The sequence below is a fragment of the Cyanobium sp. Morenito 9A2 genome, assembly GCF_024345575.1.
Lineage (GTDB): Bacteria > Cyanobacteriota > Cyanobacteriia > PCC-6307 > Cyanobiaceae > ATX-6F1.
In genome coordinates, this window is record NZ_JAGQBJ010000016.1 from 1 (window position 1) to 52,813 (window position 52,813).

The 52,813-nt window shown below is 62.8% G+C and carries 55 protein-coding genes and 1 tRNA gene; 32 read left to right on the forward strand and 24 right to left on the reverse strand.

Annotation, left to right across the window (positions count from 1 at the left end):
- Nucleotides 1-366 precede the first annotated feature (366 nt).
- Nucleotides 367-993 carry a flavin reductase family protein gene (locus tag KBY88_RS14565; protein WP_254940668.1) on the reverse strand — a complete coding sequence of 209 codons (627 nt, stop codon included), beginning with the start codon at nt 991-993 and terminating at the stop codon, nt 367-369.
- Between the two features lie 299 nt (nt 994-1,292).
- Between KBY88_RS14565 and KBY88_RS14570 the strand changes: the two genes are divergently transcribed.
- A complete protein-coding gene (locus tag KBY88_RS14570; protein ID WP_254940669.1) occupies nt 1,293-2,207 on the forward strand; it encodes a cation diffusion facilitator family transporter in 915 nt (304 codons plus the stop codon).
- Between the two features lie 293 nt (nt 2,208-2,500).
- Here the strand turns inward: KBY88_RS14570 and KBY88_RS14575 are convergent, their stop codons facing one another.
- From KBY88_RS14575 to KBY88_RS14585, 3 genes are all read right to left on the reverse strand, one after another.
- Nucleotides 2,501-2,782, reverse strand: coding sequence for a 2Fe-2S iron-sulfur cluster-binding protein (locus tag KBY88_RS14575; protein ID WP_254940670.1), 282 nt, complete (start codon nt 2,780-2,782; stop codon nt 2,501-2,503).
- On the reverse strand, nt 2,712-3,035 hold the full coding sequence (locus KBY88_RS14580; protein ID WP_254940720.1) for an AbrB-like transcriptional regulator: 324 nt from the start codon (nt 3,033-3,035) through the stop codon (nt 2,712-2,714). The genes KBY88_RS14575 and KBY88_RS14580 overlap by 71 nt, the downstream gene beginning before the upstream one ends.
- Before the next feature lie 873 nt (nt 3,036-3,908).
- Nucleotides 3,909-4,283: an AbrB/MazE/SpoVT family DNA-binding domain-containing protein gene (locus tag KBY88_RS14585; protein WP_254940671.1), complete on the reverse strand. Its 375-nt coding sequence runs from the start codon at nt 4,281-4,283 to the stop codon at nt 3,909-3,911.
- Between the two features lie 1,487 nt (nt 4,284-5,770).
- Here KBY88_RS14585 and KBY88_RS14590 point away from each other — a divergent pair.
- From KBY88_RS14590 to KBY88_RS14605, 4 genes are all read left to right on the forward strand, one after another.
- Entirely contained in the window at nt 5,771-6,448 is a 678-nt protein-coding gene (locus tag KBY88_RS14590) for an AhpC/TSA family protein (protein WP_254940721.1), read from the forward strand.
- Between the two features lie 1,183 nt (nt 6,449-7,631).
- The gene (locus tag KBY88_RS14595) at nt 7,632-7,889 is read left to right on the forward strand and encodes a hypothetical protein (RefSeq protein ID WP_254940672.1); all 258 of its coding nucleotides are present in this window, start codon (nt 7,632-7,634) and stop codon (nt 7,887-7,889) included.
- Between the two features lie 5 nt (nt 7,890-7,894).
- Complete coding sequence (locus tag KBY88_RS14600) at nt 7,895-8,230, forward strand: MGMT family protein (RefSeq protein ID WP_254940673.1); 336 nt, start codon at nt 7,895-7,897, stop codon at nt 8,228-8,230.
- On the forward strand, nt 8,227-9,564 hold the full coding sequence (locus tag KBY88_RS14605; RefSeq protein ID WP_254940674.1) for a 16S rRNA (cytosine(967)-C(5))-methyltransferase: 1,338 nt from the start codon (nt 8,227-8,229) through the stop codon (nt 9,562-9,564). The genes KBY88_RS14600 and KBY88_RS14605 overlap by 4 nt, the downstream gene beginning before the upstream one ends.
- A 39-nt stretch (nt 9,565-9,603) precedes the next feature.
- On the opposite strand, the gene KBY88_RS14610 is transcribed toward KBY88_RS14605, so the two are convergent.
- From KBY88_RS14610 to petP, 3 genes are read right to left on the reverse strand one after another with little or no spacing between them, the layout of a single operon-like run.
- On the reverse strand, nt 9,604-11,721 hold the full coding sequence (locus KBY88_RS14610; protein WP_254940675.1) for a transglycosylase domain-containing protein: 2,118 nt from the start codon (nt 11,719-11,721) through the stop codon (nt 9,604-9,606).
- Entirely contained in the window at nt 11,718-12,644 is a 927-nt protein-coding gene (chlG, locus tag KBY88_RS14615) for a chlorophyll synthase ChlG (protein WP_254940722.1), read from the reverse strand. Before chlG ends, KBY88_RS14610 begins: the two co-directional genes overlap by 4 nt.
- A gap of 58 nt (nt 12,645-12,702) precedes the next feature.
- On the reverse strand, nt 12,703-12,927 hold the full coding sequence (gene petP / locus KBY88_RS14620; RefSeq protein WP_254940676.1) for a cytochrome b6f subunit PetP: 225 nt from the start codon (nt 12,925-12,927) through the stop codon (nt 12,703-12,705).
- Nucleotides 12,928-12,982: 55 nt separating this feature from the next.
- On the opposite strand from petP, the gene hisF reads away from it, so the two are divergent.
- The 7 genes from hisF (at nt 12,983) to KBY88_RS14655 (ending at nt 17,735) form a co-directional block, all read left to right on the forward strand.
- Nucleotides 12,983-13,756 (forward strand): imidazole glycerol phosphate synthase subunit HisF, encoded by a 774-nt coding sequence (gene hisF, locus KBY88_RS14625; RefSeq protein ID WP_254940677.1) that lies wholly within the window; start codon nt 12,983-12,985, stop codon nt 13,754-13,756.
- A gap of 88 nt (nt 13,757-13,844) precedes the next feature.
- Complete coding sequence (locus KBY88_RS14630) at nt 13,845-14,258, forward strand: hypothetical protein (protein WP_254940678.1); 414 nt, start codon at nt 13,845-13,847, stop codon at nt 14,256-14,258.
- 6 nt (nt 14,259-14,264) lie between these two features.
- A complete protein-coding gene (gene ubiE, locus KBY88_RS14635) occupies nt 14,265-14,963 on the forward strand; it encodes a bifunctional demethylmenaquinone methyltransferase/2-methoxy-6-polyprenyl-1,4-benzoquinol methylase UbiE (protein WP_254940679.1) in 699 nt (232 codons plus the stop codon).
- Between the two features lie 63 nt (nt 14,964-15,026).
- Nucleotides 15,027-15,797 carry an EAL domain-containing protein gene (locus tag KBY88_RS14640; protein ID WP_254940680.1) on the forward strand — a complete coding sequence of 257 codons (771 nt, stop codon included), beginning with the start codon at nt 15,027-15,029 and terminating at the stop codon, nt 15,795-15,797.
- 70 nt (nt 15,798-15,867) lie between these two features.
- Nucleotides 15,868-16,614: an EAL domain-containing protein gene (locus tag KBY88_RS14645; RefSeq protein WP_254940681.1), complete on the forward strand. Its 747-nt coding sequence runs from the start codon at nt 15,868-15,870 to the stop codon at nt 16,612-16,614.
- Between the two features lie 54 nt (nt 16,615-16,668).
- On the forward strand, nt 16,669-17,553 hold the full coding sequence (glyQ, locus tag KBY88_RS14650) for a glycine--tRNA ligase subunit alpha (protein WP_254940682.1): 885 nt from the start codon (nt 16,669-16,671) through the stop codon (nt 17,551-17,553).
- Nucleotides 17,550-17,735, forward strand: coding sequence for a hypothetical protein (locus KBY88_RS14655; RefSeq protein ID WP_254940683.1), 186 nt, complete (start codon nt 17,550-17,552; stop codon nt 17,733-17,735). The genes glyQ and KBY88_RS14655 overlap by 4 nt, the downstream gene beginning before the upstream one ends.
- 4 nt (nt 17,736-17,739) lie before the next feature.
- On the opposite strand, the gene KBY88_RS14660 is transcribed toward KBY88_RS14655, so the two are convergent.
- Entirely contained in the window at nt 17,740-18,627 is an 888-nt protein-coding gene (locus KBY88_RS14660; protein ID WP_254940684.1) for a lytic transglycosylase, read from the reverse strand.
- Nucleotides 18,628-18,707: 80 nt separating this feature from the next.
- On the opposite strand from KBY88_RS14660, the gene KBY88_RS14665 reads away from it, so the two are divergent.
- From KBY88_RS14665 to KBY88_RS14675, 3 genes are all read left to right on the forward strand, one after another.
- Nucleotides 18,708-20,819: a ComEC/Rec2 family competence protein gene (locus KBY88_RS14665; protein WP_254940685.1), complete on the forward strand. Its 2,112-nt coding sequence runs from the start codon at nt 18,708-18,710 to the stop codon at nt 20,817-20,819.
- A 122-nt stretch (nt 20,820-20,941) separates the two neighbouring features.
- Nucleotides 20,942-21,026 (forward strand) — tRNA-Ser (locus tag KBY88_RS14670).
- A 185-nt stretch (nt 21,027-21,211) separates the two neighbouring features.
- On the forward strand, nt 21,212-22,444 hold the full coding sequence (locus KBY88_RS14675; RefSeq protein WP_254940686.1) for a tyrosine-type recombinase/integrase: 1,233 nt from the start codon (nt 21,212-21,214) through the stop codon (nt 22,442-22,444).
- Between the two features lie 11 nt (nt 22,445-22,455).
- Here the strand turns inward: KBY88_RS14675 and KBY88_RS14680 are convergent, their stop codons facing one another.
- Nucleotides 22,456-22,653 carry a helix-turn-helix transcriptional regulator gene (locus KBY88_RS14680; protein ID WP_254940687.1) on the reverse strand — a complete coding sequence of 66 codons (198 nt, stop codon included), beginning with the start codon at nt 22,651-22,653 and terminating at the stop codon, nt 22,456-22,458.
- Between the two features lie 171 nt (nt 22,654-22,824).
- A complete protein-coding gene (locus KBY88_RS14685; RefSeq protein ID WP_254940688.1) occupies nt 22,825-23,247 on the reverse strand; it encodes a DUF6508 domain-containing protein in 423 nt (140 codons plus the stop codon).
- A 65-nt stretch (nt 23,248-23,312) separates the two neighbouring features.
- Here KBY88_RS14685 and KBY88_RS14690 point away from each other — a divergent pair, with 65 nt between their 5' ends.
- The 4 genes from KBY88_RS14690 to KBY88_RS14705 all read left to right on the forward strand — a co-directional run bounded on the left by KBY88_RS14690 (nt 23,313) and on the right by KBY88_RS14705 (nt 26,782).
- Nucleotides 23,313-23,972 (forward strand): MerR family transcriptional regulator, encoded by a 660-nt coding sequence (locus KBY88_RS14690; protein ID WP_254940689.1) that lies wholly within the window; start codon nt 23,313-23,315, stop codon nt 23,970-23,972.
- 70 nt (nt 23,973-24,042) lie between these two features.
- Nucleotides 24,043-25,305 (forward strand): vWA domain-containing protein, encoded by a 1,263-nt coding sequence (locus KBY88_RS14695; protein WP_254940690.1) that lies wholly within the window; start codon nt 24,043-24,045, stop codon nt 25,303-25,305.
- Nucleotides 25,286-25,921: a metallophosphoesterase gene (locus tag KBY88_RS14700; RefSeq protein WP_254940691.1), complete on the forward strand. Its 636-nt coding sequence runs from the start codon at nt 25,286-25,288 to the stop codon at nt 25,919-25,921. The genes KBY88_RS14695 and KBY88_RS14700 overlap by 20 nt, the downstream gene beginning before the upstream one ends.
- A 114-nt stretch (nt 25,922-26,035) precedes the next feature.
- Nucleotides 26,036-26,782, forward strand: coding sequence for a recombinase family protein (locus KBY88_RS14705; RefSeq protein ID WP_254940692.1), 747 nt, complete (start codon nt 26,036-26,038; stop codon nt 26,780-26,782).
- Between the two features lie 184 nt (nt 26,783-26,966).
- On the opposite strand, the gene KBY88_RS14710 is transcribed toward KBY88_RS14705, so the two are convergent.
- A complete protein-coding gene (locus KBY88_RS14710; RefSeq protein WP_254940693.1) occupies nt 26,967-27,632 on the reverse strand; it encodes a hypothetical protein in 666 nt (221 codons plus the stop codon).
- A 473-nt stretch (nt 27,633-28,105) separates the two neighbouring features.
- Between KBY88_RS14710 and KBY88_RS14715 the strand changes: the two genes are divergently transcribed.
- A complete protein-coding gene (locus KBY88_RS14715) occupies nt 28,106-28,474 on the forward strand; it encodes an AbrB/MazE/SpoVT family DNA-binding domain-containing protein (RefSeq protein ID WP_254940694.1) in 369 nt (122 codons plus the stop codon).
- Between the two features lie 129 nt (nt 28,475-28,603).
- On the opposite strand, the gene KBY88_RS14720 is transcribed toward KBY88_RS14715, so the two are convergent.
- A complete protein-coding gene (locus tag KBY88_RS14720) occupies nt 28,604-28,879 on the reverse strand; it encodes a hypothetical protein (RefSeq protein ID WP_254940695.1) in 276 nt (91 codons plus the stop codon).
- Nucleotides 28,880-29,019: 140 nt separating this feature from the next.
- Nucleotides 29,020-29,355: a hypothetical protein gene (locus KBY88_RS14725; RefSeq protein ID WP_254940696.1), complete on the reverse strand. Its 336-nt coding sequence runs from the start codon at nt 29,353-29,355 to the stop codon at nt 29,020-29,022.
- A gap of 116 nt (nt 29,356-29,471) precedes the next feature.
- Here KBY88_RS14725 and KBY88_RS14730 point away from each other — a divergent pair, with 116 nt between their 5' ends.
- On the forward strand, nt 29,472-29,816 hold the full coding sequence (locus KBY88_RS14730) for a galactose oxidase (protein ID WP_254940697.1): 345 nt from the start codon (nt 29,472-29,474) through the stop codon (nt 29,814-29,816).
- A gap of 6 nt (nt 29,817-29,822) precedes the next feature.
- Entirely contained in the window at nt 29,823-30,074 is a 252-nt protein-coding gene (locus tag KBY88_RS14735; RefSeq protein ID WP_254940698.1) for a DUF1651 domain-containing protein, read from the forward strand.
- Between the two features lie 216 nt (nt 30,075-30,290).
- Here the strand turns inward: KBY88_RS14735 and KBY88_RS14740 are convergent, their stop codons facing one another.
- Nucleotides 30,291-30,557 (reverse strand): MTH1187 family thiamine-binding protein, encoded by a 267-nt coding sequence (locus tag KBY88_RS14740; RefSeq protein WP_254940699.1) that lies wholly within the window; start codon nt 30,555-30,557, stop codon nt 30,291-30,293.
- 58 nt (nt 30,558-30,615) lie between these two features.
- On the opposite strand from KBY88_RS14740, the gene KBY88_RS14745 reads away from it, so the two are divergent.
- A complete protein-coding gene (locus KBY88_RS14745) occupies nt 30,616-31,065 on the forward strand; it encodes a CopD family protein (RefSeq protein WP_254940700.1) in 450 nt (149 codons plus the stop codon).
- Here KBY88_RS14745 and KBY88_RS14750 read toward each other — a convergent pair.
- The gene (locus KBY88_RS14750; protein ID WP_254940701.1) at nt 31,040-31,996 is read right to left on the reverse strand and encodes a LysR family transcriptional regulator; all 957 of its coding nucleotides are present in this window, start codon (nt 31,994-31,996) and stop codon (nt 31,040-31,042) included. The two genes, KBY88_RS14745 and KBY88_RS14750, sit on opposite strands and share 26 nt — an antisense overlap.
- A gap of 109 nt (nt 31,997-32,105) precedes the next feature.
- Between KBY88_RS14750 and KBY88_RS14755 the strand changes: the two genes are divergently transcribed.
- Both KBY88_RS14755 and KBY88_RS14760 read left to right on the forward strand, forming a co-directional pair.
- Entirely contained in the window at nt 32,106-32,378 is a 273-nt protein-coding gene (locus KBY88_RS14755) for a CDGSH iron-sulfur domain-containing protein (RefSeq protein WP_254940702.1), read from the forward strand.
- 62 nt (nt 32,379-32,440) lie between these two features.
- Nucleotides 32,441-33,250 carry a DODA-type extradiol aromatic ring-opening family dioxygenase gene (locus KBY88_RS14760; RefSeq protein ID WP_254940703.1) on the forward strand — a complete coding sequence of 270 codons (810 nt, stop codon included), beginning with the start codon at nt 32,441-32,443 and terminating at the stop codon, nt 33,248-33,250.
- 61 nt (nt 33,251-33,311) lie between these two features.
- On the opposite strand, the gene KBY88_RS14765 is transcribed toward KBY88_RS14760, so the two are convergent.
- Entirely contained in the window at nt 33,312-33,554 is a 243-nt protein-coding gene (locus KBY88_RS14765) for a hypothetical protein (protein WP_254940704.1), read from the reverse strand.
- 106 nt (nt 33,555-33,660) lie between these two features.
- A complete protein-coding gene (locus KBY88_RS14770; protein ID WP_254940705.1) occupies nt 33,661-34,227 on the reverse strand; it encodes a DUF4236 domain-containing protein in 567 nt (188 codons plus the stop codon).
- A gap of 227 nt (nt 34,228-34,454) precedes the next feature.
- Here KBY88_RS14770 and KBY88_RS14775 point away from each other — a divergent pair, with 227 nt between their 5' ends.
- From KBY88_RS14775 to KBY88_RS14805, 7 genes are all read left to right on the forward strand, one after another.
- Complete coding sequence (locus tag KBY88_RS14775) at nt 34,455-37,979, forward strand: helicase-related protein (RefSeq protein ID WP_254940706.1); 3,525 nt, start codon at nt 34,455-34,457, stop codon at nt 37,977-37,979.
- Nucleotides 37,980-38,061: 82 nt separating this feature from the next.
- Complete coding sequence (locus tag KBY88_RS14780) at nt 38,062-38,259, forward strand: hypothetical protein (RefSeq protein WP_254940707.1); 198 nt, start codon at nt 38,062-38,064, stop codon at nt 38,257-38,259.
- A gap of 2 nt (nt 38,260-38,261) precedes the next feature.
- The gene (locus KBY88_RS14785) at nt 38,262-38,660 is read left to right on the forward strand and encodes a PIN domain-containing protein (protein ID WP_254940708.1); all 399 of its coding nucleotides are present in this window, start codon (nt 38,262-38,264) and stop codon (nt 38,658-38,660) included.
- 4 nt (nt 38,661-38,664) lie between these two features.
- Nucleotides 38,665-41,571, forward strand: coding sequence for a DUF1156 domain-containing protein (locus KBY88_RS14790; protein WP_254940709.1), 2,907 nt, complete (start codon nt 38,665-38,667; stop codon nt 41,569-41,571).
- Nucleotides 41,572-41,581: 10 nt separating this feature from the next.
- The gene (locus KBY88_RS14795; protein ID WP_254940710.1) at nt 41,582-44,893 is read left to right on the forward strand and encodes a DUF499 family protein; all 3,312 of its coding nucleotides are present in this window, start codon (nt 41,582-41,584) and stop codon (nt 44,891-44,893) included.
- Nucleotides 44,894-44,895: 2 nt separating this feature from the next.
- Nucleotides 44,896-45,912: a hypothetical protein gene (locus tag KBY88_RS14800; protein WP_254940711.1), complete on the forward strand. Its 1,017-nt coding sequence runs from the start codon at nt 44,896-44,898 to the stop codon at nt 45,910-45,912.
- A gap of 25 nt (nt 45,913-45,937) precedes the next feature.
- A complete protein-coding gene (locus tag KBY88_RS14805; RefSeq protein ID WP_254940712.1) occupies nt 45,938-46,360 on the forward strand; it encodes a hypothetical protein in 423 nt (140 codons plus the stop codon).
- Between the two features lie 125 nt (nt 46,361-46,485).
- Here the strand turns inward: KBY88_RS14805 and KBY88_RS14810 are convergent, their stop codons facing one another.
- The 7 genes from KBY88_RS14810 to KBY88_RS14840 all read right to left on the reverse strand — a co-directional run bounded on the left by KBY88_RS14810 (nt 46,486) and on the right by KBY88_RS14840 (nt 52,415).
- Nucleotides 46,486-46,881, reverse strand: a complete 396-nt coding sequence (locus KBY88_RS14810) for a zincin-like metallopeptidase domain-containing protein (RefSeq protein WP_396103277.1) — start codon at nt 46,879-46,881, stop codon at nt 46,486-46,488.
- A gap of 601 nt (nt 46,882-47,482) precedes the next feature.
- Nucleotides 47,483-47,686, reverse strand: coding sequence for a hypothetical protein (locus KBY88_RS14815; RefSeq protein WP_254940714.1), 204 nt, complete (start codon nt 47,684-47,686; stop codon nt 47,483-47,485).
- A complete protein-coding gene (locus KBY88_RS14820; RefSeq protein WP_254940715.1) occupies nt 47,683-47,919 on the reverse strand; it encodes a hypothetical protein in 237 nt (78 codons plus the stop codon). The genes KBY88_RS14815 and KBY88_RS14820 overlap by 4 nt, the downstream gene beginning before the upstream one ends.
- 49 nt (nt 47,920-47,968) lie before the next feature.
- Entirely contained in the window at nt 47,969-48,331 is a 363-nt protein-coding gene (locus KBY88_RS14825; RefSeq protein WP_254940716.1) for a DUF6900 domain-containing protein, read from the reverse strand.
- The gene (locus tag KBY88_RS14830; RefSeq protein ID WP_254940717.1) at nt 48,328-48,591 is read right to left on the reverse strand and encodes a hypothetical protein; all 264 of its coding nucleotides are present in this window, start codon (nt 48,589-48,591) and stop codon (nt 48,328-48,330) included. Before KBY88_RS14830 ends, KBY88_RS14825 begins: the two co-directional genes overlap by 4 nt.
- A 645-nt stretch (nt 48,592-49,236) precedes the next feature.
- Entirely contained in the window at nt 49,237-50,841 is a 1,605-nt protein-coding gene (locus KBY88_RS14835) for an SIR2 family protein (protein WP_254940718.1), read from the reverse strand.
- 158 nt (nt 50,842-50,999) lie between these two features.
- Nucleotides 51,000-52,415: a DUF1254 domain-containing protein gene (locus tag KBY88_RS14840; protein WP_254940719.1), complete on the reverse strand. Its 1,416-nt coding sequence runs from the start codon at nt 52,413-52,415 to the stop codon at nt 51,000-51,002.
- Nucleotides 52,416-52,813: the final 398 nt, after the last annotated feature.

The window sequence follows — 52,813 nt, forward strand, 5'->3', positions numbered from 1 at the left end:
AGCCACTTGTAAGCACTGCGGAGGCTGATCCCGGCTTCCGCCGCTAGGGTCTTGGGACGGCGGTGACACTCCGACCCTGGCGACCTCACACCCCCGTGTCAGCTGAGCAACGTGGTGGGGCGACACAACTAACCGGCCAGGCTGAGGAGATCAGAAATCGTGGACGCAGCAACGGTTCAGCGCGTTTCCTGGCTGCCTTCCACTCTCCCGGTCGCGTGCTCACTTCACCCCGAGGGCGGCCGCGAATGCGCCCCAAACAACCCTTGCGGGCTCCATGCCGAAGCCGCTCCACGCCCTTGGGAAAGGCCGTCAGGTGGGAGGCCATCTGGGTTCACTCTGGCCTGCCCCCAACTGTCCGGGTCCCCCTCACTCCAATCTGGGCCGCACGAGCTCAAACACCTCTCCTAAGGGTGTGTAGTCGTTCAAGGCCAACTTCCCCACTGGCCGCAGGGCTTGCGCCATCGCCGCCCCTGAGGGGCCCAGGCAACGCTCCTGCACGTGTACCATCACCACCCGGCCAAGGGCCATGCAAAAGCTGGTGCCTCTGACGGGAATCAACTCCATCAGCTCGCACTCCAGGCAGGCGGCGGCATCCCGCACGCGCGGGGCCACAATCCGGCTGCAGGGCATGGCGCTCAGTCCGGCGGCTTCGAATTCATTTGTACCCGGCGGGTAGTCCGTGGCGGTGATGTTCATGGCCCCGGCAAGGCGTTCATCCACGACATGCACGGCAAAGCAGTGGGTCTGACGGATGTTTTGGAGGGTGTCTTTCTCGCGATCCCGCCGGGCACCGATCGAGACCATCAGCACCGCAGGTTGATCACTGATGGCATTGAAGAAACTGAAGGGCGCGAGGTTGGGTAACCCCTTGGCGCTGATGGTGCTCACCCAGGCAATCGGCCGTGGCACCACCAGGCTGGTGCAGAGCCGGTAGAGAGTTCCTCCATCCAAGGCGTCCGGGTCAATGGAGCGAATCAGCTCGGGTGCGGCCATCAGTGGGCCAAGGGCATCGGTCTCCCCATGCTGCAGCGGCCGGCAGCCTGGCTCGCGGGGACAGAGACTGCCCAGAGCCGCGACCCAAGGGGTTTCGATCGAGGATCAAACCGATCCGTTCCGTCAGCCCATGGGTCGACCTTCTGGTGGTCGCTGCTGTGCGTCTTGTGGGGCACATCCCTTGGGCCCGATGATGGGGGATTAGGACATTGCTCCAGCCCTCAGGCGCGCTTCCCCATTGAAGGGAGACCGCCCAACCGTCCAACGTCGACGCTTTTTCCCCAGACCTGGCGTCCTGCATGGCCCCGCTGTTCAACTCCCCTCGGGCTTACACCCTGCTGTCCGTAGGTGCCGCCGTGGGCACCATCCTGCTCAAAACAGCGGCCTGGCGAATGACGGGATCCGTCGGACTCCTCTCCGACGCTCTGGAATCGGGGGTGAACCTGATCGGCGCCCTGGCGGCCTTCTGGGCTCTGACCCTGGCGGCCAAGCCAGCGGATCGAACCCATCACTACGGCCATTTCAAGGCCGAGTACTTCTCGAGCGGACTGGAGAGCGGCCTGATCGTGCTGGCCGCCCTGGCGATCATCCATGCCGCCCTCGGCCAGGTGCTGAACCCTCAGCCGCTTGAGCAACTCGGCATCGGCATGGGTCTGTCGCTGGTCGCGACGGCCCTGAACGCCCTGGTGGCCAAGCTCCTGCTGCGTGCAGCCGCTCAGTTCCATTCGATCACCCTGCGCGCCGATGCCCATCACCTGCTCACCGACGTCTGGACGTCGCTGGGGGTGGTGGTGGGCCTGATCCTTGTGAAGCTCACGGGCCTCACCATCCTTGATCCTCTGATCGCCATTGCGGTGGCTCTCAACATTGTCGTGACGGGATGGAAACTTCTGCACGAGACGGCCACCGGACTTCTGGATCGGGCTCTGCCGGACGGAGAGCAGCTCAAACTGGAGGCCCTGCTGGCCGAACGGACTGGGGACGCCATCGCCTTCCATGCCTTGCGCACTCGGGTCGCTGGATCCCGCCGCTTCGTGTCTTTCCACGTGCTGGTGCCCGGCCACTGGAGCGTGCAGCAGGGCCATGACCTCTGCGAGGAATTGGAGCGCGACATCGCCGTCCTCCTGCCCCGCTCCCATGTCTTCACACACCTGGAGCCGATCGAAGATCCGGTCTCATGGGATGACGCGGGCTTCCGTTGGGAGCAGGGCTGAAAGGAGGAATCAGCCCCGTCACCACTCCAGGCTCTCCTGCATCAGGACGTCAACTGAGGCGTATCCCTGATCCTCGCGGGCCCTCGGAAGGTCGACCGGGTGGGTAGGACCGCTCTCGGCCGGAAGGTTGCCGGGGAGAACTGACGCTGGCCCCTACAGCAGCGCGGGAGAGCAACAGATCCTGGGCTTTGTTCCCCTTGGTCCGCTCGGTCAGAGCCACCAAACAACCATCGGCTGACGCGATGGTGCTGGCTGGGTGCCGAGAAGGCAGCCCTCCCAGCAACCGTCTGGCGTCAGAGGTCGTCTTCCACGTTGGCCTTCACCGTGCAGTCACTCTTGGGGTAACTCACGCAGAGCAGGGCAAAGCCCTCGCCGATCTGTTCGTCATCCAGGAAGCTCTGATCAGACTGATCCACGCTGCCGCTGAGCACCTTGCCGGCACAGGTGCTGCAGGCTCCAGCCCGGCAGGAATAGGGCAGGTCGATGCCCTGTTCTTCTGCGGCGTCAAGGATGTAGGTGTCGTCGGCACACGTAAAGGAGCTGCCCCCTTCGATCGAAATGGTGTACGAGGCCATGGCTTGCGGATGGGTTGAGGCCAGTCCACATCGTTTCTGACCAGCGGGCTGCATGGAGGAACACAGTCCCGTGACAACTCCCGGGCGTGGGGCCTGACCCGTCTTCGGCGGTGGCACCCAAAGACAGCAAGTGGATCTGCATGCGCCCCAGCTTGATCTCGCACTGATTGCCCGGCTTGAGATCCATCAGAGACGTATGGGTCTTCCCCGCCATCCAGTGGCCGTTGAACGGAAGCTTGGTGGGGTAGCCCAGCTTTCAGCTGCCTTCGCCATCCTTGCTCCGCTCACCAACGCTGACGCCTTTGGCCACGAGCACGGCCTCGTCAATCACCGTGAAGCTCTAGGGCTCGCTGCCGTTTGTCGTGGTGCTGTCGTCGCCAGCGGCCCTGACCAGCTCCGACTGACTGGCGCCAACCAATTCCTTGATCTTGGCCGGACAACGTCATGGCAGAGGCCCCAAGCAGTTCAAATCAGGGCTTATCTCCAGCTCATCAGTCGCATTTTCTGCCTCGTTGCTCTGGCCAATCCTCCCGCGGCGCCCATCGATGGTCTGGGTCGAACCCGCCCCATCGGTACAGGCCTCGCCCCTGCTTCAGCAGCACCGTTTCAACGCACTTCAGAGGCGGTGGGATACAACAGCCAGGCTGACGCCGTTGGATCGATCCCTGCGGCATCCACCAGAGCGCATGCCTGCACCCATCCCACCTCCCCTGGATCTGCACCACTGAGGAGCTTCGGGTGGCGCGGCACAACCAGGTGGGGTCCTCCACCATGACCCACGGAGCTGCGGAGCCAACGAAGCATCAACGAAGAGCGACGACTGGGGTCCCAACAGAGCAACGCCGCCGCGCACAAGCCGCCCTGGATCCCGTTCCCGATCAGCGAAATCCAGCTCTGAATGCTCAGCCAAGCCGTCCTGAGCAGCCGCAAAGGCCAGTCAGTGGAGGTGCGAGGAGCGCTCAGAGCCCAAACGAGGGCTCCGACAAGAAGTGGGTCTTCAATCAGGCAGACAAGGGATGCATCCAAGCAAGTGAAGGAGCGCTTGCTTGGCCTGGGAACCCTCGCCCAGCCTGTTCTCCAACATTCAGACAGACCGTACCTGGGGAATGGGAATTCCCCAGAACAATCACTCCTCTTCTTCTTCCGTCGAGCCCAGGGGCACCAGGCGAATCTGCTTGCGGCCCAGCTTGATTTCGAATTCGTCCCCAGGCTTGAGGTCCAGCAGGGCGGAGTAGGCCTTGCCAATCAGCAGGTTGCCATTGCCCTGAACCGTGGCCACGTAGCTGAGCTTCCGGCCACCTTTGCCGACACCGCTGCTGCCATTGGATCCCAGGCTCACACCCTTGGCTTCCAACAGCGCCTCGTAGAACGCCGTGAAGTTCAGGCGCTCAGCCCCGTCCTTCTTGCTGCTGACGTAACCCGCTTCCCGCACGAGCTCGGATTTGCTGACATCTCCGAGTTCCTTCACTTTTGCGAGCAGTTCAGCGCCGATGAGGGCCATGGATGAATTCCTTGTTGTTCTCCATAACTTACCTGATGCTCGGAAAAGCACCAGCCCCCAGCGAGTCCATCCGTCGTACGCCTTGCCCTCCTTGATGTATCCGTGCAGGCGCGGGCACGCCAACTCTCCTCCATCTCCATCCAGGAATCTTTGCCCATGCCGTAACACCACCTGTGCCGGCGAGGGCGACCCCCCAACCGCGTCCCGGCCAGGTCGATCACCGCCGCATGATCCGCACCCATGGGGCCTCGTTCACGACGACACGAGCCAGGCGCTGGCGGTTGCATCCACGGAACGTCTTCGCTTTCGCCGGGAGGAAGCCGATTGGATCGGATTATCCACCAGCTGAGTAAGGATCGTTGATGGCTTGCCTGGCTGCTCCCTTTGGCAGTCCTTGCCTTGATGCTCGGGCTCTCCCCCATGACGCGAATTCGATCAATCGAAGGATGGAGACCCCCTTCGGTACCGGATCGCCCATGGTTGGCGAACAATGACCTGGGCGAATCGGTCGGATCAGCCGCCCATGCGTTCTTCGCACCTGGAATGTGGGATGCGGAGCGAGGCTCGATGGTTCTGGGGAGGGGGAGCAAGTCGCTGGGGCTGGTTCTGACACCAACCACTTGGACGTGGGCAGGGTGATCTCGTCAGATTCCCTCGTTCATCCTGGTTGAGAGCAGACGCGCTGGCCTTGGCATGGGACCGACGGCACATCGTGGCAGCGCTCAGAGGTCAGGAGAAGGATGCTGGCCTTCCCATCCCCGTCATCCATTTCCCAAAAACAAATCAATTCAGGAGGGGGCATGAGAGACGCGCTTCGATTGCCCACCGGCCGCCACAGCGTTCCTATGCGCAGGAGTCGTGGATTTCATCCCTCACCTGCCTGCACGGGTGATTGCGGCTTCAGGGGTGTCTCGTTCTAGGGATGGGCAAGCTTGCGCCGAAGAATTAGGCCAGCCAGGACGATCGTTACCGCATTGGCCACCATCGGAGAACCATGGCGTGTCCAGGCCCGTAGACCAGCCCCGGGGAAAGGCCACAGGTGAAAAGAGACCGCCTGTGGAGGGAGATTCCATGCCGATCTCAGCGCCTTGGCATCTTGATGCGGCCTGGGGAAGCAAGTTCTTTGACGTCAGTGAAGCCGCCGAATGGACCAGCAGGTTGGTGGCTGCTGGTGATGCGTTTGTGACAGCACTCCTTCCTTCACCCCCGCAGGCATCTCCAGCGTCAGGGACCCGGAATCCGAACGATTCAACGGTCGGTGATCGAACCAACTGAGCGCAGGAGTCCCGCCGCTCAATTCAAGGGCTCAGATCAGATCGGTCGCTGATCGCCGCTGCGGAAACCTTCCTGAAGGGCGCCACGATGGTCGCACCGCATCGGTCCCGATCCCCGTGTCAACCGCAGCTTCCACCTCCCATCCAGCCGGTGATGGGGCTCGCCCTGTTGCCGCCCAGGTTCTGCTTGAGCGGCTGGCGAAGGTGGAGGGGATGGGCCGGGGCCGCCGCCGGCTGGTGTTGCTGTTACCGCAGCTCGGGGATTTCGACAGCCTCGAATACGCCCAGGCCCTGGTCCCAGCCTTGCCGCAGCTTGAGTCCGCTGGCATCGAGGTGCTGGCGATCGGCATCGGCGAGGAGGCTGGCCGTCAGCGGTTCTGTGCCTTCAGCGGGTTCCCATCCACAAGGCTCCTGGTGGATGCCGAACCGCACCTGCACCGGGCCCTGGGGCTCTACGAGGGCCTGAGGCTGGTCGGCGGCCCCTGGCCAGGCTTGCTCTTGATGTGTGCCGGCATCGGCTCCCCCTGCACCCTGGCCGAAGTGCTGCGCGGCTACACGGGCGATCGAGAGGCTCCCCAGCGCATCGCCGACGACGAGACCATTCAGGCCGGCCCCCTGCCGCCGATCCAGGGTTCCTTCTTCTCGAGAGCCGGCGGAAGAGGGTTCCAGCGGCCCTTTGAGCTGGCCACGGTCCGACTGCGCAACATGGGCGAAGTGCTGGGCCATTGGCGCACCTACGTGCCCTGCGACGCCTTCCTCACCCAGCGGGGCGGCACCTTTCTGCTGGAGGACGACGACACCTTGCTCTACAGCTACGAGGACCGCGGCCTTCTCGGCTTTTCGGCCACCATGGCCAGACCTCTCAGCTTCCTGGATCCTTTCCTGGGCTGAATCCTGCGCGGGGGCCATGGCCAGGCAGCCGCAGGTTGGCTGCCTGGCTGTCGAGCGTTTCCTCAAAAAAAAGCGGACCCGTCCAGGACCCGCTCGATGACCGAATTGAGTTTATTGCGATTTGTATCGCGACCGTGGATCAGTCCCTCCATTGGCTTGTAGAGCCTGGGGGCCGTTCCAGTGCCGCACCAGGTGCATCGGGGCCTGGCATGGAGTCACGCCTGCCTGGACGCTGTTCAGCCGGCGTGGCGTCCGTTGGGCGTCGGTCCCCAGCCCCGGGCCTCACCGGAACCAACGCGAAATCTGCTTGTCCTTCCAGACCGGGGAAGCCGGCATCGGGCGACCGACGACAGCAGGCTGCTCGGCAATCAGCCGATCAACAACGGCATGTCCGCTCCTGGTTGCCGCAGGGCCAGGCCCGTGGTGGAGAGCTTCTCCTCCAGGTCGACGGTGGAAACGGACTCTTGATGGAGGCTGCGAGCTCCTGTCCCCCCCCCGCCAGGTGCAGGGCGGGCCGGCCTTCTCCGTAGGGAGTGACTGGAACCCTTGACGGAGCCACTCCACCTTCGACCCCATCAGCCCGGTCATGGATGAGCAGGGGTTGATCGACCCCAGGACGCCCCCCCCAGGCGGAGCCTTGAGCGTTCTCCACGAAACCGGGGAAAGCCAGCCAATGACTGCATCACGCCACCTCGATTGTTCACAACCTGCGACACACTCCCGGCGGACCTCATCCCCCTTCGGCCGGGGGCTTGCCGGCCCTAGCACATTGATCACCACTCCCATGGACGTCGATGCGCTGGTCCGGTGAGGTGCATGCTCCGGCCTGTGATCACGCCTGCCAGGCGGTGGAAAGGGCGATCAACAGAATCGACGGATCGGACACGACATCGAGCCTCCCCACACCCATTCCTGGGGCCCCGCCCGATCGACGCCTGAAGGCACTGAACCGCTGGCCACCCCCACCCGTGATCCCGCAGGGGATGGAGCTCCCAGGGATCTGAGGGTCGTGGGTGGCGGAAGTCACCAGCACCTCACCCTGGGCCATTCTTGGCTTTGTTGAGGTCCTGGCTTGAGCCGCTCCGGCGACGGTCGATCGTGCCCTGTCGATTCAGTCGTGTCCGCTGCCTTTTGCGTTGCCCCATGGAGTCACGCTAGGAAGGAAGCTCACCTCAATCGATCCATGCCCTTCTGGCTGACGCTGCTGCTGCTCTCGCTCAGTGCGTTGCTGTGGTCGAAGGGTTCGACCAACCGCGACGACGTGATCGGTTTGCTCGAGCAGTTGTTGGCCTCTGCGGCCCTGCTTCTGGTGATGTTCCTCGGGCATCACCTCTGGCTCGAGCTGGCGGGGCTGGCCTTGGCCCTTTGGCTTCCCCGGGGCCATTCCGGCATGCCGTCGATGCGGATCGTTGCTGGCGACGACCTCCTGCTGCCCTTTTGAGCCCTGTGGTTGCACCGGGTTTTGATCAGCGGGTCTGGACTGAAGTAGCGCGGATTCCCTTTGGCCAACTCGCCACCTACGGCCAGATCGCCGACCGCATCGGCGCCTTCGGCTGTGCCCGCCAGGTGGGCTGGGCCCTGCGGAGATTGAGCCTGCCCTCTGAGGTCCCCTGGCACCGGGTCGTGAATGCCAAAGGGCAGATCAGCTTGAGCCTCAGCCGCCTGGGCAGCGACTGGATCCAGGCCGACCTCCTGCGCGCCGAAGGCATCCCGGTGGAGCCCGATGGCCGCCTGCCCCTGGGGCGCTATCTGTGGAGGCCTGAGACCGTCGTTTCCGTTTGAGCCCGTCCCCTGCGTCTGCCGCCCTTGGCCTGGAGGCCCGCCAGCTGGCCTGGCAGGTGCTGCTGGCGGTGGGCTCGGGGGCCTACGCCGATGCCGCCCTGGAGCGGGAGCTGCTGCGCCACCCGTTGCCGCCGGTCGATCGGGCCCTGGCGACCGAGCTGGCCTATGGCTCGATTCGCCGGCGCCGGGAGCTCGATGGCTGGCTCGATGCCCTCGGCAAGGTGCCAGCGGCGCGTCAGCCCCCCAAGCTGCGCTGGTTGCTACACCTCGGGCTCTATCAGTTGCTGCATGTCGATCGGGTGCCCGCCTCGGCGGCGGTCAGCACCACGGTGGAGTTGGCCAAGCGCGGCGGCCTGGGCCGGTTGGCACCGGTGGCCAACGGGCTGCTGCGCTCCCTCTTGCGGCGGCTGGAGGCCGGTGAAGGCCTGGCCCCAGCCCCCACACCGGCCGGGGCCCTGGCCCTGCGCCAATCCCTGCCCGATTGGCTCGCGGCTGAGCTGCTCGACTGGCTTCCCAAGGAGCGGGCGGAGGCCTTCGGCGCCGCCTGTAACCAACCGCCGCCGTTGGACCTGCGCGTGAATCCTCTGCGCAGCGATCGGGACAGTTTGCTGGCGGCCTTCGCCGCCGCCGGCGTGGACGCTGTCCCTTTGCCGGGCCTCCCCCAGGGCCTGACCCTCACCTCCCGCAGCGGTGATCTGCGTGCCCTGCCTGGCTTTGCGGAGGGCCACTGGTGTGTGCAAGACCGCTCGGCCCAATTGATCGCGCCCTTGCTCGATCCCCAGCCGGGGATGCGCCTGCTCGATGCCTGCGCTGCTCCGGGTGGCAAGAGCACCCACCTGGCGGAGCTCATGGGCGATCAAGGTGAGGTCTGGGCGGTCGATCGTTCCGGCCCGCGCCTGCGCCGGGTGTTTGCCAACGCCGAGCGCCTGGGGCTGGGCTCGATCCAGGGGCTGGAGGCCGATGGGCTCACGTTGGCCCACGACCGCCCGGAGCTGCTGGGCTCCTTCGATGGGCTGTTGATCGATGCCCCCTGCTCCGGCCTGGGCACCCTGGCGCGCCATGCCGATGCCCGCTGGCGCCTGACGCCAGCGGCGATTCCTGAGTTGGTGGCGTTGCAGCGCCATTTGCTCGAGGCACTACGGTCCCTGCTCAAGCCCGGCGGGCGGCTGGTGTACGCCACCTGCACCGTGCACCCCCTGGAAAACCAAGGGCAGCTGGAGGGCTTCTTGGGTCGCCATCCCGATTGGCCGCTGCTCAGCCAACTGCAGACCTGGCCAGGACCCGCCGGCGGCGATGGCTTTTTTGCGGCGCTGCTGAAGGCCCCGGCTGGTTGAGTCGGTGGGCGGCCCTTGGGCCTCAGGGCACGGCTGCCTTCAGGGCAGTGGTGGGGGAGCGGAAGGGGGGAGGGGCGGCGGTGGAGCCACCGGTGCTGACGGCACGGGTGGTGGCGCGCTCGGACCAGGGCTGGGGGCTGCTGGTGCAGCTGGTTCGGGGGTACCGGGGCGCGAGGGGGCGACGGGGCCGCCGGTGGAGGGGGGTGCTTCGGTGCCTGGGGGTGCTTCGTAGGGGGTGTTTTCCGGCGGTAGCCGGTAGGGCTCGCTCTCCCAGTTGCGGTCGCGAGCTGGCTCGGTCCAGGCCTCGCTGCGTCTGGACGTCTTGGGCTTCTCGGGCCGGAACACGCCGGTCAGGACCGGTTTGGGCGGGAACGGGCGCACGGGCAGATCCTTGACGATCGGCGCCATGTAGGCACTCCAGGCGTAGGTGGCGACGACGCTGGTGGAGCCGGTTGTGCGGTTGTTGTCGTAGCCCAGCCACACCCCTGTGGTGAGCTGGGGAATCGAGCCGATGAACCAGAGGTCACGGCCCCCCTCGGAGGTACCCGTCTTGCCGGCCACAGGGCGGCCGGGCAGGGCCGCCCCGGTGCCCGTGCCGCTGGTCACCACTTTTTGCAGCATCCAGACCATGGCGTCGGCGATATCGCTCTCGACCACTCGCCGGCCACGGTCGCCATCCACCCGGCGGCTCCAGAGCAGCTCACCGCTGGGGCCGTTGATGTCCTCGAAGGGGGTGGGGGTCACATAGACGCCGCGGTTGGTGATCGCCGCGTAGGCGGCCGTCATGTCGAGCACGGTCTGCTCGTAGGCGCCGATCGCCATCGGGTAGAACCGCCCCAGCTCCCGATGAAGGCCAAGGCTCTTGGCGGTGGCGATCACTTTGTCGAAGCCGAGCTTCTGCAGAAGCCCCACGGCCACAGTGTTCAGAGAGTTCTGCAAGGCGATGACCATCGGCACCGTGCCCATGTAGCGGTTGCCGAAGTTCTTGGGGCAGTAGCCGGCGAAGCATCGCGGCGCATCGGTGACCGGATCCTCCGGTTTCATGCCCTCCTTGAGGGCCGTGAGATAGACGAAGAGCTTGAAGGTGGAGCCCGGTGAGCGCAGGGCCTGGCTGGCGCGGTTGAACTGGCTCTTCTCGAAATCCTTCCCCCCCACCATCGCCCGCACCAGGCCTGTGCCGGGCTCCATCGACACCAACGCCCCTTCCATGGATCCGGCGGCGTAGGTGTTGATCACCTTCTGGGCCTGGTTCTGCCAGGCCAGGTTCAAGCTGGTGCGGATCGTCAACCCGCCCACCTCCAGTTGCTCGGGAGTGAGCACCTTCGGCAGCTCCTGGGCGACCCAGCTGGTGAAGTAGGGGGCCCGGCTGTTCCAGTACTTCGGGAGGGCGGGCTTGAGCTTAAGGGGGGTGGCCTGGGCCTCCTGTTGCTGGGTGTCATCGATGAAGCCTGCCTCCCGCATCCGCCTCAGCACCACCGCCCGGCGCTCCAGGGCCAGATCGGGGTTCACCAGGGGCGAGTACACCGAGGGCGCCGGCGGCAGGCCGGCGATCAGCGCCGCCTCGGGCAAGGTGAGTTGATCAGGCGTCTTGGAGAAGAAAATCCAGGCCGCATCGGCGACCCCATAGGCGCTCGAGCCCAGATAGACGTAATTGAGGTACTGCTCGAGGATCTGGTCCTTGCTCAGCTGGCGTTCGAGCTTGCCGGCCAGGGCAGCCTCCTCCAACTTGCGCCAGAGGGTGCGGTCCTGGCTCAGGTAGACCGTGCGCGCCAGCTGCTGGGTGATCGTGCTCGCCCCTTCCTCCACCGATCCGCGGGTGATGTTGCGCACCATCGCCCGGCTGATCCCCACGGGATCGATGCCGTCGTGTTGAAAAAAGCGCCGGTCTTCGGCGGCGATGAAAGCGCGCTGCACCAGCAGCGGCATCTGGCCACTGACCACCTTGTCGCGGGTGGCTGGGCCCAGTTTCTGGAGCACCTGGCCGTCGGCCGAGAGCACCGTGATCGTGCCTGGACGGTTGAAGCTGCTGATCCGCTCCACATCGGGGAGCAGGCCATCGATCAAGCGCACCAGGGCACCTTGAGCCACCGCCACCACACCCCCGGCGGCGGCCGCCAGCAGACCCACCAGAAGCAGTTGGCGGCGGCGTTTGCTCACATTGGGGCGGCCAGGTTGCTGTGGCCGATGGCCAGGGCGGTCACGAGCATCCCCAGCACCAGGAACGGTTGGGCGCTGGCTTGGTACTTGACGTCAAAGGCGACCGGATCGCGCAGCAGCCAGATGTCCTGGAAGGTGATCTGCGGAACGATCAACAGCACCAGCAGCACGGCGGCGAAGTGCTGGCCGATGGCGATCAGCACACCCACCATCGCCAGTTGAAAGATGTTGATCATGCCGGCACTGATCCAGCTGGCCCGCTCAAGGCCGAACACCACCGGCAGGGATTGCAAGCCCAGGGCCCGATCCCCATCGACGCTCTTGAAATCGTTGACAACGGCAATGCCCAGGCCCGCCAGGCTGTACACCAGGGTTAGCAGGGCGGTGGTCCAGGTGAGCTGGCCGAACAGGGCCTGACCGGCCCACCAGGGCAGAGCAATGTAGCTCGCCCCGAGGGCGTAGTTCCCCAGCCAGCCGTTCTGCTTGAGCTTAAGGGGCGGAGCTGAATAGACGTAACTCACCAGGGAGCCCCCGAGGGCGAGCAGCAGCAACACCGGGGTGCTGTGGCCGGCCCAGAGGTCGAGCCCCCAGGCCACCGTCAGGCCTGCGAGCAGCAGCACCCAGATCTGAATCTTGACCGCTTTCAAGCTCACGGCACCTGATGGGATCGGCCGATAGGGCTCATTGATCGCGTCGATCTCGCGGTCGTAATAGTCGTTGATCGTCTGGGTGTAGCCGGCCAGCAGCGGACCGCTCATCAGCATGCAGGCGATCGAAGCTCCCACCTGGCTGGGAGACCAATGGAAGTGGCCTGAGGCGGCTGCCCCGCAGACCACCCCCCAGATCAGGGGGATCCAGGTGACGGGCTTCATCAGCTGGAGGTGCAGCTTCCAGGTGCTGGTGGTCCCCGACGCCCCTTTCATGCCAAGGAGCTGGCGGGCGCCGCCGCCTGCGGACTTGGGCTCTGGAGGTTTGCTCACCTCAGGCGGGGGCGATCTCGTCGTCGAAGAACCAGCCGTTGCTGCCGTCGCTCAAGGTAACCACGACACCGACACCGCTGCCATCGGTCATCCTGTAACCGCTAACGGTGCCCGTGGCATCACTGCGCAGCAGCTCCACCATCTCGGCGGGGATGCGGTCGCGCACGCGGGTGACCTTGACGCGGGTGCCGATCTGGACCGTGCCGGAAGTGGCAGCCTGGGACATGGTCTGCGCGACTGGAAAGTGGCGCAACATTAACAGTCACCCCTTGCCCAGCCTGATGGTTGCCAAGCGCATCATCCCCTGTCTCGATGTCGCCGCCGGCCGGGTGGTCAAGGGGGTCAATTTCGTCGGGTTGCGCGATGCCGGCGATCCGGTGGAACTGGCCTGCCGTTACGACGGCTCCGGAGCCGATGAGCTGGTGTTCCTCGACATCGCCGCCAGCCACCAGGGCCGCGGCACCCTGGTGGACCTGGTGCGGCGCACCGCCGAGGCCGTCACGATCCCGTTCACCGTGGGGGGCGGCATCCGCTCGGTGGAGGGCATCACGGAGCTGCTGCGCGCCGGCGCCGACAAGGTGAGCCTCAACTCCTCCGCCGTGGCCGACCCCGCCCTTGTGAGCAGGGGGGCCGAGCGCTTCGGTTGCCAGTGCATCGTCGTGGCGATCGATGCCCGTAGGCGTCAGGGCGCCCCGGGGTGGGACGTCTATGTCAAGGGCGGTCGTGAGAACACGGGCCTCGATGCCGTGGCCTGGGCGCGACAGGTGGTGGCGCTGGGGGCGGGCGAGATCCTGCTCACCTCCATGGATGGCGATGGCACCCAGGCGGGCTACGACCTGGCGCTCACCGCTGCCGTGGCGTCAGCCGTGGAGGTGCCCGTGATCGCCTCCGGTGGGGCCGGCTGCATCGATCACATTGCCGAGGCCCTGGGGGCCGGTCAGGCCTCGGCGGCGCTGCTGGCTTCCCTGCTCCACGACGGCGTGCTCACCGTGGAGGAGATCAAAACCGACCTGATCGACCGGGGCCTGGCGATCAGGCCTGTGCACCGCCCCTGAGCCCCGACCAAGGAGCTGCCGGACAGGGCGTTCCCGGCGATCGATGGGCGCTCGTTACATTGGTTGTCACGGTCCGTATCAAGTCCCCTTGCCGCCCCTGGACTCATCCCTCTCCACCCTCCTGGCCCTGCTGATGGTGGCCACGGTGGTGGGGCTGGTGGCCTGGGCCCTGCAGCTGATGCAGACCGCCAATGACCGCAAGGAGTTTGCGCTCATGCTGGCGGGCTGCATGGTGTGCTCCGCCGCCGTGGGCCTTGCCACGGTGATGGTGCTCACCCTCTCGGGCCCCCACGGTCTGCTGGCTGCCCGCGCGCCGGAGCTGGGGGGTGAGGGTGAGGCTGGGATCAGTCTCGATGCGGTTGCCTTGCCCTGGGACCAATTGGCTGCTGATGAACGGGCCTGGGAACTGCCCCACGGGGAACGCTCCGGTTGGGAACGCTCCCGCCGGGTCCGTTCCCTGGGGGAACGTTCCGGCCGACCAAGCGCTGATCAGGCAGCCTGATCGCCCTTGAAACCCGGTGATCCCGCTGCGGTGCGCGAGCTGTTTGAAGCACTTGCTCCCCGCTATGACCTGCTCAACGACCTGTTCAGCGTTGGCCTGCACCGGGTCTGGAAGCGCCAGTCGATCGCCTGGCTGCGGCCGCGACCGGGTCTGCGCTTGCTCGATCTCTGCTGCGGCACGGGCGATCTGGCCCTGCTGTTGGCGGCCAAGGTGCGGCCCGGCGGTGCGGTGCTGGGGCTGGATGCCGCCGCCGCCCCCCTGGCGTTGGCCCGTCGCCGATCCGCCACCCAGCCCTGGCTGCCCCTGGAGTGGCACCAGGCCGATGCCCTCGCCACGGGTCTGGCCAGCGCCAACGCGGACGGGGCCGTGATCGCCTTCGGGCTCCGCAACCTCGCCGATCCCGCCGCCGGGCTCCTGGAGCTCCACCGGGTTTTAAAACCTGGCGCCCGTGCCGCGGTGCTGGATTTCAACCGCCCCGGCGCCCCGGCGATGGCCGCCCTCCAGCGCCAGGCCCTGCGCCGGTTCGTGGTGCCCACGGCCGAGCGCTTTGGGCTGCGGGAGCACTTCGCTTATCTCGAACCCAGCCTGGAGCGTTTCCCCACGGGGGCCGAGCAGGAGTGTCTGGCCCGTGCGGCCGGTTTTGCCCAGGTGCGCCATCGCCCCCTGGCGGGGGGGCTGATGGGGCTGCTGGAGCTGGTGGCCTGACGCCGAAAAGTGTGCCTTCGGCTACGGGGAACGGCTCTAGGCTCCATGAGAGGCATTGATCGATTGGCCTTCACTCTTCAGCCCGTGGTCGCTTTGGCGACGGAGCGCGTGGTGGGCGGCGATCTGGTGCTGGCCTCTCTGTCCGGTGCCGGTCGGGAAGAGCGGGCTTGCGAGGCGCCACCGGATGGGCAGGATCAGGGCCATGACGCCCTTGGGGAGGGGTTGCTGAAGGCCTTTGCGTTGGCGGATCGCTGGCAGAACCAGGCGTGGATCAGTGCGGGGCTCTCCCTGGGGGCCCTGGGCTCGGGTCGGGCCCTGTGGGCGAAACTCTCCTGCTCCGTTGCGGACCTCGATGGCTTGCGCCGGCGGGTGGGTCACCGGCTGCTGATCCGCTCCAGCCTCGAAGGGGCAGCGGCAGCGGCGTCTTTTCCCCTGCTGAACCAACTGGGGGAGCACCAGGGCCTGGCGATCGAGCTACGGCTCGAGGGAAAGGGGACCCTGGCCCAGCTCCTGCGCTTGAACGTTGATCGCCTGCTGCTCCCCGCATCCCTGGTGCAGGGCATTGATGCCGATGGACGCCGGCAGCGGCTCGTGCGCTGGCTGGTGGCAGGTTGCCAACAGAGCGCCGTTGAGGTGTGCGCCCAGGGGGTGGAGAGCCGCTCCCAGGCCGCCTGGCTGCGCGAGCAGGGGGTGGAGCTGGCTTCGGGGCCGCTGTGGGGGTCGCCACTGCCGCCGGCGGACTTCGAGGTTGTCTTGAAACGCGGGGTTGGCCTTGGTCCCGACGTCAGTGCACCCTTGATGGCCCTGAAGACAGTTCCAGCGCTGGATAGGTAGCAAGTGTTACCAATGGTGTGGCACCTGACTGTGATTGTGATTAGAAGTCAAGTCCCGTGGATCAACCGGCGTGGAAAATTTCCACATTCAACCCATCATTGATCTCGCCAGCGGTCGCGTCTGTGGTGGCGAGGTTCTTTGGCGTCCGGATGACCACCCACCGGAACCCGAGCAATTGGTGGCCCTGGAGGAAGACCCCAGTCTCAACCTCTCCGTCACCCAGGATTCCTTCGTCTTTGCCCTCAACCAACTCGATCGGATTCAGTCCAACATCTGGTTGTCGGTCAACCTCTCCTGTCGCTTCATCGGCTCGGGCCGGATGTTCTTCCGTCCGATCTCCCGGGCCGTTCCCGACCTCGACAACCTCCGCCGAAAGGTGGGAAAGCGTCTGGTGGTGGAGGTCACCGAGCGAGGCGTCGCTGGTCACGAGGAATCAGCCTTCATCAATAAGCTCACGGGCCTGCACACCATCGCCGTCGACGACTTCGGCACTGGAGATGCCCCGCTTTCCCACATGCTTTCGCTGAAATTCAGCAAGGTGAAGGTGGATCGCTCGATCATCACCGGCATCGATGCGGATACCTACCGCCAACGTTTCCTCCAGTGGCTGCTGGCCGGTTGTCATGCCATCGGTGTGGAAGTCTGTGCCGAGGGCGTCGAAACCGAATCCGAGGCGGCCTTCCTGCGTCGCATCGGAATCGACCAGGCCCAGGGCTGGCTCTGGAGCAAGGCACTGCCGGCGGAGACATTCGAGTCACTCACGGTGCCGATGGAGTCGGTCACCCAATCCCTCGGGCGGATCCTCAACGCCTCCTGAGCGGCGGTCTGGGATCATCGGGATCGAACAGGGTGATTCCAGCAGGGCGCGGCGATGCATTTCCAGGACATCATCTCCACCTTGAATCGCTTCTGGGCCGACCGGGGCTGTCTGCTGCTCCAGCCCTACGACACCGAGAAGGGGGCCGGCACGATGAGCCCCCACACGGTGCTGCGGGCGATCGGACCCGAACCCTGGGCCGTGGCCTACCCGGAACCCTGCCGCCGCCCCACCGATGGCCGCTACGGAGACAACCCCAACCGCGCCCAGCACTACTTCCAGTACCAGGTGCTGATCAAGCCCTCCCCCGACGGCATCCAGGAGACCTACCTGGCTTCCCTTGAGGCCTTGGGCATCCGCGCCGCTGACCACGACATCCGTTTTGTCGAGGACAACTGGGAATCCCCCACCCTCGGCGCCTGGGGGGTGGGCTGGGAGGTGTGGCTCGATGGGATGGAGGTGACCCAGTTCACTTACTTTCAGCAGTGCGGCGGTCTCGATTGCCGGCCGGTGTCGATCGAGATCACCTACGGCCTTGAGCGCCTGGCGATGTACCTCCAGGACGTGGAGAGCATCTGGGAGCTGAGCTGGAACAGCGAGCGCACCTACGGCGACATCTGGCTGCCGTTTGAGAAGGGCCAGTGCACCTACAACTTCGAGGCCTCCAGCGCCGAGCGGCTGTTTCAGCTGTTCGCCCTCTACGAGGCTGAGGCCACCGAGCTGGTGGAGCGCCGCCTGCCCGCCCCGGCCTTGGATTACGTGCTCAAGTGCAGCCACACCTTCAACCTGCTGGAGGCCCGGGGCGTGATCTCCGTCACCGAGCGCACCGCCACCATCGCCCGCATCCGGCACCTGGCCAAGCAAGTGGCGGAAATCTGGCTGCAGGAGCGCGAGGCCCTGGGCTTTCCGCTCCTCAAGCCCCAGGCCGTGCGGGCGTGATCAAGCGGATTCTGTTGCTGGTGGTGGTGGCCGCCGGCAGTTTCCAGGGCGGCAGGCTCACTGAGCGGGCCATCGGTCCGTGCCGCATGCGGCCCTTGGCCGCTCTGGTGGCGCCCCTCTTCGGCCAGAAGATGCCCAGCCCACAACTCTGCGAACTCATGCTCAAGCTGCCCAGCCCCTGAGGGCTCAGGGAGCCACGGGCAGGGCCGGAGCATCGAGGGTGTTGCTGCACAGGTCGATCACGATTCGCTGGCCCACAGATCTGGGTTCGGGCGGTGCCCAGGCCTCCCAGTCCCCATCGATGCGCCAGGTCTGACGGAGGCTCTCGCACTGCACCGCCACCGCCGTCGCCCCGGAGCGGCGCACACCCAGATCAGCCACGGAGGCTTTCACCAAGGTGATGCGCACCCCGCCTGGGTGCAGGCGCCAGCCGGCCCAGTCGACGTCAGTTTGTCCGAAGCGGCGCCAGCGGGCGCGGCCCGATTGCTCCCGCAGGTTGAGATCGGCCCGGTCGCGGCGTTCGGCCGGGCTCAGCAGCAGCGCGGCGGCGGCGGTCTGCTCGCCCGTGCCGGCCGGGGGGGCTGGCACCGTGGGCCCCTGGGCCCGTGGCGGTGCAGGCGATTCGGGGCGCGGGATGAGCGCTCCATCCAGGGCGCTGCCGCCCGTCGGCAGCTTGAGCCAGCCGCCCACCTGCAGCGCTTCGGCTTGCACTCCGGGGTTGAGCCGTAGCAGGGCCTCCACCGTGGTGCCCCTGCGGCTGGCGATCGCGTCGAGGGTGTCGCCCGAGCGAATCAGCACGCCGGCCCCCGGGGGGGGGAGCAGCAGTCGCTGGCCCACCACCAGTTGGTTGGCGTCCTTGAGTTGGTTGATCTGGATCAGACCCTCGAGGCTCACCCCATGGCGGAGGGCAATCGCTTCGAGGCTGTCGCCCTCGCGCACCGTGATTGAGCCCCCTGAAGGGAGGCCCTGGGCCTGGGCCTGGGCCTGGCTCCCGCTGCCGAGCACCCAGGGCCCGGGCAGCCAAGTCCCGGGGGCGACCAGCAGCAGGGCAAAAACCACGGCGAAGGCGCGCACGGGCTGGGAGTGCTCAGGACGTTGGCGGAACCCTAAGAGAAGTCCCTGGGAACTCTGAAGCGATCTTCGCCTGCTTCCCGATGCCAGCCATTGTGGTGTCGCTGGCCCTGCTGGCCCTGGGCCTCGGGGTGCTACCCCTGGCGGAGCCGATCCGCTGGCTGGCGCTGGTGCCGCTGCTGGCCTTCGCCGGCTGGCTGACCCAGCGCCGGGGCTGGGGCCTGCGGCCACGGGCGCTGCTGGTGGTCTTGCTGCCGCTGCTGTTGCTCTGGGGGCAGGTCCACCGCGTTCACCCGGGCCCTGACGACCCGAGCCGGTTGGTGGAGGGCACCAGCCCCACCGTGCTGGAGGGGCGGCTGGTGGCCGATGCCAGGCCATTGAGCGTCGGAGAGGGGTGCCAGGCTGTGCTCATGGAGGCCGGGGGCGCCACTGAGCTGCGTTTCCCCAGCTGCGCCGACCTGCGCCAGGGCTGGCGCGTGAGGGTCATCGGTGAGCTGCGCCGACCCGCCACGGGCCCCCATCCCTTACTCAGCAGTGCCGCTGAGCGCTTGGCCCGGCAGGGGATCTGGAGCCAGATGAACGTGGCCAAACTGGAAGTGCTGGAGCGTCCCCCCACACCGGTGGCTGACCTGCGTCGGCGCATGGCGACGGCCTTGATCAAGGCAGGTGGTCCCGAAAAGGGCGGGGTGCTGGCGGCCCTGGTGCTGGGCAGCGCTGTGGTGCCCGTGCCGATCGCCGTAAGGGAGGCCTTCCGGGTGGCCGGCCTCTCCCATGCCCTTGCCGCCAGTGGCTTTCACCTCACGGTGCTGCTGGGGGCGGTGATGGTGCTCGGACGGCGCTCCCCCAGGGCGATCCGCTGGACCATGGCCGGCGGGGCGATGCTGCTGTTTTTGTTGCTCGCAGGGCCCCAGCCGTCCGTGGTCAGGGCCGTGCTGATGGGGGCGGTGGCCTTTGTGGTGCTGGAGAGCGGCCAGCGCGGCAGGCCCCTGGGGGTGCTGCTGCTCACGCTGCTGGCCATGCTGCTGGTGCAGCCCCTTTGGCTGCTGGATGTGGGCTTTCAGCTCTCGGTGGCAGCCACCGCCGGCTTGATGCTCACCGCCCGCGACCTGGAAACGGCCCTGGCCGCACGCCTGCAGCCGCTCGGCTCGGCTCCCTGGGCGCGCAAGGTGGCGGTTGGCCTGGCAGCCGGGCTGGCGGTGCCGCTCGCCGCCTCCCTCTGGACCCTGCCCCTGCAGCTGCTGCATTTCGGCAGCGTGCCCCTGTGGGCCGTTCCCTCCAATGTGGTGGTCTCTCCACTGCTGACACCCCTCACCCTCGGGGCGATGGCGATGGCGCTGGTGGCCGTGCTGGCGCCACCGCTGTTGGGGCTGTTGGCCTGGCCCCTGGTGCCGCTCACCGGCCTGCTGCTGGCGACCACGCGCTGGTTTGCGGCCTTGCCGATGGCTCAGTGGCAGTTGGGGCGCCCTAGCCCGCTGCTGGTGCTGCTGTTAAGCCTGGGCCTGCTGCCTGTGCTGGTGGCGTCCCTGGGCCGCTGGCGCCAGGGGCGGACCTGGGGGGTGGCCCTCATCGCCCTGGCGTGCGTGGTGCACCTGGGCCTGATCGGGGGCGACCGGCTCTTGCTCGTGCACCAGGGATCGGGGGATCTGCTCATCGCCACCCACCAGGGCCGCGGGGCCCTGGTGAGCACCCGTGGGGACGGGCTCAGCTGCAGCCGTGCACGGCAGCTGGCCTTGGGTCTGGGCCTGCAGCGGTTCGATTGGCTGCTCGTGAGCGACCCGGTGGCGCCGGCCGAGCCAGCCTGCTGGCAGGCGCTGTCCACTCTGGCGCTCAGCTTCGGCGGGGAGGCGTTGCCCCTGGGGCCGGGCCAACGGATCGAAAGTCCAGGGTTGACCCTTGCCCCCCTCGCCGCCGACGGTGCGGCCCTGCGGTTGCAGGTGGGAGCACACCGCTGGGTGCTGCTGCCGGATCGCCAGGCGCTGTGGTCGTGGCGCAGCGTTTCAGAGGCCAGGGGGCAGGAGCGCCTGGCGGGGCTTTGGCTGGGCTTTCGCCCCCGGCGCTCCGAACGTGCCTGGTTGCAGGCGCTCGCCCCGTCCCGCCTGTGGCTCAGTGGACGGCCACCTTCTGGGCCGGAGGGCTTGCCCGGGGGCTGGCGGGCCAGCGGTGCCAGCGGCTTCCTGCAGGGGGAGGCCGGCTGAGGACTGGGCGATGGCCTTCGCCGGGCGGCCGTGGGCGGCTCCATCCAGCGCTGGGCCCGGGTCTAAGGTGCCCATGGCCTGCGGGCCGGCCCTTCGTTGTGCCCTTGGCGACGCGGTGGTCTGGAGAGGTGGCTGAGTGGTCGAAAGCGAACGACTCGAAATCGTTTGAAGGGAAACCTTCCGTGGGTTCGAATCCCACCCTCTCCGTTTTTCTTGGTTCCGAGAAGGGTTTGGTTCGCCCAGACTCTTTGCTGTGCCTAGGTTTTTGACGTTTTGATGGTCCGAGGTAGGCCGGTTATTTCCCCTCGGTGCGCAATTTTAAGTTGGGGTATTTGGTGGGGTATAGCCAGAGCCATGTTGGGGTAGAATCGGGGTGTTGGGGTATTGCTGAAATGCCTTTCACTGACAGCGATCTTAGGTCCCTTCAGCCACAGGCCAAGCGATTTCGTGCTTCAGCGGGCGAGGCCCTCTTTGTAGAGGTCTATCCATCAGGAGGGCGGTATTTCGTCTGGCGGCACCGCTTTCCACCTGGGAAGGAGGGGAAATTGCGTGATTACCAGATCGGGCCCTATGGCAAGGGTCCGGGGCAGTGGACGCTGAGGGAGGCCCGTCAGGAGCGTGACCGCCTTGATGTTCTCCGCCGGCAGGGCGAGGACCCCAGGGAACTGAAGGCAGAGCGGCGTCAGAGCATCCAGCGCACGGGGGTGGTGACCTTTCAAAAGGCAGCAGAGGAGTGGATCGCGGGGAATACCAGAAAGCTCGCCGCAACCACTCTTAAGGACTACAAAAACAAGTTGGAGAACCAGATTCTGCCTGTGTTTGGTAGGCGCTCAATCAAGGCGATCACCCGCGGTGAGTGCCTGGCGTTCAAGCGCACCATCGAAGCTCGGGGCGCACTGAACCAGTCAGACAAAGTGTTTATGGTCCTGCGCCTGGTCTTCTCCTATGCCATTGACCAAGAATGGGTCTCAGATCCCAACCCAGCAAGGAATTCCAGGCACTCCCATTCGGGGCACATCACCAGGAATCATCCCTCGCTCGACTGGAATGACGTCCCAGGATTTTTGGCAGACCTTGCGAGGAACAAGGGGAACGGAGACCCGATTGCTATTGCCTCGGTCAAAGTTCTATTGCTGACGTTTATGAGGGTGGGTGCTGTGGTGCCTGGTGAATGGGCTGAAATTGATTGGCAACAAAGGATTTGGACCATTCCTGCCAAGCGGATGAAAGGAAGAAACGCCACTCGGCAGGAGCATTTAATCCCGATGTCACAACCATTGGTCGATGCTCTGGAAAGGCTTCGAGAACAAACAGGAGACTCGCCATATATTTTTCAGAGCTCCCGGGGCAAGGGCACTGAGCACATCGCTTTGGAAACGCCAAATCACCTCATTAAGCGCATGGGATATCAGGGAAAGCTCGTTGCTCATGGCGTGCGCAGCTTGGCACTGACCAATGGTCAGGACATCCTTAAGACCCCGTTTCATGTGATTGATCTGCAGATGGGACATAAGCCGCCAGGTAAGGTGCGTCAGGCTTATGACAAGGCGCAATACCTTGAGGAGCGGACGGTATTTATGAAGCGCTGGGCAGACCTTTTGCTGGAAAAGGGCCTGGTGGTATGAAGTTAATGACGTCACCGCCTAGCGGCAGAAACCTGCTGATTCATCCACTTATGGATGTCAGATTCGAGCCAGACCACAAGGCGTGGGCCTAGAGAAATTTGCTTTGGGAAGGATCCTTCGGCGATACGGGCATAGATGGTTGATTTGGAGAGTCCTGTGACGGATTTGACCAGAGGAAGGCGGAGGAATTTGGTGGATAAGTTAGTCATGCGAAGTGGTTTTGGTCTTCAGTCAATTGTAGCTTCGGGGGTACGTTTGTAAATTCCGAGCATGGGGGACTGCGTCCAGCGTGGTTTGATTGATGTGGTCCTAGTCGCGGTAGGTAGACTTACCGGGTCCTCTTGATTGGGGAGTCACGATGGAAGGCTGCGCTGATCCGTTCATGCTTGATCCGCTTGGCAATCGCCAATGGCCTCCAGCCGCCTCAAGACGGCTTGGATAAACCCACCATCAATTAGACATGCAAGCTGCCCCGCGCAAAAACGATCCTTTCTTGCAATGGCTGTAAGGAGTTTACGAATATCCTGGAGGCTTGCCGTCTGGAGCGTTTCTGGCTTGCAGATATACGCATCAACCCGGTCAGTCCAACGGACCCAATCAAAGGGAAACACAAAACCGTTGTCATAAAGGGCGTGAACAAAACGCAGAACGTCCCTGGAATTCATGAAATCTGGGAAGAACCCAGGCCTTGACTCGGAAGTACCAGAAACAAAGCCCTTCGTCTCAAAGACGGGCAGATACCGAACCAGGGCTTGAATTTCCTCGGCTGTGGGGACGTACGTGGCATCAGAGATTTCGTTCATAGGGGATGGGGCAGGGCTGATAGGACGAGTTGACACTTGCACTGTAGCTGTGCCATACTAGCTTCATGGTCAAACCCGGCCCCACAGGCGAACCCAGCTCAGACGCCGCTTCCCAGGCCACCTTCGGCCTTGAGGAGCTTCTGGCGATGGCACAGGCCCGCCTCGGGTCCGAGGTTTCAGCGCGCACTGTGCGCCTTTACCAAACGCAGGGGCTTCTGGACAAACCCGACAGGGAGAGCAGAAGCGCCGTCTACACCACCCGCCAACTCAACCAACTACTGCTTATCCGAACTCTCGCAGCCAAAGGCCTCTCCCTTTCAGCCATTGCCCCGCTATGTGGGCAACCGGACAAGGAACTGGAGGCCCAGCTTTCTGAAATCCTTGGTGCCGAAACACCTCCATCAGTCCACCGACAACTCAGCGGTAATCCTGCTTTGGATTACCTAGAGGAACTACGTGAGGATGATGCAAGGGCTTCGCCAGGGACCAAGGAGAATTCGGTCCTGCCATTTCTAGGCTCGTCACTTTCCTCAGGAAAGGCAAGTCCCTCCCAGGGCAGCAGAAGCGCCGCTAACCGCTGGAACCGGTTCAATCTCGCCCCTGGTGTAGAACTGCATATCAGTGATTCGGTGTCCATCCCCCCAGCGGGATCACGGCGATTCGCATGGTTAGAAAAGCTGGCGCAGCGTTTTGCGGAACAGCTCGATGAGCGCAGTAACCAATAGTTTCCACGGCACCGGCCACCAAGTGCCTACACACCTAGATACCACCTAACCTGTAACCCTACTTTCAAAAATGGAACAACCCACGATTCGCTTCCGGGCCCTGCGTCCGGCGGTGGCAAATGATGGTGCAACAAAGCTTGACCTTCTGGTGAGCGTTAAGGCACCGGAGCTTCCACCAAACCAGGCAACGGCTCAACGCCCTGCGCTGAACCTATCCCTTGTGATTGATCGGAGCGGTTCCATGCACGGATCGAAACTGAGCAACGCAAAACAGGCTGCGAAATTCTTGGTCGGTGAACTGGGGGCCAATGACCGGCTATCTATCGTGACCTTCGACGAAAGGGTCAACGTTGTGGTGCCCTCGCAGCCGGTAACCGACCCTCTGGTGTTCCTATCCGCCATCAGCACCATAAAAAGCGGGGGGTACACGGACTTGTACCAGGGTTGGGTGGAGGGGGCACACCAGGTGGCAGAGTTTGTGAACCCTGCTGGGGTGAACCGAGTTCTTTTACTCTCCGATGGTGAGGCCAACGAAGGCCTGACATCACATGTTGAAATCGGGCAAAAGGTCGCCGGGCTCAATGCTCGTGGCATCAGCACCAGTGCCTTTGGGATTGGGGAAGGATTCGATGAGGACCTGATGGGGGCCGTGGCCAGTGGCGGGGATGGAACGCTGGCCCACATTGAAAACCCTGACCAGCTTGCAGACCTTTATGCCTCTGAACTCAGGGGCCTCGTAGCTACGGCAGGGCGCCGTGTGAGTTTCAACGTTCAACCCAAGAACGGGGCTGCGGTGTCTGATGTTCTGAATGATCTACCTGTGCTCAAGGGGGGTGAATACCAACTTCCAAACCTTCGCTACGGCCAAGAACTGAACATTGGGTTGCGGTTGACCTTGCCGGCATGGGAGCCAAACCAGCACATCCTCTCCCTTCAGCTTGGCTGGGATGATCCTGGGGCAACAGAACGCCAAATGCTCGAGCAGAGCTTGATCATGCCAATCATGGCGGGTGCGGAACTCTTGGCTATGGAACCCGATGGGGTTGTGGCTGAAAAATTTGCCCTGCTTAAGGCTAATCGGACTCGCCGGCTGGCCATCGCTGAGATGGACAAGGGGAATGACCAGGGGGCAACAGCCTATATGGCCAAGTGCGATGCGGAACTGGCTCTGCTGGATCAGACAGATGACGTGGTCATGGAACGAAAGTTGCTGGCTGAGAAAAGAAAAATGATCGGTAAGAACCGCAACATGACTAGGAAGCGTCTATCCAAGGAATCATTACGTAGCAGTACCAACGTGTGGAATAAAGAAGATGCTGACTCAGGGCAATGATGTTGTTGCCATAGGGGATGTCCATGGCTGTGCCTCCCTGCTCAGGCAGGAGCTGGAGAAATACCGGGACAGTGGCGCTGAAATCATTCTCCTTGGGGATCTCCTCGACCGGTCCCCGGAGGACGGTGGGGCACGGGCTGTGCTCGAGCATGTATGGGCTATCCAGGCCGATCCCGGTGCCTATGGGCTGAAAGCACTAAGCGTCATCAGGGGGAATCACGAGCAAATGGCCATTGATGCACTTGCGCAAGGGGAGACGGGGGAAGCCTCTGACCTCTGGTTCTGGAATGGTGGGGATCTCAGTGTCACGGGGCTCCTGAGGGAGAGGATGGATTGGTTGACATCCCTGCCCCATTACCTAATCAGAGGCGATTACCTCTTTGTTCATGCTGGGGTTAGGCCAGGAATTCCACTGGAGCAGCAAAGTATGGACGACATGCTCTGGATTCGCCAGCCCTTCCTTGGCCAGCCTCATGGATTACGTTATGTGGTCGTCCACGGTCACAGCATCACCGCCTCTAAGCAGGTGGAGCGAAAGCCATGGCGCATCGGCATCGATACAGGGGCCTTCCTTACCGGGAAGCTGTCCAGCTTGAGGATATCTCCAGGGGGCTGATCCAGGCAGACAGCGCCGGGGCACCATTGCGATTGCCATGGGGGACCGGGGAGACACGGGGCACGAAGCGGTGTCCCATTTTTTTTGAACCACATATCAAACACACAACGACCGTTGAACGAAATTAAAAATCCAAAATTCGTGAAATACCTAAGGGTCTCAACCCAGGAACAGGGCAAGGGCGGCCATGGGATCGGAGCCCAAGCCCGTGATCTGGAACTGTTCCTTGGGTCTCTGGAGGCGGCAGAGATTGTTGGGACGTTTGTTGAGGTGGCTAGTGGGGCAAAGGGGGATAGGCCAGAACTTATTCAGGCCCTGGCCTTGTGCCGCAAAAGCGGGGCGAAACTCCTGGTTTCCAAGCTGGATAGGCTCAGCCGCAATGTGGCTTTTATAGCCAATCTCCTCGAGGATCGGTCGGTGGAGTTTGTTGTGGCGGCATTGCCTCGAGCCGACCGGTTCCAACTGCACCTTTATGCCGCTCTCGCCGAGCAGGAACGGGAGTTTATCTCCCAACGCACAAAGGCTGCGTTGAAGGTTGCCAAGGAAAGGGGTGTGAAACTTGGTGGGGCAAGGCCTCATCTGCACGCACTGAACGCACGTAAGGGTGAGGAGGCCCTACAGCAGGCCAGAAGCGTCGCTGGGATTATTATTCCCCTTCGTCGGAATGGTGCAACGCTGCAAAAGGTGGCAGATGCACTGAATAATGCAGGGATCCGAACCCAGAGGGGGTGCATGTGGAGGCCCACCCAGGTATCTAACGCAATTCAACGATTGGGGTACAACAAATTAAATACAGAGAGGGCTTCAACCCTTCATGATCAAAAGTGCCTCACTCGAATGGCAATCAGGCAACAATCCTAGGGGGGTGTGTTATGTCTGGGAAAGGGAGAGAGCCTAAAAAGTTCCTGGCACGAGAAGCAAGAGAAAAATTATAAAAAAATTCTCTATGCCGCTCCTCCCAAAGGAAAGACCTGCTGCTCCCTATGCAGGAGAAAACGCACCCTGTCTGCAGACAATAGCGGCGCATTGCACTACCAGCGCTCGATCAATCTGCTGACGTTTCGCTCCTCCTCAGTATTCTACGACCTCTCACCATCTTAAGGACCAGGCGCTTGTCCTCCATTAGCTGCCTTGCCCATTGCTTCACAACAGAAGTTGGGAGGTTGTTCAATCTTGCAAATTCTGTCGCTGTAATGCCCTCGGGAAGTCCGTATTTGGCCTCTAACAAGTGGTACAGCTTTTCTACATTAACTTGAACATATGTGTGGCGAGGCCTCTCCTCCCCAAGAACGCTTCTGTAGCGCTTAACCGTTCCCCTGTCTTCATAACCATATAGGAATGATCTGTCGAAGTATGTCTCGGCTCGCCTGATCTCTTGATCGGAGTAGGACTTTGTTCGCTTCCTACCGGTTTTGCGACAGCGTGTGAACGTAATGTAATCTTTGGCTTTCAGAAAATCTGTGATCACTTCCCAAGTGGCGCGTGTGTAGTTGCCATATCCCCCGCTAGAGTTTAGGAATGTTAGTACTTCATAATTATTTTGAAAATAAAAACAATGCACTCTATTCTTGTACTCCTTGCTCCCGAGAAATGTAAATAATACTGATTCTGCGATTTCCCGAGTCTTCTCTTCGTTATTGCTTAAAGCGTAGAACTCCCGTGAGCCCTTGCTGTAATCCTCGTCGTTGTCGTGCTTGATTGATCCAGTCATGTCTATTTTGAATTGGTTTTTTTCTTTGTGCTGCTCTAATGAATAGCGTATCCATTTGACTGCCACAGCCCAGGTTCATGCCAAGCAGGAATCCCGCAAGGTGGTTGTAAGGGTGTTGACCCAACACTGTTGAGGCCCAGCTTATTGCCTCCTTTCAAGTTGAAAGGATAGGCGGATATGTCTATACCAGTTTCGCGGATCGCAGGGCTTTAAGGCCGTGCGTTCGCTTTTGAGCAGACTACAACTATACCATGTATTTCGTGCATTTGGGTGGTAGATAGCGCCAGAGAAGCGAAGGCCGTTTTGCCTGTTGCGGATTCCCTCCTTTTCTCTCGAGGGTGATGCTGAAGGGGTGGCCTATGTGGAGATGGGATGATTCAATATGTTGTGCAAGCCTGCCACCACAATCCAGGATCAGTGCTGGTGCTCCCGGGACCATAAGGTACATTGTGGGTTACAATCACGAATGACCCATGGCATTAACCGGCGCAGACCTGCTGGCAAAGGTGAAGGAACTAGGGGATGTGAGTAAGTCCGAGCTGGTGCGGGAAGCTGGCTACGTGTCCACTAAGAAAGATGGGTCGGAGCGCCTGAACTTCACAGCCTTCTACGAAGCCCTGCTGGAAGCTAAAGGGGTATCCCTGGGCTCCAATGGCAGCACCAGTGTTGGCAAAGGTGGCCGGAAGCTCAGCTATGTCGCCACTGTTCAGGGGAACGGCAACCTCCTGATCGGCAAGGCGTATTCAGCCCTGCTGGACCTCAAGCCCGGCGATGAGTTCGAGATCAAGCTGGGTCGCAAGCAGATCAAGCTCATCCCCCTCGGTGCTCCAGAAGAGGAGTGAACTGAAGATTCCGGCATAGGCGCCAGCCTTTCCTTTCCAGCCCGCTCCTGAGAACCCACCTCTGTTCCTCCCGGGGAGTTCTTGTTGTTCGCCATCAAGGGGTAGCTAGTGCCTATCGGGACTAGTTTCTCATCGCGGAAGAGGGCAGAGCCAGGGCACAGGGGCGCGGCAGGTGCGCCAGTCGCCATTGGTGCTGCTCACCTCCACACCGATCAGGCTGGAGGGATGGTCGGATTCGCTGAGGTGACCGATCCACTCGATCGCATCGGCAATGGCGTCATCAAGGGAGCTGTATTGGCCGTCGAGCTGGCCGTGCGGCTCGCAGCTCCCATCGATGAGCCGGTAGCTGCGCTCGCTTGACCTGGCTGCCTTGCTCAGCAGAGCAGCGGTTACGTATGACGGCATGTCAGTTCTCCTTGGGTCAACACCTTGGTTAGAGCAAGGGGCGAGCGGCTGTATCCAGCGGAACACTTTGATCTGTCGTTACAGCGACGGCAACCAAGGTTCATGCCTTCCAAGGCGGGCGCAGGGGTAGTAATTGCTCTTCAGTCGTGGCGGAGGCTACTGGGAAAGAAGTTCGGGTTGCTGCTGAGTTGCTGTGGATGTGGGGATTGCTCCGCGTTGGCCTCCGCATTCGCCTCCATCGCCTCCCTGCAGCGGTGCAGCATCACCTGCCTACGGGCATCGGGCTTTTCGATGCGGATGCCGCCGCCAAAGAAGCGCTGCAGCTGCTGGCCGCGCAGCTTGGCGATTGGTGCGGGCACCAGGCGGCAGGGGCGCACCGCCTGGCCGGTGGCATCGAGGAACCAGATGCGGGCCTGGGCGCCGGGGTGATCGGCCGGCTCGAGGAACTCGACGCCGATGCAGGCGATGGCGGACATGGATGGCGAGCGACGGACACCCGCGCCCCGCCCCGCCAGGGGCATCCTGGCCGCGGTGCCGAGCCGCCATCCAGCCGCCACGGGCGCAGTACGCCCGGCCGGCGCTGGCCAACAGGATGGAACTCCTGCTAGTACGGGTGTACTTCCTGCTTGGCGCTCTCGTGTCTGCTCCCCCTGCTCGCTCTCGCGGTTCCCATCGGGACAGCAACCCCAGCGGGGAGGAAGCAACCATCGAGGCCTGGCCCTATCTCGATGGGGCTGTGCTGCGCCCCAGCCGCAGCCGCAAGGTCTGCATGACCTGCCACTTCTTTCGCCACCACGCCGGGGTGAACTGCATCCCCCTGCTCACCTGCCAGCTGCACCAGGGCCTGCTGGCCCAGGGAGAGCACCTCACCCGCCGCTGTCAGGGTTGGACCGACGACATGACGCGCCAGCGGGGCTGGTGCCCGGAGGTGGCCTGATCAGGCATGGCCATCAGCAAGGGACCACCCCTGTCGCCCAAAGACGGGTGGCTCAGCGATGGCCGCCAGGTGCTGCGCTTCCGCCCGACGCGCTGGGAGCGCACCTACCAGCGGCTGGAGATCACCAAGGGAGAATTACTCCCCGGCGAACCGGTGCCGCTGCTCAAGAACCGCCGGGAGATCAGCCGGGATGAGGCCCTCAAGCTGTGGGCCGCCAAGCGCCAGGAGGGCTGGAGCCCCTGCGAGCCCCAGTGGTGATGGGGTGTGGCCCTGGAGTGAGGTTTGCCGTACTGACACCACGGCCCAACGGATCTATCCATGAAGCAGAGGCCTCGACCAGGGCGGTTCAAACCAGTTCCCTGCAACCGACCTAGCCCTTGGCTTCTGCGCAGTAGTAGGGCGCCCGACACGGGGCGCCCTTTCTATTGGGCGCATTCAGCCTTTCCACAGCAGCGCCTCGACCCTGGTCACCTCTTAGTCGAGCGGCTGGCCCCTATCGGTCGGGGTGGTGATCGTTGCGGTGGTGTAATCGTGACGGCAGCCAACGCCATAGTCCGTCCGATGGCAGGCCTCAATTGCGGCGAACACAGGGCACCACTCGCCCTCGATAGCAGTGCCGTTGGGGTGCAGCTGGATCTTGAGGCCGGCTTCCGTGAGCACCTTCTCGCAGGCGGCGATGTAGGGCGCCAGGTGCACGCCCACACCGATCGGGACGACGCACAGATCCACGATCACCTTCACGGTCAGCTCCTCTGGCTTGGATTGCTCCCATCGTGGGAAACGGTGCACAGGAGCTGCCGTGTCTGCTTTCCCTCTGCTAGTGATCGTGCATGCCCTGGCCGCCACGGTGTGGACCGGCGGGCATCTGGTGTTGGATCTGGGAGTGCTGCCCAGCGCGCTGCGGGAGGGAAGCGCGGCACCGATCCGCAGCTTCGAAGAGACGTTTGAGCCGCTGGGCCTCACCGCCCTGGCGATTCAGGTGCTGACGGGGCTGTGGATGGGCTGGATCTATCTGCCGGGGTTCCAGGGGCTCTTCAGCCCAGCCAACCCGATCGGGATGCTGGTGGGCGTCAAGCTGTCGCTGCTGGCCGGCACTGCCGCCCTGGCCCTGCACGCCCGGTTGCGGCTCATCCCCAACCTCACCGACGAGACCCTGGGCGGCCTGGCATGGCACATCCGTGGCATCACCGCCTTGGCCATCGCCTTCGTGGTGGTGGGGGCCTTTATCCGTCTGGGGGGCCTGAGCTGAGCTTGGATCCAGCAACTAGCCCTGCCCCCGCCAGTGCCTGCGTCAGCCGCGGCTGCACGAACTCGATGAAGGCCCGCGTGCGGGCCGGCAGGCGGGTTCCGCCGGGGAGCAGCAGCTGCACTGGCGTGGGTGGGGTTGCCTGATCGTCCAGAAGCGGCACCAACCGTCCGGCCTGGATCGCCTCATGGGCCAGCAGGCCAGGCAGGCGGGCGATGCCCAGGCCCTGTTCGGCCGCCGTGCGCAGCACCACAAAGTCGTCGCTGACCAACCGGCCGCTGACCATGACCTCGCTGCTGCGGGCCCCGGCGCCAAACGGCCAGCTGCTGCGCACCTCCATCCCAGCGCGCGAGAAGCGCAGACAGGCATGGGACGACAGATCCGAGGGGCGCTGCGGGGTGCCGTGGCGGGCCAAATAGGCGGGGCTGGCGACAACGCGGTCGTAAGCGCTGCCGATCCGCCGGGTGATCAGGCTCGAATCCCGCAGCTGCCCGGCGCGGATCGCGACGTCAAAGCGCTCCGCCACCAGATCCACCAGGCGGTCGCTGAGAAGCAACACCACCTCCACCGCCGGATAGGCCTCAAGAAACTGGCTGAGCACCGGCGCCAGAAAGAGTTCGCCGATCGACACCGCGGTGGTGATCCGCAACCGGCCCCTGGGTTCCCGCTGTAATTCCGTCACGGCCTCCTGCGCCGCTTCCAGCCGGGCGATCGCCGCTTCTGCCTCCTCCACGAAGGCCAAGCCCGCGTCGGTGAGCGACAGCTTGCGGGTGGTGCGCTGCAGCAGCTGCACCCCCAGCTGGGCCTCCAGCTCGGAGACCTTGCGACTCACGGTGGTCTTGGGCATGCCGAGCCGCTCGGCGGCGGCGCGGAAGCTGCCCGCCTGCACCACGCGCACCAGCACCAGGGCGCCGTTGAGATCAAACTGACCCATATGCGGGACAGTTTATCCCGATAATGAGGGATTGTCCTGCCCGTGGATTCATTACAAGGTGAATGGGCGCAGCGATCCCCTCGTTGCATCCCCACACCCGATGTCCGTCATGACCACCGCCACGCACCCCTCCCCGCTCACCCTGCCGGCCGGCACCCATGCCCTCTGCAGCTGCGGCCTGAGCAAAAACGGAGCCTTCTGCGACGGCAGCCACCAGGGCAGCAGCCATTCCCCAAGCATCCTCAAGCTCGAAGAGGAGCAGACCGTTTATTTGTGCAGTTGCTGTGCCTCCGCCAAGAAGCCCTTCTGCGATGGCAGCCATCTCCAACTGAGCGCCTCCACCCCCCAGAGCCAGGGCCCGTGGTGGAAGTTCTGGGGCTGATCAGATCTGCTGCACCGCACCGTTTGCCCTCTCCTGGCCACACCAGGAAGCTGTTGTCACCCATGACTCCCTCACCAGCCCCTTCCGTTCTGTTCGTGGCCCATGGCTCGCCGATGTTCGCCATCCGGCCCGGTGCGGCTGGAGCGGCACTTACGGCCCTGGCCGATGAGTTGGCGCGGCCTAGCGCTGTGCTGGTGATCAGCCCCCACTGGGAAACGGAGATCGCCACTGTTGGCACAGCCAGCCAGCTGGAGACCATCCACGACTTCGGGGGATTCGATCCGGCGCTCTATGCCATCCAGTACTCGGCTCAGGGTTCACCTCAGGGAGCGCAAGAGGTTGTGGCTGCGCTGGAGGCCGCCGACCTGCCATTGCGCACCGATGCACAGCGTGGCCTCGACCACGGCGCCTGGGTGCCGTTGCGGGTTTTGTTCCCGCAGGCCGACGTGCCCATCGTTCCCCTGTCGATTCAGCATCACGGCGGCCCTATTCACGCCTTCCGCGTGGGCCAGGCTCTGGCGCCCCTGGTCAAGCAGGGCTGGTTGATCGTGGCAACGGGCAACATCACCCACAACCTCCGCGACTGGCAGCAGGCCGAGATGGGCGCCTCCATCGACAGCAGCTACGCCCAGCGCTTCTCGGACTGGATCAATGGGCAGCTGCTCAGTGGGAACACCGCGGCCCTGCTGGACTACCGGCAGCGCCAGAGCGATGCGTTGCGGGCCCAGCCGCGCGACGAGCATCTGCTGCCGTTGTTCACCGCCCTCGGTGCCGCCGGGTCTGGAGCACAGGCACACGCCATCCACCGCGGCATCACCGATCACGTGATCGCGATGGATGGCTATGCGTTCGAGCAGACAGCAGCTCAATAGAGAACTGCACCGCAGCGATCGAGCTCTTCATCGGGGGCAACAGCCCTTCATAAGCGGGGGCTCAACAGCAAAGGGCTGCAGGGCGGACCACCGGACGGATGCTGCTGACGGCAGCACTGGGGCCGCGGCGCATTCGCACCCGAACCGTGCAATGGGCCGGCCCCAGGTGTTCGATCAGGGCCTCGCGGGCTTCGTGCTGCAGCTCCTCGAGGGTGGGCGCGCTGATGTGGATGGGCAGGGTTTCGGCCTGGGCTTCCAGGTGGCCGGGACGCTCAGCCTCCAGGCGGAACACGACCTCACGCATGCGGGGTATCTCCTTCTTTCCGGCTCCATCCTTGGCCCGCTGAGGCGTTCCAGCAGGTGCGGCCGGATACGGGGAACCGGTCCTGCGGGCACCTGTCGCTGCATGGTCAGGCGAGCCAGTCCCGCCCAGCTGCCAGCCGGCCTGCTTCCTGAACCGCCTCGATGCAGCGCTTGGCACGCCGTTTGAGGTCGTCTTGGCCCTGGGCCCGCAGCAGGTAGGCCTCCATTGCTTCTGGGGTTTCGATCACCGTCAGCAGCCCACTGGTGCGCTCACCGATGGCGGGATCGTTCAACAGACGGCTCACCAGGTTCAGCTCCCAGAGTTGCGCTCCCATGCCGCCGGCCTGGAACAGCTGCTGGTGCAGCACATTCAGGCAGCTCGCCTTGAGCGCATCCAGCTGGCCGGGCTTGAGGCGGCGGCTGTTGGGCAGGTCTTCTGCGGGGCCGGCGGGGATCGCTGCGCGCCGGCCGATGGGCTCCTCCCCTCCCTGCTCGACACTCCAGCTCAGGCCGGTGCCGGGCAACCCCACCGTGGTGCGCGCTCCACCGGAGCGAGATACGGGGATGTTGAAGGAGGCCCCAGGGCCACCGAGCGAGATCGAGCTGAGGCCGGATTTGGAGAAGTTGAAGCGCAGAGGCCCCAGGCGGGCGCTGCGGCGGAAGCGGAAGGGCATGGGAGCGCACTGGCTCAGGGGCCAGGGTGTAGGCCGATCTTGACTCCTCCTGCCTGGGCTGCGGTGTTTCTCTCCTGGATACCCCAATTCGGCCGCGGTCCGGTCAAACTGCGCGCTAGTCGCTTCCTTAGCGTGCGCGTTACCAGTGCCTGCCTGGTTCTTCGCATGAACGGAAGGATCTTGCTGGCAAACGAGGCTGACAGTGCCCGGACGGCCCTGATGAGCCGATGACCCGCCTGGAAGACCTCAAACCCGACGCCCTCGTCAAGGGCCTGGTTGGCAAGGAGGCCGTGCGGCTGATCAGCGTCCAGCGGATGGGGGACATGGCTTGCCAGGTCTTCTATCGGGGCCAGGACGGGAGCACAGGCGACACGATCGTGTTCCGCAGCAGCGAGGCCGATCTGGAGCTGGTCTCCGGTGGCCGCAAGTGGAGCTTCGAGGGGGACGGCGAGCTGTTCCGACTGGTCTCGGAGGCCGAACGCATCCGGCTGGCCTACCTGTTCGATCCCTACGTGGCGGTGAGCAGCAGCGCCATCGACCCGCTGCCCCATCAGATCAGCGCGGTCTACGAGCACATGCTCCCCAGGCAGCCGATGCGCTTCCTGCTCGCCGACGATCCCGGTGCGGGCAAAACGATCATGGCCGGCCTGCTGATCAAGGAGCTACTCATCCGGGGCGAACTGGAGCGCTGCCTGATCGTGGCCCCGGGCTCGCTCACGGAGCAGTGGCAGGACGAGCTCAAGGAGAAGTTCGAGCTGCAGTTTGAGCTGCTCACCCGTGACCTGATCAATGCCACCGGCCTGGGCAACCCGTTTGCGGAGCGGCCTTTGCTGATCGCACGGATGGATCAGCTCTCGCGTGATCAGGAGCTGCAGACCCGGCTGGAGCAGGCGCCCGAGTGGGACCTGGTGGTGTTCGATGAATCCCACCGCATGAGCACCCACTACTTCGGCAGTGAGGTGAAGCGGACCAAGCGCTACGACATGGGCAAGCGGGTGGGCAACCACGCCCGCAACCTGCTGCTGATGACAGCGACGCCGCACAACGGCAAGGATGAGGACTTCCAGCTGTTCATGGCATTGCTGGATGAGGACCGCTTCGCGGGACAGCAGAAGGACGCCGTGCATCGCAGCGACCCCACTGACCTGATGCGCCGGCTGGTGAAGGAAGACCTCTACACCTTCGCCGGCACCAAGCTGTTCCCCGAGCGCCGCAGCTACACCGCCGAATACGAGCTCTCGGAACCAGAGAAGGTGCTCTACGAGAAGGTGACCGAATACGTGCGCGAGGAGATGAACCGCGCCGACCGCAACGCCCAGGCCGAGGGAGGGGGCAAGAAGCGGGTGAACGTGGGCTTCGCTCTGATGACCCTGCAACGGCGCCTGGCCAGCTCCCCATTCGCAATCCATCGCTCGCTCGAACGGCGGCGGGAGCGGCTGGAGAGCCGGCTTAAGGAAGAACGGCTGCTGCTGGAGGGCCGCGAGGCGGGCAGCAAGCTGCTCCTCGATGCCAAGTACGCGCCCGGCGCCATCAGTGACGACGACATCGCCGAGCTCTATGAGGAAGACACCGCCAGCGAAGTGGAAGCCACCGAGGAGGCCTTCACCGACAACGCCACCACCGCCCAGACCCTGGCCGAGCTGGAGCTGGAGATCGAAACCCTCAAGGGCCTGGAGAAGCTGAGCAAGAAGGTGGTGGATCAACGCTGCGACGCCAAGTGGAGCGAACTTGATCGGATCCTTGATGACGAGCAGATGCGCGAGCCCAACGGGGGGCGCCGCAAGCTGGTGCTGTTCACCGAGTTCAAGGACACCCTTACCGATCTGGCAATCAAGATCCGCGATCGGCTCGGGCGGCCAGAGGCGGTGGTGGAGATCCACGGCGGGGTGCCGCGCGACAAACGCCGCCAGATCGTGCATGCGTTCATGAACGACCCCCAGGTGGTGGTGCTCCTCGCCAACGACGCCGCCGGGGAAGGGGTGAACCTCCAGCGGGCCCATCTGATGGTGAATTACGACCTCCCTTGGAATCCCAACCGATTGGAGCAGCGCTTCGGGCGCATCCACCGGATCGGCCAGAAGGAGGTGTGCCATCTCTGGAACCTGCTGGCCAAGGACACCCGCGAAGGAGATGTGTACATCCAGTTGCTCCACAAGTTGGAGATCGCCCGCGAAGCTTTGGGCGACAAGGTGTTCGACGTGCTGGGGCAGTTGTTCTCCGGTCGCTCACTGCGGGATCTGCTGATGGATGCCGTGCGCTACAACCAGCAACCCGAACGGCAGCTTCAGATGGAGCTGGAGATCGAGGGGGCCGTGAACCAGGACCACCTGCGGCAGTTGCTCAATGAGCGGGCCCTGGTGCAGCAGGGCATGGATGTCCACAAGGTGGAGCTGCTGCGCCAGCAGATGGAGCGGGCGATGGCACGCCGCATCCACCCCCACTACGTTCACGACTTCTTCATCGAGGCGTTCCGGCGGCTCGGCGGCAAGGTGTTCGAGCGGGAGAAGGGCCGCTACGAGATCACCTACGTGCCGCCGCTGCTGCTTGATCGCAACCAGCAGATCGGCTTCGGGGTGCCGGTGCAGGCCCGCTATGAGCGGATCTGCTTCGAGAAGGAGCAGGTGGGCGAAAGCCCACGGGCGGAGCTGGTGAGCCCGGGGCATCCGCTGCTGGAGGCCTGCCTCTCCCTGGTGCTGGAGCGAGATGGCGCCGTGCTCGGCCAGGGAGCGGTGCTAGTGGATGAACGCGATCTCGGAATCGAACCCCGGATGCTGTTCTGTCTGGAGCACGGGCTGCAGGACGGCCGCCGCAACCGGCATGGTCAGCAGCAACTGATTTCGAATCGGCTGCAGTTCCTGGAGATCAACCGCCAGGGCGAAGTGGCGATCGCCGGCTCAGCGCCCTATCTCGACTATAGGCCCTTGAAGGATGGCGAACGGCAGCAGATCGAAGGGGTGCTGGGTGAGAGTTGGCTGGCCCAGGACTGGGACCAGTTGGTGATCACCCAGGCCCTCACCACCTTGGTGCCCGAGCACCTCGAAGAGGTGAAAGGCGAACGGCTGGAGCGGATCGCCAAGGCGGGCCAGGAGATCCAGTCGCGGATGCAGCGGGAGATCAACCACTGGTACCGCCGCTACGAGGAGCTGAAGCTGCAAGAGTCGGCTGGCAAGCAGGTACGGCTGCCGGCCCAGGTGGCTAAGGAGCGCTACGAGTTGCTGGTGGCCCGGCTGGAGAAGCGCAAGGCCCAACTGGCGTTGGAAGCTCAGATCAGCGCCAAGGTGCCGATCCTCAAGGGCGGCACTCTGGTGATCCCCGTGGGCTTGCTGCTGGCGGCAAGCACAACTGGGTCTGAAGCCGGGCCCGATGCCGCCGCCCGCAAGCGGGTGGAGCTTCTGGCGATGAACGCGGTGTTTGAGGCCGAGAAGGCGATGGGGCGGATGCCGAGGGATGTGAGCGCACAGCGGGGTCTCGGCTACGACATCGAATCGATCGACGCAGACAGAAACCTGTTCTTCATCGAGGTGAAGGGCCGCGTCGGCGGGGCTGACTCGGTGACACTCACGATCAACGAGGTGAACACCGGCCGCAACTCGCCCCACCGTTTCCGGCTGGCCCTGGTGTCCGTAAACGGGGATCAGGCTGCAGCGCCGGTGTACGTGAGCGGCATCGACTGGGGTGTGCCTGGCTTCGGCGACACCCAGATCACCAAGAACCTGCAGCAACTTCTGGCGGCAGGGAGGCCACCCCATTGACGGCAGGTGCCATGCTGACCCAAGAGTCCGACTTCAGGAGGCCCAAACCATGAAAGTGACCGTTGAGCTTTCAGATACGGAGATGGCCGAAATCCTGGACCTCACTGGAGAGCGCAAGAAGGGGCCCGCCATCCGCCGTCTGATGGAGGAGGCCCTGCAGCAGCGCCGTCGCGCCCAGATCGCCCAGCGCTTCCTCAGCGGCGAGTGGGGCGTGGAGCTGGAGAGCTACGAGGCCGACCAGGAGCGCGAGCGCCAGCGGGATCAGGAGCTCGCCTCATGACCATGCTGCTCGACACCAGCCTCTGGATCGACTTCACCCGTGTCCGCAGCCCGGCCCCGCTGAAGCAGTTCATTGCGCCCTTTGTGCTGGATCCGGAGGCCCACCTGGCCGAACCGGTGCGCTTCGAGCTGCTGCGATCAGCCCGGCCGCACGAGACGCGCCAACTGGAGGCCCAGTTCGCCACCCTGCCCACGCTTCCCACTCCGGCGGATCTGTGGCAGCGGGCGATCGACCTGGGCCAGGGCTGCCGCCAGATCGGCCGCACCGTGCTCAGCCTGGATCTGCTGGTGGCCGCCGTGGCCCTGCACCACAACGCCGTGTTGGTGAGCTTCGACGCCGACTTCGAGGCCATCGCCTCGGTGAGTGAGCTGCGCCTGCAACGCCTTGAACGCCCCGTCTGAATCCATGACCCCCCACCCCGTCCACCGCCGCAAGAAGCTGATCGAGGTCGCCATCCCGCTGGAGGCGATCAATGCGGCCTCGGCTCGGGAGAAGAGCATCCGCCATGGGCACCCGAGCACCTTGCACCTGTGGTGGGCAAGGCGGCCATTGGCAGCGGCGCGGGCGGTGATCTTCTGCCAGATGGTGGACGACCCCTCGGCGGTGCCTGAAGAGTTCCCCACGGAGGACGACCAGGAGCACGAGCGGCTGCGGCTATTCGCCCTGATCAGCGAGCTGGTGACCTGGGAGAACACCACCAACGAGCAGGTACTGAACCGGGCGCGGGCTGAGATCCGCCGTAGCTGGCGGCGAGCCTGTGCCGACAACGCCGATCACCCCGAAGCGGCTGAGCTGTTCAACCCGGAGAAGCTGCCTGGCTTCCATGACCCCTTTGCCGGGGGTGGTGCCTTGCCGCTGGAGGCGCAGCGGCTTGGGCTGGAGGCCTACGCCAGCGATCTGAACCCGGTGGCGGTGCTGATCAACAAGGCAATGATCGAGATACCGCCGAAGTTTGCCGGGCTGCCGCCGGTGAATCCGGACAGCCGTCGCAACTTTGATGTTCGGCAATGGAAGGGAGCCCAGGGGTTGGCAGACGATGTGCGCTACTACGGACAGTGGATGCGCGACGAGGCGGAGAAGCGCATCGGCCACCTGTATCCGAAGGTGGAGGTGACGGCCGAGATGGCGAAGGAACGGCCCGACCTGAAGCCTTACATGGGCAAGAAGCTCACCGTGATCGCCTGGCTCTGGGCCCGCACGGTGAAGAGCCCAAACCCGGCTTTTGCGCAAGTGGACGTGCCCCTGGCCTCCACCTTCATGCTCTCCACCAAGGCGGGAAAGGAGGTCTATGTGAAGCCGATAATCGAAGAAGGTGGCTATCGCTTTGCGGTGCAGATAGGCAGGCCGGAGGATCCGGAGGCAGCGAAGAACGGCACTTCAGCAGGCAAGCGCGCAGCTTTTCGCTGCCTGATGTCAGAGACTCCACTTACCTATGAATACATCCGCACAGAAGGACAGGCCGGCCGTATAGGCAAACGGCTGATGGCGATCGTGGCGGAAGGGAATCGCGGAAGGGTCTATTTGGCGCCAACACCAGAGATGGAAGCCATCGCGTTGACCGCTCAGCCAAGCTGGAAACCAGAGACGCTCCTTCCCGTCAATCCGCGCGACTTCAAGACACCCAACTATGGCCTCACCACCTACAGCGACCTTTTCACCTCCCGCCAGCTTGTGGCGCTCACTACCTTCTCGGACTTGGTGCAGGATGCGCGGGAACGGGTCAAGACTGATGCGCTTGCTGCAGGGCGCGTGGATGAAGCGATGCCACTAAGTGAGGGCGGGGGTGGTGCTGGTGCTTACGCAGATGCTGTGGGGGTTTACTTGGGGATGTCGGTAAGCAAGCTCGCAGATGCACAGAGCACGCTATGCCGTTGGAAGTCTTCAATGGATCAGTCAATTGCAACATTCGGGAGGCAAGCCCTGCCGATGACATGGGATTACTCGGAAGCAAATGTTTTTGGCGGAATGGCTGGAGATCCTCTAACTTCTCTGGGGAACATGATGCGTGTGCTTGATCATCTCCCTGCCGTGAGGCAAGGAAGCGCTATGCAGAAAACCGCGCAGGGCCAGCAGATTAGCTCTGATTGTATTGTTTCAACTGATCCTCCTTACTACGACAACATTGGCTATGCAGACCTCTCCGACTACTTTTATGTCTGGCTTCGCCGCTCACTGAAGCCGATCTTTCCTGAACTGTTCGCAACCCTGGCGGTTCCAAAGGCAGAGGAACTGGTGGCCACGCCCTACCGACACGGTGGGAAGGAAAATGCCGAAGCCTTCTTTCTTGATGGAATGACATTGGCGATGGAGCGGATCGCCATCCAGTCACATCCCGCCTTCCCCGTTACCATCTACTACGCGTTCAAACAGTCTGAAACGAAGACGGCTGCAGGCACAGCCAGCACTGGATGGGAGACTTTCTTGGCGGCAGTAATCCGCGCTGGCTTTGCTCTGTATGGCACCTGGCCGATCCGCACAGAAATGGCCAATCGCATGATCGGCGCGGATGCCAATGCCCTTGCCTCCAGTGTGGTGCTGGTCTGCCAGCGGCGTCTGGAGTCTGCCCTCACCCTTTCACGCACTGAGTTCCGCCGTCAACTGCGCCAAGAGCTGCCCAACGCCCTTAAGGAGCTGGAGCGCGCCAACATCGCTCCCGTCGATCTGGCCCAAGCCGCGATCGGACCCGGCATGGCGATCTACAGCAGCGCCAAGGCCGTGCTCAACCCCGATGACAGCCCGATGAGCGTGCGGGAGGCCCTGATCGAGATCAACGCCGCCCTCGATGAGTACCTTTCCCAGGACGAAGGCGAGCTGGATGTCGACAGCCGCTTTGCTCTCACCTTCTTCGAGAGCTTCGGATACAGGGAGCGCGACTTCGGCGATGCGGAAGGCCTGGCCAAGGCCCGCAACTTGTCGGTGGCTGGAGTGGCCGAAGCTGGCATCGTGCGATCTGTGGCCGGCAAAGTACGCCTGCTGCCGCGCGCGGAACTTCCAGAGGACTGGGATCCCGGAAGCGACAAGCGCCTCTGCGTGTGGGAAGCCACCCAGCAGCTCATTAAGCGATTGGAAGCCGGCGGCGAAGACAGAGCAGCCGACCTGCTGCTCCAGCTAAAGAGCATTGCTGGCCATGGTGATCTGGCAGCCAACTGCCGAGCTCTCGCCTACCGCCTCTACAACCACTGCGAAAAAACCAAGCAGGCCGAGGAAGCCCGCTCCTACAACGGTCTGGTAATCGCCTGGCCCGAGCTGGAGAAACGCGCCGCTGCGGCCTCCAGCCGTTCAACAGCCCCCCTTCAGACCACCCTGATCTGATCCCTTCCCCATGGCCATCTCCAACCGCGACCGTGTCGGCAAGGCTCTCGATCAGCTGCGGGATGGACTGCTGCCCTACATCAGCCGTGAGCTCTACCAGGGCATCGGCAGCAACTGGCAGGAGGGACTGGCGCCCAACACCAGCCTGCAGGACGTTTCCGTGCTGCTCAAGCTGTTCATGGAGCACTGGCAGGGCGTCTTCAAGCGGTTGCTCAGCCAGGCAGACCGCTCCTATGTGAGCGAACTGCTTGACGCCCGCAACCGCTGGGCCCACCAGGAAGCCTTCTCCTCCGACGACACCGACCGCACCCTCGACACCGCCGCTCGCCTCTGTCGCAACATCGCCGCGCCCGAGCCCGCCGAGGCGATCCGTCTCCTGCGTGAGGAGCTGCAGCAGCAGGTGTTCAACGATCGAGCCCGCAACCGCACGCGCTATCAGGTGTCGATCGAGAACCAGGTGCAGGCCGGCCTGGTGCCCTGGCGCGATGTGATCACGCCCCACCCCGATGTGATCACCGGCAAGTACCAGCAGGCCGAGTTTGCCGCCGACCTCGACCAGGTGCGCCGAGGCATCGGCAGCAAGGAGTACACCGATCCCAGTGAGTTCTACCGCCGTACCTTCATCACCTCCGGCATGCGCGCCCTGCTGCGCATCGCCCTCGAACGCCTCAACGGCCAGGGCGGCGAACCGGTGATCGAGCTGCAGACCAACTTCGGTGGGGGCAAGACCCACTCGATGCTGGCCCTCTATCACCTCTGCTCCGGCCAGACCCTCGCCAGCCTGCCGGGCCTGGATGAAGTGTGCAGCGAGGTGGGCATCTCCTCAGTTCCTCGTGCCTCCCGTGCCGTGTTGGTGGGCACCGCCTTCAGTCCCTCCAAGGCCACCACCTATCCCGACGGCACGGTGGTGAACACCCTCTGGGGGGAACTCGCCTATCAGCTCGGTGGGCCCCAGGGCTATGCCCTGATCGCCAGCAGCGACCAGCAGCGGGTGGCCCCCGGCGCCCAGGATCTGGCCGCCCTATTCACTGCCCATGCCCCCTGCCTGATCCTGGTGGATGAGTGGGTGGCCTACGCCCGCAACCTGGTGAGCAACGCCACCCTGCCGGCGGGCACCTTTGATTCGCAGGTGTCCTTCGCGCAGGCGCTCACCGAGGCCGTCAAGCAGGTGCCCAATGCCCTGCTGCTGATCTCCGTGCCCCAGAGCGTCAACGAGATCGGCGGCAGTGATGGCGAGAAGGCTGTTGATTCACTCAAGAACGTGGTCACCCGCATCGCCTACCAATGGCGGCCCGCCACCGGCAACGAGGGCTTCGAGATCGTGCGGCGGCGCCTGTTTGAGCCGATCACCACCAAAGAGGCCGGCGCGGCCCGCGATGCAGTGGTGCGCAGCTTCACCGACCTGTATTCCCAGAATCCCTCCGAGTTCCCGGCCGAAACCCGCGAAGCCGGCTACCGCGATCTACTGATCAGCGCCTATCCGATCCACCCGGAGCTGTTCAAGCGCCTCTACGACGACTGGAGCACCCTTGATCGCTTCCAGCGCACCCGGGGCGTACTGCGTCTGCTGGCGCTCACGATCGAGGGCCTCTGGAACGGCAACAGCAAGGATCTGCTGATCATGCCCAGCTCTATCCCACTCGACGACAACGACGTCAAGAACGAGCTGGTGCGCTTCCTCGACAACCAATGGGAGCCGATCATTTCCCAGGACGTGGATGGCCCCCAGTCCACCCCCACCCGGCTGGATACGGAGAACCCCAACTTTGGCCGCGTCAGCGCCTGCAAGCGGGTGGCCCGCTCCCTTTACATCGGCACCGCACCGGATGCCGATGCCCTGCGCAAGGGGATCGGCGATCAGCGGGTGAAGTTGGCCTGCGTGATGCCAGGCGAGCCGATCGGCGTGTTCGGTGATGCTCTGCGGCGCCTTGGTGATCGGGGCCGCTTCATCCAGCAGGACGGTGACCGTTACTGGATCGATACCCGCCCCAACCTCAACCGCACCGCAGAAGAGCACCGCGAGAGCTATCTGCGTCAGCGCGAGGAGCTGCTAGCCGAACTCAACACCCGCCTGGCCCAGGAGGCCACGAAGCGGGGCGATTTCGCTGGCCTCCATGCCGCGCCGCTTGAGCACAGTGCTGTGCCCGATGAGGCCTCCACCCGGCTGGTACTGCTGGCAGGGCAGTTCACCCACCGCCGGGGCGTGGAGTTCGGCGCCGCGCTGCAATGGGCCTCTGCCTGCCTGCAGAGCAGGGGCAACAGCCCCCGCCAGTTCGCCAACACCCTGATCTTCCTGGCACCCGATGAAGCCAGTCTCGAAAACCTGTTCCATGCGCTGGCCGATCGCCGAGCCTGGCAGCACATCATCGACAACGAGCTGGAGCTGAACCTCACGGTGGCCCAGAAGAATCAGGCGATCGGCAAGATCGCGGAAGCCACCCAGGCTGTGGCCAGCCGCATCCCAGAAACCTGGTGCCACCTGCTGATCCCCTACCAGAGCCAGCCTGGCCCAGGCGGGGCTCTCTGGGACGAGAAGAAGCTGACCAGTGGCAAGGGCAGCCTGGCCGAGAGAGCCAGCGACCGCTGCGTGCAGGAAGACGTGCTCTTCCTGCAGCTCGGTGCCCGCCGCCTCCGCGACGACCTCAACCGCTTCCTCTGGACCGACAAGCCCCACGTGGCCGTCCGCGACCTCGTCGACTGGTGCCGCAAGTACCTCTACCTGCCGCGCGTGGCCACCAATCAGGTGATCCTCAATGCCCTGGTGAACCCCCAGGCGGCGCTCACCGGTGAAACCACCTTCCACCTGGCCGATGGCTTCGATGAAGCCACAGGGTGCTACAGCGGCCTGAGGCCCCAGCAGGCCTCCAGCTCCAGTCCGGCGTCATTGACGAGCCTGGTGGTGAAGGACGAGGTGGCGGCCGTCCAGATCGAGGCGGATCGGTTGGCGGAGGAGGAGCGGAAGCGGCAGGCATCGAAGACCGATGGGGATGGGTCTGGTGGAACGGGATCGGTGATCGAGAAACCTGGAGATCAGGTTGGGCCGCTGCCAGTTCCGCCGCCACCACAGGTACCGGGGCCGGTCGCAGCCAAGTTGCCCACCACCTACACCGCTTCCGTGAAGCTGAGCTCGGTCACGGCCGGGCCGCAGGTGGGCAAGTTTCTCGATGAGGTGATGTCGCACCTGCAGGCACTACCGGGGGTGGAGATCGAGATGACCCTGGAGGTTCATGTGCGGGCTCCTGGCGGGATCGATGAGGTGACGGCGCGGATCGTGCTGGAGAACTCGGCGGCACTTAAAGTCGACAAACCTGGTCTGTACTGATCATGAGCAACAGCCAACTCACAGTTCAGGATTTCAGCTTTAATCGTGACGTCATCCAGCTCCTGGTTTCGATCAAATACTGGGGCATTCGTGCAGAAGCCCAAAGCAGCACTTCATTCAGTCGGCTGCGGAAGCACTTCATGGGCGAGGAGGCAAAGGCCCGTGAGCAACATCAGTATGTCGAGAAGAAGCATGCCTGGGCTGATGAGTGGAAGGAGATCACGCTAAAACTCCTCGGCATCGATGCGATTACTCCGGAAAAGCACCTCGGCGAAAAGCTCAAAGAGCTGGGTCTTACAGAAGCCAGAAAAAACGCCCTGTGCGTTGAGCTTGCGACGTTCACTCCATACTTCGAATTTGCCGAAGACTCCAAGGAGTGGGAAAGCCTTTCATTTGATGATGACGATCGAAAGCGATATTTCGCTTTCTCTGGTCACATCATGGGGGAATCACCAGCGACCCTCCAACGGACCTGGCTGGAGTTCAACAACGCGATTGAAAAGATCGTGAAGGCCAACGCTGGGCCAAACCTCACTTGGGTCTGGACAGGTCTTGGGGCCGCTGTCTTGATCATCCTGGCTCCCTACATGGCTGGAGTCATCGGGGGTGTCATGGGCCTTAGTGGGGCTGCAGCGACATCGGCTGGCCTCGCCTTGCTTGGAGGTGGCTCTTTGGCTGCTGGGGGGCTTGGCATGACTGGTGGTTATATCGCCGTCATGGCAGGAGGTGCCATTTTTGGCTATGGATCAGGGTCTGCTCAATACCGACAGAAGTTGCGAGAGACCAGCAAGGAAGAACTCCTAATCAACTGCGGCAAACTCTATGCCGCCTCTACAGTGTTCAATATTTATGGTGATCAGCGACACGACATCTGCAAGGCCGCACTTGGCCTGCAAACCGATTTAGAGGCTGATGCTGATCTGTCCTTTCTGCAAGGCAAGGAAAGTGAAGGTAAGCAGCTGGAAGCGAAGACTGTTGTGATGCGGTCGTTCCGCCGCCTTATGCGTGGCGATCTCTGATAACCACTTGCGAACTCTTTAAGCTATGGCGAACAAACTTTGGGAGATCTTCGTTAAGCATCTTTGGCCATTGCTGTGGCCAATCATTCGTGATCTAATGACTCACTTTGCCCAGGATCTCTCGTCCTGGATCAAAAAAGCAGTTTCTGATAGATTCGAGAAAAGTTCTGCAGAGCAGCAACAACGAGCAAGCGAGCGAGCCACCTCGGCAGAGAATCGAGCACATGAAGCTACTAGCAGCGAGGAGCGAGTAAGGGCTCAAGCCGAGGCCAATGCCTGGAAGGAGATTGCTGAAGAACTGAAACAGGACAATGCTGTTCTCAAGCGACAACTTGATGAAGTAATCACACAATCGCAGGTCTATGCCCGTAAGCGGATTGATTCAGAAGCCGAGAAAGGGAAGGTAGAGGAGCGAATTCTGTCGATCAGGCCTCCATCTGAAAGTTGATGGACTGGCGAGCCCATTGGCTCCAAAAGAAGCTTCATGCTTTGGCAGCAAATTCCCTACTTGCATTAGCGAGACGCCTCCTTCTATGCCCTCCTCCGATCCGGCAAGGGCCGTCGCAGCTTTGATCAGGGCAGGGAGCGAGTCCATGGAGTTGCGGCCTTCAGGGGGAGGGGGGCCTCGCCCTGGCACTCCATCTTCTCCAGCGCCTCCGGACAGATCAAATCCGCCGCCTGCCTTGCCTCACTGAGCACCTGAAACAGCACTTTCGGTGACTCCTTGAGCAGCTCGATCCAGTGGCCGAGATAGGCGGCATGGCTCTCGATCTCGCTGCCGATTTCCAGCCGATCCCCCAGCAGCACCGCCCCCAGCTCAGCGACCAGCTCCTTGCTCCGCATCCAGGAAACCTGACGGCTCTGCGGGCCGGTCTTTCGGTCCCAGGGATTTGGTTCAGCGCTCGCCCATGGCCTAGAACTCAGGCAGTTTGTGGCGGTTGCCCAGGTAGTTGTGTCGCCCCGGCTCAGGGTGCATTTTCTTCTACATAGGGAGCACTAGCCTCTTCCTTTGGGAGGTGCGGCATAGAGGATTTTAAAAAAAATTTCTCTCTTGCTTCGCGTCCCAGGAACTTTTTGGGTTCTCTCCCTTTCCCAAACAAAACGCACCCTTTGATCAAGGTTGGCTGATGCCGTAATGGGTTGTGCCGACATGTTGTCGGGCGGTGTTTTTGTTGCCGAAAACGGGCGCTAACCAGTTGTCCAAATTCATCACAACCTTGACAAGAGAATTGCAACGTCTCAAGAAACCATTGCGATCCCCTCGTTAACAGTTAGGTGATAGGGCTCTTTTGGCCAACCTTCCGCGCCAACCGCGCCACCCGCTTCCGTTCTGCCTCAGCCCCCAGGCCCTCGGGGGACCTCCTCCAGCATCTACTGCACAGGGACCCTGTCCTAGGTGGCCGGATCTTCTTCCCGCACGGACATACCGTCAATTGTGGGATGAGGCCTGCCGCACGCTGCCTGAGGCGTTGGACACGATCCAGTGACTCGCAGGACATGGGAGGGCGCTCGGCGCACCAAGCGTAACCAGTGGCGGATTTTTGGGCTTGGGGTCCTGGCCGGGCGCGGCTCAGAGGCCGGCGACGTATTGGATCAGGAATGCTGCAGCAAGATCTGCAATGTCCATCGATGGGTCCCCCCTAAGAAGCCCCGCAACGATGTGGCGGGAGCCACGGACCTGGGCACGCAGTTCCTCATAGGACGGATTGACGCCGGAGTCAGCAGCCATTTCCTCCAGAATCATTTCGGTGTAGTGGTCGATGGTGTTGCTCATTGAACGTCAACCCATTTCATGCACGTCACAAGAAGGTTGTCGTAGTTCCCGGAGAAGCACTCGAGCTTGAACTTAGCTACTTCTTCCGGACTCACATTGTTCCGCTGAAGCGCTTTGGCAACGGCGCCAACAATCGCGAAGGCGTTGCCGTCAGTGCCGATGAGCACAACCCCGATGCTGTAGCGCGGCGTTGATTCGGATGGGGTTTGAAAGGTGCGTGGGGTGTGGGTCATAGACGTTCTGGTCATGGGGTGATGGATTGGCCTGCCAGAGCCGCAAAGGTCATCGACCTGCGGAAATCCCCTCGGCATAAGCATCCAGGAGCGCCTTCTCGATGGCCCATACGGATTGGTTGGAGAAATCGAGGCTGTCCCGGTTGCGAGTGGCCAGGGTTTCGAGCCCGAGAGTCGTCAGGGCGATGGCTCTGACGCTGTGCTCTCGGCTGATGTAGCCGGGTTGCGGCTCGGTGTTAGGGGATGCCCGTTGCCCTGCCTCAAGGGCATCCTCAAGGGCCTGCTTCAGCCCCCATGCGGCTTGCTCGGAAAAATCGAGGGCATCGGAGTTCCGGCGCCCAAGCGTTTCAAGGCCCAGGATGCCAGCGGCGATTTCATTGAGGATCCCTTCGGGGCTTGCGGCATCACTCATGGCTCATGTTGCGGTGGTGGATTTTGGGAGTGGCTTCGGGGCACGGCTGCACGGGCGTACTCACCCCTGTGCGCGAACTGGTCGGCGAGGTCGTGGAGTTTGGCGTTGGCATCGTTGAGCCAACCGACCTGTTCCCAGAGGGTTTCGTCAGGATCGGCGCCAAAGTGGTTGTTGCTCGCTTCGGCAAGCTCGGCTAGATGGGTGTCAAATTCGGCCTTCTGGGCGACAAAGGCTTCAACGGAGCGGGCTTGATTCGACATAGATGTTCTTGGAGGTAGTGATCTTTTGGTCTATGGCGATTTGGTGGTTGGGGATTAGATGGCGATTGACTCCCGGCGGGCGGACAGCAGAGAGCGCCAACAGGCCTGGGGGCCGCACAAGATTTGTTCTCAGGGCACCGGAGCACCTAGAAGGCGCGGATCGAGCGAAAATCCCAGTCGCTCAGTGCCCACCAGGCGGGCTTTGGCCGGGAGGCCAGCATCCGTCCGGCTCTTGGCCTCTGGTCCCTTGGTCGGTCCGGACAAGGGCTAAGGGACGGGGACCGGCTTCGAGGGCGGAATCTCTGGATCCATTGCAGTGGAAGGGGTTTAGGGTGATCTGAACGTTGATCCTAGCGTAACGTATGCCGGACAGTGTGGGTCGGTCATATGGGCTACCCGACCCAGTTAGAGGCGCCGAAGGGGGGGGCAGCCCCCTTAACGTCGTAGCTCTCCGACAAATGAGGTATGCAATCTATGAAGAGCCCACATTGTCGCGATGTCCGACCTGCGTGAACCTGACCCCTGGCGACTAAGCAAGGATCGAGTAGACGTCTAACGCTCTAGATCAGAAGCGGGCCGGAAACTCGAATGTAGATCAAGCCTCTGCTCCCGTCTTCTGTATCTTGATGTTAGGCAGCATTTGCGCTAAAAGTTTGCCTGTGCAATTACCTGCACTCCGCTAACAATTCGCTCCGCCTTTGCCTTCGTTATATTCTTTAATCCATGAACGACTTCATTGCGAATCATCAGCCAGTCTTGAACCTCTCTAATAGGCGTATCTCGCAAGAGTCCTTGACTTTCGGCATGATGCAGTAGATCCCGCAGTGTGACAGCCCTAGGTGACGATACGGCAGGCATGTCAACGCGCCTTCTCAGAACGCTTTCTAAGAGCGAAATTGCCGAGATAACTGCGGCGCGATTCTCCCCTGCCGCAAGTAGTCGTGAGGGTTCTGCAAGTAGCGTTGGGCGCAGGTCCTCCGCAGCAGCTCTGAGCCATTCGTGAACTGATTCAAGGAAGGCGTCGGGTTCTTCCAGGTTTACATCGGGTCTTTGAATGTAGAGGTAGCTTGCAAGGTCACTTGGGAGTCGCGTGCCTTGCTGCCCAATTAGCAAGATCCTTCCAGCTGGCAGTCTTCGGATACCGAATCGAAACTCGGCGAGTGTGAACTCCGAAGATGCGTCGACAATCATTAGCAGAGACCTGCCAATTAGAGCGTCAACCTTCGGCAGTATCGTGTCACCGGGTGTTACTACGTCGTCAGCGGTTACCGGGACGAATCCATGTTGCCTCACAAGCGGAAAAACTCGCTCACGATAAAACGAGTGCAATGATAGTGGAACCGCGACAAAGCAAAGGCGCGTCAGTGCGTCTACAGGCAAAGACAGTTCGCGGAGCGACTGTTCCTCTTTGACTTGGCTCGACGGGATGACAGCAGCTTGCCAATAGTCGCGAAGTTCTTTAAAAGCATCGGCCAAGACGTCACCGTACTTGGACTTGCCCAACGGCAGGTTGATGATCTTGACGCCTCGGCGGTCGAACCGAGAGACATCTGTTGGTTTGGCGCCAACGGCGAGTGCGTATGCCATGCGACGCGACCTTCCGAGACGTTCCCCGACGATTTGCCAAACTTGACGGAAATCTGGATCGTCAAGACTGTACCCGACAAGCACTGCCGTTCTTGTGATTAGTAGATTGGCCAAATATGTCGCGAGCATCGGATACTTGTCCAGAAATCGATCGTAATCAGTTTCTGTCGCAATCAATCTCGCTGGATGACGGAGGTCGCCGTGCAGCTTCAGTAAAGATACTCCCGAATCCCGGACGTTTATCGAAAGTTGCTCTTCGTCGACTAGCGGTGTGCAATTCCGTGGGATACTCTCGTATTGCCGCTCAAGCAGAAAGTCGAAGTTCGTCGTGCAGACGAGGTCGAACGGCACTGAGCAGAAGGCTTGGTGAGCGTTGCCAGGCCTCGATTCCGTTATGAGGAGCGCTTCGGACAAGCGCTCAATTAGTTTAGGCCTTCCGAACTCGTGCTCGAAGGCAGATATTGCGTCGAGCGCACCTGTTGACGAGTAATCACCGAGTTCTCCCGCCAAATCACTCCCCAGGTCAGCCCAAAGTGGCATCTGCTTGCCGTCAGGCAGTATTGCATTTTTGGAGAAACCGGCGCCAATGATCGGCAGCCAGCGCCCGGCAACGAGGTCGTCGAGGAGAGGCTTGGGGAAGTGTTGGAGGTATTTTGTTGCCATGTGCCGTCAAAGGACCTTGCTATGCTGCCTAACGCTCTAGATCAGAAGCGGGCATGGGTGAATGTGCAATGGGAAAAACCCACTGCTCCCGTCTTCTGGATCTGATTGTTGGGCCCTTGGGCTTGTCGTGGACTCGTGATGGTGCAGCAGCAAGCACGCTATTGAACCTTATTGATAATGGGCGGCGTCCAGGTGGCGTTCAGGATGGAGGGGGTCTTGTCCTTAGGCCAGTACATGCGCAGCATCGGGATGAACTCACCTGAAGGAGCAGGTAGCCAGTTTGACTCCTTGTCCTTGCCCGGCGAATCCTTCTGGAAGTAAAGCGTGATCGAGCCGTCGGGGTTCGCCTTCAGATTGTCGCGCGGGCTGACGGTGAACTTGTTCAGCGGGTTTGGAACGAACCACCAGCCCTGGTCGATCATGTACATCGTGATCGACCAAAAGCCGTTGACAGGTGGTGTCTGTCCCTTTGAAAAGGTCAGTGTGTACTTGTTGGCACCAGTGAGCTTGGTCCCTGTGCTGTCAACAAGCGTGTATGGATAGACTGCGTCGTCCTGCAGGTTTGCCGGCCAGCCAAAGGCTGCGACGACCGCACGCTTCATATAATTGGTTCCGTACTGGCCCAATCCTTTGGTGATCTGCCAGCCGTCGACCATCGCGCCAAGACTCTTCTGGTTGGCATTGATCCTGTCGAGCGCAGTCTGGGGCAGATCCTTTAATGCAGATTGCGCGGCAGGGTCGAGCTTGCTCAACGAGAAGGGCTTGCACGGTTTTAAACCGATTCTGGCGAAGCGCGCCAGCGCCAGCGCATCTGCCGCATAGGCGGGCGAATCCGTGCACATGCGCTTGCTCAGCCAGTTGAAGTAGCCCTCGGTACCCATCGCCAGGATCACGGCCTGCGGCTTGTCGGTCATCGAAATGCCAGGATTCGCATCAACCGGAGGTGCGACGGGCGTGTACGACTTACCCCAGGCCGACAAGGGAGTGATTTTGTACTGCGCCTGCAACGCGTTGGTGGCCTTGTAGTCGGCCTCGGTGCCGTTGGCATAGGTGCGGCCAAGGATCACCACATAGCGCGACGCCGCTGGGATGTGCTTCATCCCGTTGGGCACCTTGCCTTTCCAGGCCGGGCCTGTGATCAGGTAGTTGGCGGCCTTGCTGTCGCCGGTGCGGGTGCCCGGGCTCGCGAAGATCGTCATCCACAGGTCGACCATCGGGAACAGGTGGAAGCGATCGCCCATGTCCGGATGGCTGAAGACCTGCGGCTCCTTCAGGTCGAGCCAGGCGATCGAGTAGAGCGTGTCGGCATTCGGCGCCGACACGCCGCGGTAGTCTGCCGGCGGATACCGCTTGACGTTGAGAAATTGATTCAGCGGCGCCTTGAGCTCGGTGGGCTTGGCGACGTTGGACATCTGGATCCGCGTCACGTCAGTGGTGACGAGGGAATAGCCGTAGACATAAGCATCGGTCGCGATGGCGACAGCCTCCTGCGGCGACACTGATGCAGTGGCCGCTATGGGGGCAGTTGCCATTGCCAGCATCGCAGCTGCCAATGACAGGGTTGGCTTGCGCATGTGTTTGCCCTGTGGTGTTAGTTGACGTAGGCTATTTGCATGAAACTAGCCTGAGTCCATACAAGGAATCCAATACTTCAAAGATTGTCACGCTATCGGGGGTGACCCGGCTATGCATCGGGAACCAACGTGTTCATTTGAGCCAATAATCCTTCTCAAGGAATGGCTGCTTCTGATTGTCTTGTCGCCCAACGCTCCAGATCAGAAGCGGGCAAGAGAGCAAAGGATGCACAGGCAATCTACGCTCCCGTCTTCTGTATCTGGATGTTAGTCCGCGCCATCATGCCTGCACATTGCGGATCAACCCTGAATGCCATGCAACAAAACCCGCGACGTTGATGGCCACTGTGACCCAGAAGATAGCCACGAAGTTTGACTTGGAACACTTGTGGCGCAGT

Coding starts and splice junctions, on each gene's coding strand:
- KBY88_RS14690 (WP_254940689.1), top strand. CDS start 23,313: ATGGTCAAACCCGGCCCCACAGGCGAACCCAGCTCAGACGCCGCTTCC.
- KBY88_RS14685 (WP_254940688.1), bottom strand. CDS start 23,247: ATGAACGAAATCTCTGATGCCACGTACGTCCCCACAGCCGAGGAAATT.
- KBY88_RS14750 (WP_254940701.1), bottom strand. CDS start 31,996: ATGGGTCAGTTTGATCTCAACGGCGCCCTGGTGCTGGTGCGCGTGGTG.
- KBY88_RS14840 (WP_254940719.1), bottom strand. CDS start 52,415: ATGCGCAAGCCAACCCTGTCATTGGCAGCTGCGATGCTGGCAATGGCA.
- KBY88_RS14735 (WP_254940698.1), top strand. CDS start 29,823: ATGGCCATCAGCAAGGGACCACCCCTGTCGCCCAAAGACGGGTGGCTC.
- KBY88_RS14575 (WP_254940670.1), bottom strand. CDS start 2,782: ATGGCCTCGTACACCATTTCGATCGAAGGGGGCAGCTCCTTTACGTGT.
- KBY88_RS14585 (WP_254940671.1), bottom strand. CDS start 4,283: ATGGCCCTCATCGGCGCTGAACTGCTCGCAAAAGTGAAGGAACTCGGA.
- chlG (WP_254940722.1), bottom strand. CDS start 12,644: ATGAAAGGGGCGTCGGGGACCACCAGCACCTGGAAGCTGCACCTCCAG.
- KBY88_RS14730 (WP_254940697.1), top strand. CDS start 29,472: ATGGAACTCCTGCTAGTACGGGTGTACTTCCTGCTTGGCGCTCTCGTG.
- KBY88_RS14790 (WP_254940709.1), top strand. CDS start 38,665: ATGACCCCCCACCCCGTCCACCGCCGCAAGAAGCTGATCGAGGTCGCC.
- KBY88_RS14765 (WP_254940704.1), bottom strand. CDS start 33,554: ATGCGTGAGGTCGTGTTCCGCCTGGAGGCTGAGCGTCCCGGCCACCTG.
- KBY88_RS14695 (WP_254940690.1), top strand. CDS start 24,043: ATGGAACAACCCACGATTCGCTTCCGGGCCCTGCGTCCGGCGGTGGCA.
- KBY88_RS14770 (WP_254940705.1), bottom strand. CDS start 34,227: ATGCCCTTCCGCTTCCGCCGCAGCGCCCGCCTGGGGCCTCTGCGCTTC.
- KBY88_RS14565 (WP_254940668.1), bottom strand. CDS start 993: ATGGCCGCACCCGAGCTGATTCGCTCCATTGACCCGGACGCCTTGGAT.
- KBY88_RS14780 (WP_254940707.1), top strand. CDS start 38,062: ATGGCCGAAATCCTGGACCTCACTGGAGAGCGCAAGAAGGGGCCCGCC.
- KBY88_RS14755 (WP_254940702.1), top strand. CDS start 32,106: ATGACCACCGCCACGCACCCCTCCCCGCTCACCCTGCCGGCCGGCACC.
- KBY88_RS14825 (WP_254940716.1), bottom strand. CDS start 48,331: ATGAGTGATGCCGCAAGCCCCGAAGGGATCCTCAATGAAATCGCCGCT.
- KBY88_RS14805 (WP_254940712.1), top strand. CDS start 45,938: ATGGCGAACAAACTTTGGGAGATCTTCGTTAAGCATCTTTGGCCATTG.
- KBY88_RS14835 (WP_254940718.1), bottom strand. CDS start 50,841: ATGGCAACAAAATACCTCCAACACTTCCCCAAGCCTCTCCTCGACGAC.
- KBY88_RS14830 (WP_254940717.1), bottom strand. CDS start 48,591: ATGTCGAATCAAGCCCGCTCCGTTGAAGCCTTTGTCGCCCAGAAGGCC.
- hisF (WP_254940677.1), top strand. CDS start 12,983: ATGGTTGCCAAGCGCATCATCCCCTGTCTCGATGTCGCCGCCGGCCGG.
- KBY88_RS14725 (WP_254940696.1), bottom strand. CDS start 29,355: ATGTCCGCCATCGCCTGCATCGGCGTCGAGTTCCTCGAGCCGGCCGAT.
- glyQ (WP_254940682.1), top strand. CDS start 16,669: ATGCATTTCCAGGACATCATCTCCACCTTGAATCGCTTCTGGGCCGAC.
- KBY88_RS14795 (WP_254940710.1), top strand. CDS start 41,582: ATGGCCATCTCCAACCGCGACCGTGTCGGCAAGGCTCTCGATCAGCTG.
- petP (WP_254940676.1), bottom strand. CDS start 12,927: ATGTCCCAGGCTGCCACTTCCGGCACGGTCCAGATCGGCACCCGCGTC.
- KBY88_RS14680 (WP_254940687.1), bottom strand. CDS start 22,653: ATGACTAACTTATCCACCAAATTCCTCCGCCTTCCTCTGGTCAAATCC.
- KBY88_RS14785 (WP_254940708.1), top strand. CDS start 38,262: ATGCTGCTCGACACCAGCCTCTGGATCGACTTCACCCGTGTCCGCAGC.
- KBY88_RS14675 (WP_254940686.1), top strand. CDS start 21,212: ATGCCTTTCACTGACAGCGATCTTAGGTCCCTTCAGCCACAGGCCAAG.
- KBY88_RS14665 (WP_254940685.1), top strand. CDS start 18,708: ATGCCAGCCATTGTGGTGTCGCTGGCCCTGCTGGCCCTGGGCCTCGGG.
- KBY88_RS14760 (WP_254940703.1), top strand. CDS start 32,441: ATGACTCCCTCACCAGCCCCTTCCGTTCTGTTCGTGGCCCATGGCTCG.
- KBY88_RS14590 (WP_254940721.1), top strand. CDS start 5,771: ATGGGCCGGGGCCGCCGCCGGCTGGTGTTGCTGTTACCGCAGCTCGGG.
- KBY88_RS14815 (WP_254940714.1), bottom strand. CDS start 47,686: ATGAGCAACACCATCGACCACTACACCGAAATGATTCTGGAGGAAATG.
- KBY88_RS14775 (WP_254940706.1), top strand. CDS start 34,455: ATGACCCGCCTGGAAGACCTCAAACCCGACGCCCTCGTCAAGGGCCTG.
- KBY88_RS14700 (WP_254940691.1), top strand. CDS start 25,286: ATGCTGACTCAGGGCAATGATGTTGTTGCCATAGGGGATGTCCATGGC.
- KBY88_RS14595 (WP_254940672.1), top strand. CDS start 7,632: ATGCCCTTCTGGCTGACGCTGCTGCTGCTCTCGCTCAGTGCGTTGCTG.
- KBY88_RS14715 (WP_254940694.1), top strand. CDS start 28,106: ATGGCATTAACCGGCGCAGACCTGCTGGCAAAGGTGAAGGAACTAGGG.
- KBY88_RS14800 (WP_254940711.1), top strand. CDS start 44,896: ATGAGCAACAGCCAACTCACAGTTCAGGATTTCAGCTTTAATCGTGAC.
- KBY88_RS14720 (WP_254940695.1), bottom strand. CDS start 28,879: ATGCCGTCATACGTAACCGCTGCTCTGCTGAGCAAGGCAGCCAGGTCA.
- KBY88_RS14570 (WP_254940669.1), top strand. CDS start 1,293: ATGGCCCCGCTGTTCAACTCCCCTCGGGCTTACACCCTGCTGTCCGTA.
- KBY88_RS14820 (WP_254940715.1), bottom strand. CDS start 47,919: ATGACCCACACCCCACGCACCTTTCAAACCCCATCCGAATCAACGCCG.
- KBY88_RS14710 (WP_254940693.1), bottom strand. CDS start 27,632: ATGACTGGATCAATCAAGCACGACAACGACGAGGATTACAGCAAGGGC.